The 44,172-nt window shown below is 69.2% G+C and carries 39 protein-coding genes, 1 tRNA gene and 3 pseudogenes; 23 read left to right on the top strand and 20 right to left on the bottom strand.

The window, feature by feature from the left end; translation table 11 throughout:
- Positions 1 to 29 precede the first annotated feature (29 nt).
- Positions 30 to 653, bottom strand: coding sequence for a CBS domain-containing protein (locus tag ACF07V_RS36675; protein WP_392160172.1), 624 nt, complete (start codon positions 651 to 653; stop codon positions 30 to 32).
- Positions 654 to 1,114: 461 nt separating this feature from the next.
- Between ACF07V_RS36675 and ACF07V_RS36680 the strand changes: the two genes are divergently transcribed.
- The 3 genes and pseudogenes from ACF07V_RS36680 to ACF07V_RS36690 form a co-directional block, all read left to right on the top strand.
- Positions 1,115 to 1,534: a hypothetical protein gene (locus ACF07V_RS36680; protein ID WP_392160173.1), complete on the top strand. Its 420-nt coding sequence runs from the start codon at positions 1,115 to 1,117 to the stop codon at positions 1,532 to 1,534.
- 81 nt (positions 1,535 to 1,615) lie between these two features.
- Positions 1,616 to 2,174: pseudogene (locus ACF07V_RS36685) on the top strand (SDR family oxidoreductase); the annotation flags it as partial.
- Positions 2,175 to 2,997: 823 nt separating this feature from the next.
- Positions 2,998 to 3,338: pseudogene (locus ACF07V_RS36690) on the top strand (ATP-binding protein); the annotation flags it as partial.
- Between the two features lie 57 nt (positions 3,339 to 3,395).
- Here ACF07V_RS36690 and ACF07V_RS36695 read toward each other — a convergent pair.
- Positions 3,396 to 4,133 carry a VOC family protein gene (locus tag ACF07V_RS36695; protein WP_392160175.1) on the bottom strand — a complete coding sequence of 246 codons (738 nt, stop codon included), beginning with the start codon at positions 4,131 to 4,133 and terminating at the stop codon, positions 3,396 to 3,398.
- 671 nt (positions 4,134 to 4,804) lie between these two features.
- Between ACF07V_RS36695 and ACF07V_RS36700 the strand changes: the two genes are divergently transcribed.
- Positions 4,805 to 6,724 carry a hypothetical protein gene (locus tag ACF07V_RS36700; RefSeq protein ID WP_392160177.1) on the top strand — a complete coding sequence of 640 codons (1,920 nt, stop codon included), beginning with the start codon at positions 4,805 to 4,807 and terminating at the stop codon, positions 6,722 to 6,724.
- Between the two features lie 890 nt (positions 6,725 to 7,614).
- Entirely contained in the window at positions 7,615 to 8,022 is a 408-nt protein-coding gene (locus ACF07V_RS36705) for a hypothetical protein (RefSeq protein WP_392160179.1), read from the top strand.
- 180 nt (positions 8,023 to 8,202) lie between these two features.
- Here the strand turns inward: ACF07V_RS36705 and ACF07V_RS36710 are convergent, their stop codons facing one another.
- The 6 genes from ACF07V_RS36710 to ACF07V_RS36735 form a co-directional block, all read right to left on the bottom strand.
- Positions 8,203 to 8,748 carry an NUDIX domain-containing protein gene (locus ACF07V_RS36710; RefSeq protein WP_392160181.1) on the bottom strand — a complete coding sequence of 182 codons (546 nt, stop codon included), beginning with the start codon at positions 8,746 to 8,748 and terminating at the stop codon, positions 8,203 to 8,205.
- Positions 8,749 to 8,826: 78 nt separating this feature from the next.
- On the bottom strand, positions 8,827 to 8,949 hold the full coding sequence (locus ACF07V_RS36715) for a hypothetical protein (RefSeq protein ID WP_392160183.1): 123 nt from the start codon (positions 8,947 to 8,949) through the stop codon (positions 8,827 to 8,829).
- Positions 8,950 to 8,980: 31 nt separating this feature from the next.
- Positions 8,981 to 9,343 carry a hypothetical protein gene (locus ACF07V_RS36720; RefSeq protein ID WP_392160185.1) on the bottom strand — a complete coding sequence of 121 codons (363 nt, stop codon included), beginning with the start codon at positions 9,341 to 9,343 and terminating at the stop codon, positions 8,981 to 8,983.
- Positions 9,344 to 9,562: 219 nt separating this feature from the next.
- Complete coding sequence (locus ACF07V_RS36725; RefSeq protein ID WP_392160187.1) at positions 9,563 to 10,483, bottom strand: hypothetical protein; 921 nt, start codon at positions 10,481 to 10,483, stop codon at positions 9,563 to 9,565.
- A complete protein-coding gene (locus ACF07V_RS36730; RefSeq protein ID WP_392160188.1) occupies positions 10,480 to 10,728 on the bottom strand; it encodes a hypothetical protein in 249 nt (82 codons plus the stop codon). Before ACF07V_RS36730 ends, ACF07V_RS36725 begins: the two co-directional genes overlap by 4 nt.
- Positions 10,729 to 10,781: 53 nt before the next feature.
- Positions 10,782 to 11,024 (bottom strand): hypothetical protein, encoded by a 243-nt coding sequence (locus ACF07V_RS36735; RefSeq protein WP_392160190.1) that lies wholly within the window; start codon positions 11,022 to 11,024, stop codon positions 10,782 to 10,784.
- 150 nt (positions 11,025 to 11,174) lie between these two features.
- Here ACF07V_RS36735 and ACF07V_RS36740 point away from each other — a divergent pair, with 150 nt between their 5' ends.
- Positions 11,175 to 11,792 carry a hypothetical protein gene (locus ACF07V_RS36740; protein ID WP_392160192.1) on the top strand — a complete coding sequence of 206 codons (618 nt, stop codon included), beginning with the start codon at positions 11,175 to 11,177 and terminating at the stop codon, positions 11,790 to 11,792.
- A gap of 175 nt (positions 11,793 to 11,967) precedes the next feature.
- On the opposite strand, the gene ACF07V_RS36745 is transcribed toward ACF07V_RS36740, so the two are convergent.
- Positions 11,968 to 12,141 carry a hypothetical protein gene (locus tag ACF07V_RS36745; protein WP_392160194.1) on the bottom strand — a complete coding sequence of 58 codons (174 nt, stop codon included), beginning with the start codon at positions 12,139 to 12,141 and terminating at the stop codon, positions 11,968 to 11,970.
- 111 nt (positions 12,142 to 12,252) lie between these two features.
- Positions 12,253 to 12,642 carry a hypothetical protein gene (locus tag ACF07V_RS36750; protein WP_392160196.1) on the bottom strand — a complete coding sequence of 130 codons (390 nt, stop codon included), beginning with the start codon at positions 12,640 to 12,642 and terminating at the stop codon, positions 12,253 to 12,255.
- Between the two features lie 213 nt (positions 12,643 to 12,855).
- Here ACF07V_RS36750 and ACF07V_RS36755 point away from each other — a divergent pair, with 213 nt between their 5' ends.
- The 3 genes from ACF07V_RS36755 (at position 12,856) to ACF07V_RS36765 (ending at position 14,795) form a co-directional block, all read left to right on the top strand.
- The gene (locus tag ACF07V_RS36755) at positions 12,856 to 13,191 is read left to right on the top strand and encodes a hypothetical protein (RefSeq protein WP_392160197.1); all 336 of its coding nucleotides are present in this window, start codon (positions 12,856 to 12,858) and stop codon (positions 13,189 to 13,191) included.
- A 5-nt stretch (positions 13,192 to 13,196) separates the two neighbouring features.
- Positions 13,197 to 14,213 (top strand): transcriptional regulator, encoded by a 1,017-nt coding sequence (locus ACF07V_RS36760; protein WP_392160198.1) that lies wholly within the window; start codon positions 13,197 to 13,199, stop codon positions 14,211 to 14,213.
- A gap of 309 nt (positions 14,214 to 14,522) precedes the next feature.
- A complete protein-coding gene (locus ACF07V_RS36765) occupies positions 14,523 to 14,795 on the top strand; it encodes a GFA family protein (protein WP_392160199.1) in 273 nt (90 codons plus the stop codon).
- A 1,226-nt stretch (positions 14,796 to 16,021) separates the two neighbouring features.
- Here the strand turns inward: ACF07V_RS36765 and ACF07V_RS36770 are convergent.
- Positions 16,022 to 16,990: a LysR family transcriptional regulator gene (locus tag ACF07V_RS36770; protein WP_392160201.1), complete on the bottom strand. Its 969-nt coding sequence runs from the start codon at positions 16,988 to 16,990 to the stop codon at positions 16,022 to 16,024.
- Positions 16,991 to 17,060: 70 nt separating this feature from the next.
- On the opposite strand from ACF07V_RS36770, the gene ACF07V_RS36775 reads away from it, so the two are divergent.
- A complete protein-coding gene (locus ACF07V_RS36775; RefSeq protein ID WP_392160202.1) occupies positions 17,061 to 17,567 on the top strand; it encodes a nuclear transport factor 2 family protein in 507 nt (168 codons plus the stop codon).
- Between the two features lie 42 nt (positions 17,568 to 17,609).
- Entirely contained in the window at positions 17,610 to 18,344 is a 735-nt protein-coding gene (locus ACF07V_RS36780) for an SDR family oxidoreductase (protein ID WP_392160204.1), read from the top strand.
- Positions 18,345 to 18,640: 296 nt separating this feature from the next.
- On the opposite strand, the gene ACF07V_RS36785 is transcribed toward ACF07V_RS36780, so the two are convergent.
- From ACF07V_RS36785 to ACF07V_RS36800, 4 genes are all read right to left on the bottom strand, one after another.
- Positions 18,641 to 19,468, bottom strand: coding sequence for a hypothetical protein (locus tag ACF07V_RS36785; RefSeq protein ID WP_392160206.1), 828 nt, complete (start codon positions 19,466 to 19,468; stop codon positions 18,641 to 18,643).
- 1,237 nt (positions 19,469 to 20,705) lie between these two features.
- Positions 20,706 to 21,122 (bottom strand): hypothetical protein, encoded by a 417-nt coding sequence (locus tag ACF07V_RS36790; RefSeq protein ID WP_392160208.1) that lies wholly within the window; start codon positions 21,120 to 21,122, stop codon positions 20,706 to 20,708.
- Between the two features lie 665 nt (positions 21,123 to 21,787).
- Positions 21,788 to 22,807, bottom strand: a complete 1,020-nt coding sequence (locus ACF07V_RS36795; RefSeq protein WP_392160209.1) for a CU044_5270 family protein — start codon at positions 22,805 to 22,807, stop codon at positions 21,788 to 21,790.
- Positions 22,808 to 22,908: 101 nt separating this feature from the next.
- Positions 22,909 to 23,541 carry an RNA polymerase sigma factor gene (locus ACF07V_RS36800; protein WP_392160211.1) on the bottom strand — a complete coding sequence of 211 codons (633 nt, stop codon included), beginning with the start codon at positions 23,539 to 23,541 and terminating at the stop codon, positions 22,909 to 22,911.
- 1,476 nt (positions 23,542 to 25,017) lie between these two features.
- On the opposite strand from ACF07V_RS36800, the gene ACF07V_RS36805 reads away from it, so the two are divergent.
- The 3 genes from ACF07V_RS36805 (at position 25,018) to ACF07V_RS36815 (ending at position 27,490) form a co-directional block, all read left to right on the top strand.
- Positions 25,018 to 25,860: a hypothetical protein gene (locus tag ACF07V_RS36805; protein WP_392160213.1), complete on the top strand. Its 843-nt coding sequence runs from the start codon at positions 25,018 to 25,020 to the stop codon at positions 25,858 to 25,860.
- A 754-nt stretch (positions 25,861 to 26,614) separates the two neighbouring features.
- On the top strand, positions 26,615 to 26,848 hold the full coding sequence (locus ACF07V_RS36810; protein WP_392160238.1) for a DUF6193 family natural product biosynthesis protein: 234 nt from the start codon (positions 26,615 to 26,617) through the stop codon (positions 26,846 to 26,848).
- 357 nt (positions 26,849 to 27,205) lie between these two features.
- Positions 27,206 to 27,490, top strand: a complete 285-nt coding sequence (locus ACF07V_RS36815) for a hypothetical protein (RefSeq protein ID WP_392160215.1) — start codon at positions 27,206 to 27,208, stop codon at positions 27,488 to 27,490.
- A 654-nt stretch (positions 27,491 to 28,144) separates the two neighbouring features.
- On the opposite strand, the gene ACF07V_RS36820 is transcribed toward ACF07V_RS36815, so the two are convergent.
- Both ACF07V_RS36820 and ACF07V_RS36825 read right to left on the bottom strand, forming a co-directional pair.
- Positions 28,145 to 28,645: an NUDIX hydrolase gene (locus tag ACF07V_RS36820; protein WP_392160216.1), complete on the bottom strand. Its 501-nt coding sequence runs from the start codon at positions 28,643 to 28,645 to the stop codon at positions 28,145 to 28,147.
- Between the two features lie 187 nt (positions 28,646 to 28,832).
- The gene (locus ACF07V_RS36825; RefSeq protein ID WP_392160218.1) at positions 28,833 to 29,099 is read right to left on the bottom strand and encodes a hypothetical protein; all 267 of its coding nucleotides are present in this window, start codon (positions 29,097 to 29,099) and stop codon (positions 28,833 to 28,835) included.
- A 618-nt stretch (positions 29,100 to 29,717) separates the two neighbouring features.
- Between ACF07V_RS36825 and ACF07V_RS36830 the strand changes: the two genes are divergently transcribed.
- From ACF07V_RS36830 to ACF07V_RS36845, 4 genes are all read left to right on the top strand, one after another.
- Positions 29,718 to 30,086: a VOC family protein gene (locus ACF07V_RS36830; protein WP_392160240.1), complete on the top strand. Its 369-nt coding sequence runs from the start codon at positions 29,718 to 29,720 to the stop codon at positions 30,084 to 30,086.
- A gap of 109 nt (positions 30,087 to 30,195) precedes the next feature.
- Complete coding sequence (locus tag ACF07V_RS36835) at positions 30,196 to 30,741, top strand: SMI1/KNR4 family protein (RefSeq protein ID WP_392160220.1); 546 nt, start codon at positions 30,196 to 30,198, stop codon at positions 30,739 to 30,741.
- Positions 30,742 to 31,936: 1,195 nt separating this feature from the next.
- On the top strand, positions 31,937 to 32,284 hold the full coding sequence (locus ACF07V_RS36840) for an SDR family NAD(P)-dependent oxidoreductase (protein WP_392160242.1): 348 nt from the start codon (positions 31,937 to 31,939) through the stop codon (positions 32,282 to 32,284).
- Between the two features lie 30 nt (positions 32,285 to 32,314).
- The gene (locus ACF07V_RS36845; protein ID WP_392160221.1) at positions 32,315 to 32,752 is read left to right on the top strand and encodes an NUDIX domain-containing protein; all 438 of its coding nucleotides are present in this window, start codon (positions 32,315 to 32,317) and stop codon (positions 32,750 to 32,752) included.
- A gap of 984 nt (positions 32,753 to 33,736) precedes the next feature.
- On the opposite strand, the gene ACF07V_RS36850 is transcribed toward ACF07V_RS36845, so the two are convergent.
- Positions 33,737 to 34,474 carry a hypothetical protein gene (locus tag ACF07V_RS36850; RefSeq protein WP_392160223.1) on the bottom strand — a complete coding sequence of 246 codons (738 nt, stop codon included), beginning with the start codon at positions 34,472 to 34,474 and terminating at the stop codon, positions 33,737 to 33,739.
- Positions 34,475 to 34,864: 390 nt separating this feature from the next.
- Positions 34,865 to 35,509, bottom strand: a complete 645-nt coding sequence (locus tag ACF07V_RS36855; RefSeq protein WP_392160224.1) for a GAP family protein — start codon at positions 35,507 to 35,509, stop codon at positions 34,865 to 34,867.
- A 272-nt stretch (positions 35,510 to 35,781) separates the two neighbouring features.
- Here ACF07V_RS36855 and ACF07V_RS36860 point away from each other — a divergent pair.
- Positions 35,782 to 36,020 (top strand): annotated as a pseudogene (locus ACF07V_RS36860) (transposase family protein); the annotation flags it as partial.
- On the opposite strand, the gene ACF07V_RS36865 reads toward ACF07V_RS36860, so the two are convergent.
- Positions 36,019 to 36,978, bottom strand: a complete 960-nt coding sequence (locus ACF07V_RS36865) for a HEAT repeat domain-containing protein (RefSeq protein WP_392160226.1) — start codon at positions 36,976 to 36,978, stop codon at positions 36,019 to 36,021. The pseudogene ACF07V_RS36860 and the gene ACF07V_RS36865 sit on opposite strands and share 2 nt — an antisense overlap.
- Before the next feature lie 504 nt (positions 36,979 to 37,482).
- On the opposite strand from ACF07V_RS36865, the gene ACF07V_RS36870 reads away from it, so the two are divergent.
- The 4 genes from ACF07V_RS36870 to ACF07V_RS36885 all read left to right on the top strand — a co-directional run bounded on the left by ACF07V_RS36870 (position 37,483) and on the right by ACF07V_RS36885 (position 42,924).
- The gene (locus tag ACF07V_RS36870; RefSeq protein ID WP_392160228.1) at positions 37,483 to 38,439 is read left to right on the top strand and encodes a pentapeptide repeat-containing protein; all 957 of its coding nucleotides are present in this window, start codon (positions 37,483 to 37,485) and stop codon (positions 38,437 to 38,439) included.
- 384 nt (positions 38,440 to 38,823) lie between these two features.
- Entirely contained in the window at positions 38,824 to 40,077 is a 1,254-nt protein-coding gene (locus ACF07V_RS36875; protein WP_392160229.1) for a hypothetical protein, read from the top strand.
- A gap of 621 nt (positions 40,078 to 40,698) precedes the next feature.
- Entirely contained in the window at positions 40,699 to 41,211 is a 513-nt protein-coding gene (locus tag ACF07V_RS36880; protein WP_392160230.1) for a hypothetical protein, read from the top strand.
- A gap of 1,636 nt (positions 41,212 to 42,847) precedes the next feature.
- Positions 42,848 to 42,924 (top strand) — tRNA-Trp (locus tag ACF07V_RS36885).
- Positions 42,925 to 44,172 lie beyond the last annotated feature (1,248 nt).

Below are 44,172 nucleotides of genomic sequence, written 5' to 3' on the forward strand. Positions count from 1 at the left end.
CTCGTCCGTCTGCTCTTGGCGTGGGGGATTCACCCGGCGATGTCGTGCGCGGTCCGCGCGGAGGGTGTGAGGTGCGTGTCGTCCTCGTGAGCGGACAGGTGATCCACGACGGCGACGACGCCGTCCACCCGTTCGGTGAGCCCGACGAGCATCCGGGCCTGGCTCCGCCGCGGGAGACGGCCCTCGAGCGTCACCACGCCGTCGAGGACGTGCACGTCCACCGCGTCGCCGGCCAGACCCATGACGCCGGTGAGGACGTCCTCGCGAATGCGGCGCCGTATCTCCGGGTCCGGGCGGAGGAAGACACAGAGCAGATCACGACGGGTCACGATGCCCACCAGCCGCTCCTCCTCGTCGACCACCGGGAGGCGCTCCACGCCCCGCCGCACCATCAGCCGGGCCGCGTCCGCCGCCGACTGCTCGGCATGCACGGTGACGGCCGGCGCGGTCATCAGCCCCTGCGCGGTCGGCTCACGGTGAGCCAGGAGGTCGCTCTCGGAGACGACGCCGAGTACGCGATCGTCCTCGTCCACGACGGGGACTCCGCTGATGTCGTGCTCGGCGAGCAGCTTCGCCACCTCCTTGAACGAGGTCGCGGGGGTGGCCGAGACCACGCCGCCGGTCATCAGGCCACCGACGTTCATGTGCTTCATCGCCGCGCCTCCTGCTGTTCGAGGGTGCTGCCAGGGTGCGCTGCCTGGTATCACTACCCTCGTCGTCCCGCCGCTCTCCTGCGAGGGCCGAACGGTCCACAACGGGGTCCTGGGCGGCGCCTGCTTTCTTACGGCGGGTGGGACCTTTGGTCCGGCCTTGCCCCCAGCGGCCCTCCGGGCCCCGGATGCCAGGGTGAGAGCAGTCCCCTCGGAACGCGTGAGGAGGAACCACGGACGCGGCCGTGGGCCGAGATTGACCAGAGCCGGTGAGCCGACCGTCTGGAGCGTGGGCCGGCCGCCGGGGCACGGACGGCGCCGCGGAACGGTGCCGAGCAGCGCGCCGGCGACCACGCGCCCCCGTTCTCCGAGCTGGCCGACCGTGTCTGGGAGGAGTTTCCGGAGCTGACGGTGCGCTCCGACGGAGCGAACAGCCACAGCGCCGAGGATGCGAGGATGCGCTCGTGGTGACAGATGCCGAATGGACTCGGATTCGCAGGGGGCTGTACTTCGGGCAGGTCTTCGAGGGCACCGTAGTGAAGGTTCCTCGGCCCGGTGCGATCGGGATCTTCGTGGACATCGGCCTGAGCGTCGGAGGCTTTGTCGACGTTCTGTTGCTTCCGGAACAGAGCGATGACTGGCCAGTGGAAGGCACGGTTGCCGACTTCGAGATCTGGTGGGCCGACAGTCGTCAGCAGATCCGGCTGAAGCCGTCCGACTCACGGTATCTGCGGAACGACTTCACCGACTTCATGGGGCGCTTGCGCCCCCATTGGTCATCAGAGGCCGGCCGGCCCGTTCGTGATCCCCGGCCTCCGGACCTCAACGAGGTGCTGGCCGCACTCCGACCTGATGGGCTGCCGTCGCCCCATGAGGTCTGGTGAGGCGGCCGGTCGTCGTGGCAGAGGCCAGGGGGTGCCGGGAAGTCACGGGAGCGTGAGTCGCGCAGGCGATGCCGCGGCAGTCTCGACACCACTGACGAGGAAGACGTCGACCGCCGCTTCGAGGAGGCGGCTCGACAACTCGGCCCTGTTACGGGTCTGGCCAACAACACCGAGGTCAGTGGGCCCAACGGCCGGTCTTGCGGACGCCGATGCCGAAGGCATGCGCCGGGAGCTGGAGGTGAACGTCCCGGGCTACCTCCTGTGAGCACGCCGTGCTGTGCGCGACATGACCAGGACCGGCGGCGGGGCCATCGTGAACATCTCCTCCGGCGCCGCCGCGATCGGCAGCCCCGGCCAGTACGTCCACTGCGCCGCGGCGAAGGCCGCCGTCGACGCCATGACCGTGGGCCTCGCAGAGAGGTCGCCTCTGATGGGATCCGCGTCAACTGCGTCGCCCCGGGCACTGTGCGGACTGACTTTCACGAAGGCCCGACCGCCCGGCCAAGGTCGCCTCCGCCACTCCGATGGGAAGTGCGGGGCAGCCCGAGGAGATCGCCGGCGCCGTCCCTGGCTCCTGTCCGGGGGCGCGGCGCCAGCTGTGCCCACTGGACTCCAATCGGCACGACCGCGTCTCGCTTGATCTCCCCCGAGTACCTCTGCTCGGGGTAAAGCCCACCAGCGTCTACGCCCAGGTACGACTCCGGGCTCAACGCCAAGCAATCGACGCCCTCGGCAACGCACTGGAGTTGTGGACGACGAAGCTGGCGAACCCCCCGCCACAGCAGCGGTCCACTGATGTTGAGAGAACCCCGGAGGAGTCGAGGTGAGTTCATCTGAGACGTCTGGCGTCCTCTTCGTTCCGTACCGAGATCACGTGGCCCTCGCCATACAACTCGATTACAATTGCTCGGGCTTCACTCGAGGACGAAGCCATCAGCTTGAATTGAATTTCTGATTGACCGGCGATCCGAATAAAGCCGACGTACTCGCGCTTCGGCTCTCCTAGCTCGGCGTCCATCGAGTCTCCGGTTGACTAGCTGTAGGGGTTGAGGTAACCCCCACGATGGCAGAGCGCTCCTGCTTTTGGGCTTGCGTTGTTGTCGCGGCAGTTCCGGCGCAAGGCTCGAATCACGCGCCATGGCGCTGGGCCTGGGACGCGCTGCGGCTGGTGCGATGTGCTGGTGTGGTACCCAGTGACGTTACGTCAGATCGGAGTGTTTTCGCGGCCCGGGAGTTGAGCGAGAACGTCGCGCTGTGCTGGGGCGGCTGTTCCAGCAGGTTGCGCCGTCGCTGGTAACAGGAGCGCTCCCGTTTGGATGCCAGGAACGGCACCCGAACCAGGAAAGCGATCGACAAGTTGTTCCCCCACCCCGCTACCTCAACCCGTGCTCCATTACGCCGATATGACGGCGGTCCAGCAGGTTGCTGGTTGACCAGATCACGGAGTCGGCACCCTGTGATCCGAGTGGATCAATCAGAGCTGGCCGCTCTGTCTGATCGCTGCCCCCTGGCACCGGTAAGTCCCGCACGTTCATCGCGCTGGGCAGCTGGGCAACGGGGCCGCGGTGAAGGGCTGCCGCGTCCGCTTCGCCCTGGCCGTCAAGTTGGTAAACGAGCCGGTGGAGGCCGTCGACGAGAAGCGGCTGAACAAGACGATCGCCTGTTACGGCTGCGTGGATCTGCTCAGTATGCGTGAGCTCGGCTACAGGGAATTCGACCGCCATGGCGCCGAGCTCCACTCCCAGGCCCCGACCGGGCCGGGGAGAAGAACAGCGTCGGCATCGCCTCGAACGAGTCCTTCGGGGCCATGTGCTGACGTCACGCGGTCTTCGGCCTGCCCGGGAATCGGCCGATCCGTTGCTCAGCGAGGCGTGAGGAGGCAGAACTCGTTGCCCTCCGGGTCGGCCAGAACCGTCCAGGAGATGGCGGATTGGTCGATACCGGGGTCGGTGGCGCCCAGGGCGCGCAGTCGGGCTTCCTCCGCTGCCAGGTCGTCACCGGGGTAGGGGCGGACGTCGAGGTGGACGCGGTTCCACACGCTCTTGGTGTCGGGCGTGCGGAGGAACTCCAGGTAGGGCCCGACGCCTTTGGCGGAGCGCATGGTCGCCTGGTCGTCGGTCACCTCGTGCACCGTCCAGTCCATCGCCTCGCCCCAGAACCGGGCCATCGTGCGTGGATCGGTGCAATCGACCACGACCGCCGCGATCGGCCCGGTGTTCCGGTAGATCGGGCGGGGCTCCAGGACGCAGAACTCGTTGCCTTCCGGGTCCGCCATGACCGTCCAGGGGACATCGCCCTGACCCACGTCGACCGGTGTTGCGCCGAGATCCTTCAAGCGCGCGACCAACTCGGCCTGATGAGCAGCCGAGGTGGTGGCCAGATCAAGATGCACGCGGTTCTTGACCGTTTTGGGTTCCGGGTCGGCGACGAGGTCGATGCAGACGGCCTCGGGGGACGGGTAGGCGAAGTCCACGGGTTCGAGGTTGGTCACGCCGGGTCCCTCGCTGTCGACACCCCAACCGAGTGCCTCGGCCCAGAACCGGCCGAGCGCGGAGTCGTCCTGGGCCTTCATGTTGATCTGAACGAGTCGTGTTGCCATACCGCAGATCCTAGAAGCTGCCGCTGCCCAGGCCGCCACGATCAGACATGTGCTCGACCAGGTGCCGACTACGGTCGCATTGCCGAGTCTGCCGAGTCTGCCGAGTCTGCCGAGTGTTCCGATGAGGGCGAGTCCTTGCGAACGAAGGCACACCTTCCGCCGCCCGCATCCGACCGATCGGCGGCACGGAGCCCGAGCTCCGACGGCGCGCTGACCCCGCTGACCGACGAAATGCTGTTCAAGCCTGCGCCCGCCGACTCGGCCCGCACACTCCACGAGCGGGCACCCCCCGCCGACAGCCCGCGCGACGCTCGCTGGAAGCTACCCACTCCGTTGAACTCCGGACCAAGAGGGGACGAGCAGCCGTGGCCGTTCTCCGAGATCCTCATCAACCACGAGGGAGCTCGACCCGGGACAGCGACGGGCCCGCCGCCGCTTGCGTCGCTCGCGGACAGCCGTTGTGTCTCGAACGGGGCGACGGATCTTCTCCCATGCTGGCTTGAATTGAGTGAAGTCCGCCCGCTGCGGACCCGCCCAGCACCTACTCCCTGGATTTCGGACCGATGCGGCTCCCGGGAGGACGGACTGCTGGCGCACACCAGGTCGGCGGGGCAGGTCGCGGCTGGGCTGAGGGCCTTGTCCCACAGTGAGTCGGTGGGAATCATGACCGTGTGCAACACCGAAAGAAGCTCCACGAACTGCTCCCGAGCACCGGACTGACGGTCGTCGAGGACGTACGCCCGGGCAGCCTGCTGCCTCCGGAGGCCGGCTGGCGCATCGCGCACGGGATCGCGGCGCCCGACGGGGCGGTCCGAGAAGCGCTCGACGCCTCGTGGTGGCGCCGCCTTGCGGATGCCGACGGCGAGTTCTTGATAGCCGTCCTCGGACATCGGATCGGCGGCAACGACTCCTGGTGGACCCGGGTCCGCTACGTCGGCGGTGGTGTGCCGGGGCTGGCCGGCGGTCCCGGGTTCGTGGCGCTCTCCCTCGACGGGCAGGTGCTTCTGGCGGAGGTGCCGAGTGTGGACGGGGCTCGTGTGACAGCCCTGGACCGGCTGCCCGACCGGTTGGAGGAGGCTGCCGCGGCTGCCGGGCGCGAGAGGGAGGACGAGCGCGCTGAGGTGTGGGCAGCGGTGCCCGGCTGGCATGCGTGGCCTGTGCACTGGGCGGAGGGGATCGGATCCAACCCGGCTGCACCGGACGACCTGCTGATCCGACTGCTGGACGTGGCGGAGGGCTTCCTGCACGGATGCGACCGACCTGCCGTCCTCGACGCCGCCATTTCGCACCCCGACCCACGGGTGAGGTCGAGGCCCGCCGACACCTTCCGGCCCAAGCTCACGTCCGATCAGTGGGTCCGTCTGGTCCGTACCGAACCGTCGCCGAGTCGGCGCGTGCTGTGGGCCGAGCATGCCGCCGTTTGGGGCGCGGAACTCCCCGAGGACCTGTTCGACGACCTCCTCACCGGCTCGTCCCGAGCCTTGGCCGCCGAACTCCCGGGGCTCCCAGCACACCATCTCCCGGGTCTCGCGGCCGATGCCGATCCCCGGGTGCGGGCGGCTGCCTGCGCCCGGTGGGAGGACGTTGCCGCGCCGCTGCGGGAGCGGCTGCTGGCCGACCCCGATGACGGGGTGCGTACGGCGGCGCTGCTCGCCCACCACATCGGCACCCCCATGCCGCACGAGGTCTTTGCCGCACTGCCCGTGCCTCGGCGCGCGCTCGAAGAGTGCCGTCTCTCGCCCGAGCTTGAGGCACAACTGGTCCGAGACGGGGACGCGGAGTCACGCCGGGCGCTGGCCGCCAACCCGCAGCTCAGCGCACACGGCGTCGCCGTCCTGGCGCAGGACCCGTACGACGACATCCGTTCGACGGTGGCACTGCGGCCCGACCTCAGCGAGGAGCAGCGTGCCGCAGTGCGCTACACATTCGACCCGACGTTGATGTCGCACGCTCTCCCCTGGGTAGAGCGCCTGCAGGGGGACCCAGATGCCATGCGCCGCCTCGCCGTATCGTCCCATCCGCTCATCCGGCGAAGCGTGGCCCGTGCCCGGAACCTTCCACCAGACGTGGTGCAGCATCTGGCGAGGGACGAAGACCGGACGGTCCGCCTGTTCCTTGCCGAATCGTGCGACGACGCGCCGGCCGACATGCTGCTGGAGGTCTGGCGCTGGTGGGACGGCAGCTTCACTCACCCCGACCGCCCCCGCAAGCACCCCAACTTCCCGCGTACGGGCCTGCTGCGCTACGCCGACGACCCCAGCGGGCGGATGCGCCGCCTGGCCCTGGACGACCCGGAGTCCACGCATGCCGACGTCGCACGCCTCGCTCGCGACTCGGAACCCGAGGTGCGCCGCCGCGCCGCCGAGGACCCCCGGCTGTCACCGGCCGACGCGGTGCGGCTGCTGAACGACCCGGCGGGCGACGTCCGCGGGACCGCGATGCGCAATCCACGGCTGCCGGCTCGCGTTCTTGCCGGGTTGCTGCACGATGCCGACACGGCACGGACGGCGGTCGCCAATCCGGCGATCCCGGTCCCCGTCCTGCACCGCATCCTGGATGCAGCCGCAGCAGCCATAACAGCCCGGCGCTGAACACCGCCAACCCCGCAGGACGGCCGTGTCACCTGACCCGGAACTCCTGCACCCCCAGTGATCGAACGGTGGGATGGATGTGCGCCGCTGGGCGACCGCTCTCTGCATGGGCCCCGCCGAAAGCATTCGGGGCTCCCCGCCTTTGCGGGGGTCGCCCCCACAAGGGGCGAACGCTGGGCCCCCGCTTGCGCGCGGATGGTCTGCGCTCCGGTCGCTTTGCTCGCTGTGTCACGGGTTGTGGTGAGTGATGCCGGTGTACCGGACCAAGTCCGGGGCGTGCTTACCACCGCACTTACCAGCGGCTGCGGGGACGACACAGGAAATGGCGGATCGGGTGTGCTTGCCAAGGGCTATGCGCGGGCGGCGATGGAGCCGTGCTGTCGTCCGGTTGTTTCCGAGACCCATGTCCGCCAGACGGGGCGTGTGTTGGGTATCTCGGGGCGATCGAGGAGCCAGAGGACGTAGCCGGCATGAAGTCGTGCCCATGGGTTGTCCGACGCAGCGGCCGCACTGAGCAGGTGGCGGAGCCCCTCGCAATCGACTGCTCGTGCGACGCGAACGTACTCGCGATCCTTGCAGCGGTAGGCCCGCTGGACGACGATCTCGACGAGATCGATGAGCTTCGCCCTGGTCGGCTGGTCGGCTGGTCGTGGTCGACGGCAGCAATGCGGCGGATGAGCGACTGTTTTGTGCCCCAAGCCTTTGCATGTTGTGTCCACTCGCGGGGAAAGCGCGCTTCCCGCTCCAGAAAGAGAAGCGCATAGGGCAGGCCCGGCCCGCGGGCACTCTCACCGTGCCACAGCCCTTCAGGCAGCGAATAGCTGCACATGTCTGCGTATACCTCACGCGCCCCGTTGAAGGCCGACTCCTGATACTGCTCCTCCAGCCCCATGAACCAGCGGCACGAGGACGAACGCTTCCGCATCCGCGCGGCCATGGATCGCCTCCTGGCTGGCGAGCCCACCAGCTCCAACGGCAGCCTCACAGCCGCAGCGCTCGCCGCAGAGGCCGGTGTCCACCGCATGGCGCTGCAAAAACGCCACGCCGACCTGAAGGAGGCGTTCTACGCGCGAGTGCGTACGGAAACGCACCAGACACCGGAGGTCGAAAAGCGGCTTCGCAAGGAGGTGGTCCGCCTGAAGGAAGCTCTCAAGGACTCCCGGGCTGCCGAGGCCGAGTCCCGGCATCGAGCCGAGCAGATGGCCCTCGCGGCAGCCGTCCTCATCCTCCGGAAACCCGACAACCAAGACCAGCCTGCCACCGGCAACGTCATCCCGCTCCGTCCGTCCGGCGGTTAGAAGGACCAGGCCGTCACGCTGCGACGCTGAGCTCCTTTCGGGTCCGGTGGATGAACTCGCGGACGGCCGGCTCGCGCCGCCAGGCCAGGGGGCGAGGGCGGTATTGAACTCGCCGACGTAGTCCTTGGCCCGGCTCAGCGGGGTGCTCGCATGTGCGCCCCGCGCGGGGCAGGCCGGCGGTCAGACCCAGGTGTAGTTGCCGTCGGTGACGGCGGGCAGGGCAGCATTGGTGACGGCGGCGCGGGGGTCGGGCAGGGAGGCGAGGGCCGGGCCGATGGGCGGGAAGATCGGCAGTTCGGCGGTCTTGCGGTAGTCGATCCACTCGATGGTGCCGGTCTCGTGGCTGCCGTCGGGCAGTTCGTCCTGTTCGGTCTCGGCGAGGGTGGCGCGGAGCTCGGGGGTGATGTGGAGGCGGTAGATCAGGTGGAGCTTGCGCGGCGGCGGGGTGGGCCCGGGGCGGGTGACGCGCTGGTCGACGACCCACAGCAGGTCGCCGCCCTCGGCCTGGTCGATGTTGAGATCGAGTTCCTCGGCGAGCTCACGGGCGAGGGCGGCGTCGAGGTCTTCGCCGTGTTCGACGTTGCCGCCGGGCGGGGTGTAGTGGGTGGAGTCGGCGCGGTCGCGGCGGATGAGGGCGACGTCGTCGCCGCAGAACACCAAGGCCCCGGTCCGGATCTTGATCCGGGAGAACGGGGCCGCGGCGGGGGTTTGGGGTGTGCTGGTCATGGCGGCCAGTATGGTGGCCGCCATGGCAGCCCGGGCGGGCTTTGCCCCTCTTTCACCCGCCCGCCCGGGCAGGGTCGTTCAGGCGGCGGGCAGGCCGGGCAACGCGAACGCGGCACGGTCCTCCGCCATGCTGGTGTGCTCGATGAAGCCGTCCGGCAGGGTCAGCACGTGCCGGCGCAGGCGGCACCCCGTGGTGCGCATGACCGGGGAGAGGTGGCAGGGGTCGAGCTCCTCAACGAGCAGTGGCCTCGTTCTTCTTCCCCGCGACCGCGATCGGCAGGCGTCCGGTCGGGGTGAGGGGCAGCGGGGTGATCCGCCAGATCGGGCCGCGGACGGTGGACATGCTCGCCTGGCCGAAGCCGCGTTCCTCGCGCGGGGTCATCGGCTCGCCGTTGGTGCCGGTCAGCCCGCGGAACAGGTGCTCGGAGCGGCCCTGGTTGACGATCTGGCCGGTGTCGATGGTGAAGGCGCGGGAGAAGAACAGTTGCGGCGGGTAGCCGGCCTTCTCCAGCGCGGCCGCGTACGCGGCGACCTGCGGGTGGACCTGCTCGCGAAGGTGGGCGGCCGCCGCGGCGTCGACCGGCTCCAGTTCCATGGCTTGGGCGGCGAGCGCGTCGAGAACGGTGACGTCCGTGCCGGTGGCGTACTCGAACTCGGCGCGTCGTGCGAGGCCGCGGGCGCGTTTGTGGGCGAGGAGCGTGTTGAGGAGGGGGCGGGTGGCGTCGGTGTAGCCGGAGTTCGGGCGGACGTCGGTGGCGGGGTAGAGGTGCAGGGCGGTGAAGGTGCCGTCGGGGTGGAAGTCGGGGTCGGCCGCTCAGTACGGGCCGTCGGCGTTGGAGAAGTGGTGCAGCCGCACCTCCCGGGCCCGGTGCGGAACGCCGAGGGTGCCGTCGAGCGCGGCCCGCACGGTCGCCGCCGTCGGTCCGGCGTGGTCGGAGGTGACGGGCAGGTAGGGGGCGCCGGGGCGGGAGTAGACCGGCTGGGTGTGCTCGTCCAGGCGCTCGATCACCGTCTCCGGCAGCTCGCCGGCGCCGCGGTTGCGGGAGATGAGCAGGTGGGGACCGGTCGCGAGGACGTGGTGGCCGTCGATGTCGGTGTCGGTCAGCTCGCCGATGCCGACGAGCGGGGCGAAGCGGAGCTCGCACGCGGCCGTGGCGGCGCCGTGCCCGAGCGCGTCGAGCAGCGGCCGGTACGTGCGCAGGCCGGCGGCGAGGTCCTCGACGGACGTCTCGCGGTCGGTGCCCGAGCGGCCGGTGAACCCGAGGGTGTAGGGGGTGATAAAGAAGCGGACGCCGTCGAAGGAGCCGGTGTGCTCGGCCACCAGGCGCTCGTGCATGGCGGTCAGGTGGGTGGAGTGGGAGGAGTAGCCGACGGTGGAGACGCGCAGCTTCACCTTCAGCACGTCGCGGGCGAGTTCGGCGTAGTGGTCGAGATGCGGGTAGGAGCCGATGTCGTTGTCCAGGTACGGGAAGACGACACGGGGGCGGTGGATCCGGCCGGAGGCGACGGTCAGGTCCCGCTCGGCGGCGACCTGCCCGAGCGTGGTGAACAGGCCGGTCAGCCCGTCGCGGGTGAGGCCCCAGGTGTCGCGGCCGGCGAACTGGGAGCACATGACGCACGCGTTGAAGCAGCCGACCTGCGGCGCGATGTACTGGACGCGGGTGAAGGCGTCTTCGGGCAGCGCCCGCAGCTGCTCCAGCAGCCCGGGCACCACGGTCGCGGTTGTGGTGGTCATGACGGGGTCACCTCGCTGACGGTCGGGGCGGGGGTGAGGTGGGCGGCGAGCGCGTCGAGGACGGCATCGCCGAAGGGGGACGGCTGGTGCGGGGCGGCGAAGGGGGTGCCGGGGCCGGTGGTGAGGGCTTCGGCAGTGCCGAGTTCGGCGCCGGGCAGGCACACCACGTGCTTGGTGGGCAGGTTGGCCAGGAGCACTTCGCCGAGGTCGGCGTTCGCGCACGCCAGGTGGCCGCCGGGCCGCACCTACGTCAGGCGGCCGCCCTCGGGGCGGTAGACGCCGGGGCCGCGCAGCCCCGTCAGGCGGACCGGGTGAGTGCCGCGGTGTCGGAGCTTGAGGTAGTACGCCCGGGCCCTCCCCGGGCGGCCGCGCGGATGGTGGCCTGGTTGAAGCCGTCGGCGTCCGGAAGCCAGTCGGGCCGGCCGCCGAGCAGCACGGTGAGGAGAGCGGCGAGGAACGGCGGCAGGCCGCGCAGCTGCTGGTTGACCGCCGAGACCTCGGTGGTGCCCTGGTTGCGGCAGTTGATCTCGTTGAACAGCACGGGCCCTCGGCCGTGAGGAGCGCGTCGAGCCCGAACAGCCCCGCCATCTTGTGCTCGGCCCACAGGTGGCGGCCGATCCGGACGGCGGCGTCCACCAGCTCGGCGACGGCCGCCTCGGGCCAGGGGCGCGACCAGTCGTTCCCGGCGCTCTTGCCCGGCCCGATCCCGGCTTCGGCGATCCCGGTCGCCTTGTGCGACGGCCGGTCGACGTACACCGCCACCGAGCCCGAGGCGTCGGGGACGGACAACACCGTGGTGTTCGACGACCTGCCGGTGATGAACGCGGCGACCTTGTACGGGCCGCTCATGGCCGCCGCGCGCTCCAGGTCGGCGTCGCCGTCGACGAAGACGGTGCCCCGACCGCCGGAGTCCGACCCGGCCTGCACCACCAGCCGCTGCGATCCCACCAGCCGCCGCAGCTCGGCCAGCGCGGGCAGCGTCCCATCAACGCGTACGCACGGGATCCGCAGCCGCCTGGGCACCCCGGCGACCTCAAGGAGTGTGTCGAAGGCGGCCTTGTCCTCGATGAGGGCCCGCAGCCGGCCGTCGATCGCGGCGACCGTGCCGCCCGCACCGGCCCAGCGGCGCAGGCGGCCGGTGGCGTACCAGGCGGCGATCACCGGCGGCTTCGGCAGCCCGGCGAGCCACCGGACCGCGTCCGCGTCCACGGCCTCCATCCAGCCGTGCCGCTCGGCCGACCCGCGACGCCCCGTACCGCCCTCGGCGGCCAGGACGATGTCCGGCGCGGCCGGCTCCCAGCCGGGGTAGCAGCCGATCGCGAGGTCGGGCCGGGCCTGCGTGATCGGCCCGGGCCCGGCGTGCAGGGTGCGCATGGAGGAGCAGAACCGCTCGGCGGACACCAGCGGCCTGCCGCCGAGAACGCGGGCCAGCGCCGTCCCGGCCGCCTCGGAGAGACCGGTGTCGACCGGGGCCATCCAGGCGGTCACGCCGCACGCCCCAGCTCTCCGAGCGCGGCCACCGGCGCAGGGGCCGCCGGGGCGACGGAGGCGCCGAGGAGGGCGTCGGCGATGGCGGTGGCCATCTCGTGCGAGCTGTGGGCGGAGGTGTCGAAGACCAGCAGTTTCTTGTGGCGGCTGCCCATGCCCCGGGTGAGCATCGCGGTGAAGGTGGCGGCGAATTCGGCGTCCTCGACCCCGCGGATGTCGACGGCGTCTTGCGTCTCCCGTACGCCGAGCCGAGTGCGGCGGGCGTCGGCGGGTGCGTGGAGCTAGACGGCGATGTCGAACGGGGCGAACACGCGCGGCCAGCGCAGCGCGAGGACGGCCGCCAGGTAGGGGCCGCCGGCCATGCCGAAGGCGACGGTGCGGTCCACGTACCCGTCCTGGATCAGGATGGTGTCCGCCGGCTCGCAAGCGCGGGTCCGCACGAGCAGGGCGTCCAGCACGTAGCCGGCGCCCAGGTAGGCGGTGGTGACCAGCGTGCTGTCGGGCTGCCGTACGAGCGGCAGCTTCTTCAACAGCCGGCGGGCGGGGTGGCGGTCGGCGAGGAAGCCGCGGTGCTCGACCACGGTGCGGCCGCGGGCTTGGAGTTCGGCCGCGAGGGCGGCGGTGAGGGGGGTCTTGCCGGACAGGTCCAGGCCGTCGATGAAAACACGCATCACGTACCTCCGAGAATCCGGTGGGGTCGCCCGCCCCTTTCTCGCAGCGGGCCCTGCCACGGTCGGGCCGCACCACCCGGGTCCGGAAGACGCCGCGTGTTGCCGCGTGTTGCCCCCGGTTGCTCCCCGTTGCCTCACCCCTGATGCGCTCTTCCGCCCGGGGCCCGAGGGGGCTCAGACTCGGGGGATCTGTTTGGGGGAGGTCGAGCGCCCGTGATCACCGCTACCGCCGTGCAGCACACCCATCCGCTGACCAGGCTGATGGCCCGGCACGGCCTGACCGCGGCCGCCTACCTCAAGCGGGTGGCCGACCGTCACCGGGCGCTCGGCTTCGGCGCGATGGCCCACCGCAAGGAGAAGGCCACCCGCTGGACCCGCGAGGGCGTCACCCCCGAGCGGACCGCGCTGCTGGCCATCGCAGCCTCCACGGCATCGACTTCGCTGACGTCGACCGCCACGGCTGGCCGGGCTTCCTGCTGCTCGCCCTCGATGACGACAAGGCCGTTCTTGAGTCGCCGTGGACGGTGGCGGGTACGGTCACATCACTGACGGACGTGGGAGGTCCCGTGGACCGGCGCGGCTTTCTGATCGCTTCCACCAGCACGCTGGCCGCTGCCGTCGCGCAGTGGATCACCGCTGAACCGGCCCTCGCCGTCAGCGGCCGCGGCGGTGAAGTCGGTGCCGAGGCCGCCGACCTGTTCGACACTCGCCTCGACGCCCTGCGCCACCTCGACGACACCGTCGGCGCGGGCGAGGTCTACGACGCCGGCGTCCTGGAGATCCGCCTCATCACCGGCCTGCTCAAGAACGCCTCCTACACCGAGACCACCGGGCGACGCCTGTTCGCCGCCGGGGCCGAAGCCTCCCGGCTCGCCGGATCGTGCGCCTACGACGCCGGCCGGCACGCCGCCGAACGCCACTTCATCGCCTGCCTGCGCGCCTCCGCCTCCGCCAAGGACCCCACCCTCGGCGCCGTCACCCTCGCCTTCTGGGCCAACCTCCGCTACAACGCCGACGACCCCCAAGGCGCCCTCCATCTCATCGACGGCGCGCTCGCCGACCGCCGCAAGATCTCCTCCCCGCGTGTGATGGCCATGCTCCACGCCCGAGCCGCCCGCGCCCATTCCAAGGCCGGCCACCCCACCTTGGCCTGGTGGCAGGTCGACGCCGCGTTCGACGCCTACAGCCGGGCCGACGTCCCCGAGGCGGACCTGCCGTCGATGTACTGGATCAACCACGGCGAACTCCACCAGGTCGCCGCCAGCTCCGCGCTCACCCTGGGCGAGCACCACCGGGCCCTGGAGAACTTCCAGGCCGCCGTCACCCACGAAGACCCGTACGACACCGCACGCGAGGCCCGCGGCGCCGTCATCTACCAGGCCCGCCAAGCCGAGGCCCATCTCGCCCTCGGCGATGTCGACTCCGCCCTGGACATCGGCCACCAGGTCATCGACGCCATGGGCGGCATCGACTCCGCCCGCACCACCGGCACCCTCGCCGACCTCCGCGGCCAGCTCACCGGCCACCGGCACATCCGCGCCGTGGCCGACTTCCTCGACTACGCAGCCTGAGTGGGTCCGGCCCCGTGGCTTGTCTGGTCCGGCCTACGGGTTCCAGTCGTACGCCTCATCGTCCTCCCACCCGGCGGCCCGGTCGTCGCCGAGCCGGTCGTTTGATGGGCCCAACTCGCCTAAAACACCCGGGAGATAACGTAATGAACGCCACCCCCGCCGCCGACGATCAGGGAGTCGAAGCGGCCAGGGAACGTACCGGCGGCTGCCTTTGCGGCCGCATCCGTTTCACCACTCGGGTCCGGCAGTCTTTGCCCACACCTGTGCCTGTCCCCACTGTCAAAAGCTCGGCGGCACACCCGTGATGTGGTGGGTGGGCTTCGAGTCGTCACCTGGACCGGTGAGGGCGGCGAGCCGACCTGGTACGAGACCTTCGAAGGCGAGGCGAAACGCGGCTTCTGCTCGACCTGCGGCAGCCGCGTCGCGGCGATCGAAAGCGACATCCCGGAGATCGGCATCAACGTCACCGCCCTCGACGACACCAACGGCCCAGACCTCGTGCCGATCCACGCGTCCTTCCGCGACAACGCCGTGCACTGGCTGCCCCCAGTGCCGGAGACCGAGCACAGCACGGCCGGTTGACCGCCCGTCCACGGGCCGGCACCTTCACCTGCTCCCTTGGCGCCCCTGACCGGCATCCCGCTCTCGCCCGTGAGCAGGGCGCGAACTCCCGGGGCGGGGACCGCCGTGGTCATGCTCAGCGAGGACAACGGAGAACTCTGCGACCGCCGCGCGGCAGTCCAAGACCTCCAGGAGATACTCAACCGGAGTGAGTCCAGAAAGGCTCGGGGCTACTTCCTAGAGGAATTCTGCCCGTCGACGCCTGCCGAGACGAAAGCGTTAGACCACATCCCGGGATGCAAGGATTCCGGGGCGGCTACGAATGCTCTGGGTGAGTGGAGCATCGGGTCGTCAGTGATGAATTGAGAGCCGCCCGCCACATGCTCCGCCGCATCGGGAACATGCTCGGCACCGGGAACGCGAACAGGTTCATCAATGTCATCGAAGTGGCCTACATCATGCCTGTGAACAAGGCACAGTCGACCTGACAGGAACCGCTCGTCCAGACCGTTGAGTGGCCCGTCCCATCCCTTCCGCAGCCACCACCGCGCGCCGCCGTGTAGAGGAGGCACAACGCGTGAACACAAGGACTTGACAAGGAACTTTGTTCCTGTGGTCACTGCCAGAGGCTCGGCGGGGCCCCGGTGATGTGGTGGGGGCCGGCTGGCCCGAGGACCGCATCACCGGGACAGGGGACGACCTGACCCTGGTTCGAGACCTTCCCCGGCAAGGCCAGGCGTGCCTTCTGCGGGACCTGCGGTACTCGTTCGGCGGCCATCGACGCGGGCGAACCGAGCATCGGTATCAACGTCACCGCCCTGGACCGCACCACCGGCCAGGACCTCGTCCCGGTCGCCCAGTCCTTCCGGCACAACGCCGTCACCTGGCTACCCGGATTGACAACACCAGCCACCGCGCCCGCTGAGTCGATCGGCCGGCGGCTCAAGGTGGTGACCAACAAACGCTGCTGCCTCTCGGCGACAAAGGCCACGCGGGGGATGGAGCCCGACCGGAGCCGCAGTCCGGGCCCCCCGGGCGTTGCTCCCTGCCCGCGCGGGAATGGCCAATCTGCCAGCCGCGAGTGCGGTGACCGGCGCCGCGATCCGGCTGGAGGGAAGCTCCGTCAGCAGTCCGTCAGCAATCCGTCCGCGAGGCGGTCGAGCGCCGCAGTCATGTCGAACATGCCGTTCTCCTGGGTGAGTTCCATACGGACTCCTCCGGCTTCGAGCAGCAGCGGGGGATGGCGCTCACGGTGCCGGTGTCCGCGGTTGAACAACGTCGAGGGCGGCGTCGCTGAAGGCGCGGACCCGGGCAGTAGCTCTGTCGGCAGGCCAGACCAGTCCCCACTCGACCGGCGCGGCGTCCTTGAAGGGGACGTAGGTGACATCGGGGCGGGCAAAGTACCTCCTGGCGTGGGCTCCGACGGCGAAGACGCCCTCTCCGGCACCCACAAGCGTGAGCCCCTCGTTGAACGTCATGGCCACCGGGCCGAGGGAGACGGGTTTACCGGCAGGAGTTCGGTGCGGCGCACGGTCCTCGCGCAGCGAGTCCGGTAGTGCCTTGGGGAGCTGCAGAACAGTCACCCGGGCCAGGTCCTCGACGGACAGGGCCTCGCGGCGGGCGAACGGGTGCCCGGCCGGCACGGCGAGCATCCGCGCCTCACGCACCAGCACCGGACCCATGACGACTTCCGGCGCCCTCATGGGATGGCAGGTCAGGGCGAGATCCACCTCGCCGCTGCGCAGCCAGGGCAGGACATCGGGCAGGAGGGCTTCACGGATCTGGACGTCGCATTCGGGATGGCGGTCGCGGAACTCGCTCGTGGCGCCGACCAGCAGCTGACCCGCCGCAGGCCCGTTGAAGGCAGCACGCAGCAGTCCGGTCAGGCCTCGCCCGGCGTCGGCCACCCGCGCGAGGGCGGTAGTGATCTGGGACCAGGCGGGCCGGAGTTCCGCGTACAGGTCCTGTCCCACCGGCGCCAACTCCACCCGGCGGCTGGTGCGGTGGAACAGCTGGACACCGATGCGGCGCTCCAGCTTCGCGATCGTCTGGCTGACCCGGGCCGTGGAGACGTGCAACCGCTCGGCGGTGCGCCCGAAGTGCAGCTCCTCGGCGAGCGTGAGGAAGGCCTCCAGCTCGTGCCGCTCCAGCATCCTGCCCCTTCCCGTCTGTTCCATCGTTAACCGGCGCTTCACGACCGTTGCGCAGACGCGCATTGATGCCCCTTGCCGCCCACAGCAGGATCGGAGGTGTTGAAACACCACCTGACCTGCCGAGGAGTCCATCATGTACGTCACTCGTGAAAGCGCCCTCACCGCCCCGGCCCACGACATCGCCGCGGTCGTCGCGGAACTGAGGGACCGCGCCGAGATCACCGATGCGCTCTACCGTTTCGGGCTCGGCCAGGACCTCAAGGACAAGGAGCTCTTCGCCTCGGCCTTCGCGGCCGACGCCGAGCTGGACTTCCGCCCGGCCGCCGCCAAGTGGGGTGCCAGGCCGCCGCTGATGTCCGGACGGGACACCATCGTCACCACCATCCTGGGCATGTTCACCGGCCGAGTGGACACCACCCACCAGATCACCAACCCGCGGATCTCCCTCAATGGGGACACCGCCCGCCTGACCGCCCTGGTGGAAGCCCAGCACCTGCTGATCACCGATCCCTCCCAGCACGCGCTACTGAAGAACCCCTACGACGTCGACCTGGTCCGCGACGGCGACCGCTGGGTGATCCGGCGCCTCGTCATCGACAACACCTGGTTCACCGGCGAACCCACCGCGATCTTCGGCTGACCCCGTACCACTCCCGAAAAGACTCTCAGAAAGAGGTGTGACATGAAGTTCGCAGTCATCGGAGGGACCGGCCTCATCGGCTCCCACATCGTGGCGGCCCTCGCCGCGGACGGGCACGACGCGGTACCGCACGCCAGATCCACCGGCGTGGACCTGCTCACTGGCACGGGACTCGCCCCGGCGCTGACGGGAGTCGACGTCGTCATCGACGCGACGCTGTCACCCGCCACCGACGACACCTCCGCCGAATTCTTCCGCACGGCGACCGGCAACCTCCTCGAAGCCGCCGAACAGGCCGGCGTCCGCCACGCCGTCCTGATGTCCATCGTCGGCGTGGACCAGGTGCCCGACCTCGGCTACTACCGGGCCAAGGTCGCCCAGGAAGAGCTGTTCAAGACCGGACCGGTGCCGTACTCCATCGTCCGTGCCACCCAGTTCTTCGAGTACCTCGACGAGATCATCTCCTGGACCGCCGACGGGGACGCCGTCCGTCTTCCCTCACCCTTGCTGCAGCCCGTAGCAGCTGGCGACGCCGCCCGCGCCGTCGTCGACATCGCCGTCGGCGCCCCGCTGCACGGCATACGCGACGTTGTCGGCCCGGAAGCCATCGCTCTGGACGACATCGGCAGGATCACCCTCGCAGCCCGGGGCGACAAGCGAATCGTGACCACCGACAACACGGCCGGCCCCTTCGCCTCAGCCCCTGCCGACGCTCTCACAGCGAAGGACGGCGCGCAGATTACCCCCACCCGCTACCGCGACTGGCTCCCTGCCTGACCACCGTCCGACACGGAATGGCCCACCCCGCAACTCCCGCGCCGAACACAGCACGCAGGCTCTCCGCAACAAGATCACAGCAAGCGACCAACCGAACAACGTCACACAAGCGGCAGGGAGACCAACTGAGCATGTTCGGCCCAGCGACAGGCCACTCGGTGGCCGTCGACACAGAGCGCCATCAGGAAGGGTGGGTTCCTTCGCCGGCCGAGGGTTCGGGCGACTCCTCCCCATCAAGGCAGCCTGCTGTGTCATACCTACCCCCTTGACCGGCAGCGCACAGTGGCATTGCCTCTCTACCGCTGGGCGATGCCCTCCTCACCGTCAATCTCGTAGATCCGCTCTTGAAGCCGTTCACCGGTCCACTCCAGCCCGACGCCAAGGTCAAACCAGTGCCGATCCTTCCGGGCTGCGGGCTCTGAGAGGTTCGCCGCCGCCCAGGAGAACACCCCCAAGAGGACGGAACGCCCGTGCTGCCTGGTCCGCACGGACAACGCAAACGGCGCGGCGAGCGCCGCGCGGGTCACCAGGATGACCTCTTCATCATCAGAACGTGGACGCCCGCCCGTGAGAAACCGAGGCGTATCAAGGATCTTCACCCACTCGACCACCGCGTCTGCCACCTGGGCGCGCAGGGACTCCTCGATGCCTTCCCGGACAGCCCTTGCGGGATCATCGCCGAGCCAGCCAAGCCAGTGATCAGGATCTGTGAGCTCGCTGAAGTCGTCCTGTGGCACCCCGTGACGGGGATTGTGCTGGTACTCGCCCGTCAGATTCCCGCTGCCATCCACCACCCACGCACCGCGGATGGCCTCGGGAGGCACGTAACCGTTCGGGTCGTCGATATACCTCGGGTCGATCTCGGCGACGCTGCCACCGGGATTCTCCGCAGCCGCAGCCAGCAGCGCCGGCTCGTTGGGTACGCCCTTACGCCGGCTTCGTGAACCAAACAGCCCCACGTTCCCACCCCCACCGTTGCCCGCCTCGTTGACCTCGATTGTGCCGCAGCGGTCAGGACCGTACGAGGAGGGTGGTGCGGTGACGGGCGGGTGGGGAGCCTCGGCGAGCAATTCTGGGGAGTTCCTGAGCATCGGGCGGGGAAATCCCAGGTCAGCGGCCTGCATGCAGGATCGTTTCCTTATGGAATCTCTCTGGTGTGGATCTCTGCGCGATCGACGCTGTGCTGTTTCCCGGAGCCGATGTCGACTTGGAGCGGCTGAGCCTCGGCTCTGAGTTTGTCACGGTGGAGGCGGCGGCTCGTGGCAGGCCGCCGCGATGTCCCGACTGCAGCTTCCCTGGGCAGCGGGCCCATTCCTCCTACGGGCGCGCGCTGACCGAACGCCCATTGAATGAGCGGAAGTTGGTGATACGCCTACGGGTTCACCGCTCCTTCTGTGACCGACCGCGGTGCCGCAAGCGGACCTTCGTCGAGCAGGTTCGGGGACTGAGCGAGCGTTACCGTCGCGCCGGCCTCGGGCTGAAGCAGTGGCTGCGTGCGGTCGCGGCCGAGCTCGGAGGCCGGGCCGGCGAACGCCTGTGCCGCGCGATGAACGTACGGGCCCGACGCACCCGTCTGCTCGGACTGCTGGAAGCTCCGACGGTGCCGGCGAGGGCGCCACGGGTTCTCGGGGTGGACGAGTTACCCCGCGCAGGGGCAGGGCCTACGGCATATTGCTGGTGGGCATCGAGGCCGGCCGTTGTGGTGGGCGTGCTGCCGGATGACCGCACCTCGGCGACCTTCGCCGCCTGGCAGCGCGAGCACCCGGGCGTAGAGGTCATCTGCCGGGACCGAGCCAGCGCCTACACCAAGCGGTCAAGGAGGCCGCGCCGAACGCCATCGAGGTCGCGGAACGTTGGCATCTGCTGCAGAACCTGGCCACCGCAATCGAGAAGAGCTGCCACCAGTACCGCTCCTGCCTGCGCAAACATACCGATCAGGAGGAACCGGCCCCCGAGCCCCCGGCGATCGCCCTGCCCGCTCCCGCGCCGCCCCGGACCCCGGTCGTCGAGCGTACCTGGGACCGCCACAGCGACGTCCACCGGCTGCTGCAGCAGGGATGGACGATCAGGGCCCATCGCACGCCACCTCGACCTCGACCGGAAGACCGTGTTCGCCCGAGTGCGTCTCGGTGATCGCCACCTTCCGCCAGGGTGCGCCACCATGTCGGCGAGGCCACATGGGGCGGAGGCAGGAGTGGTTCCGTCGCCATCCGCCCATCACCCGGTGTCGTAGGCCCTGCCGGACTCGTCCGGCAGGGCCTACGGGTCGGGCACGCGCCGGTGGAAGGGACCGCACGGCAACAACGGGAAGCGGCCGGCTCCCTGTTCAGTCCGCCGCGGCCAGCGGGTGAGGCAGTCTGCTCAGTACAGCAGCGTACAGCTGTTGCGGGTGCAGAACTTCTCGGTCAGTGGGTTGACGTTCTCGTCGTACATCGCGATGTAGACCCCCTGGACGCCGCCGGGCAGCGCGATCTGCAGCGATCCACTGAAGGACTGGTTCGGCCCGCCCGCATACGCCCACGGGCTGCAGATGGCACCGGTCGTCACGTTGCCGTTCTCTCCCCAGGCGCAGACCATGCGAGCGCCGCTCGCCGCGTGGACGACGCCGGACACGCTGGCGGAGTACCCGTCGGTGAAGTGGATCGTTCCGGAAGCGGTGCTGTTGCCGTAGATCAGGCTGTAGGGCCTGTCCACGCTGTTCACGGTGGCTTGCGCAGGGGCGGCGAAACCGATGGCCGCCATCACGGCCACAACCGTCACCATCAGGGACTTGCGCACGACTCTTCCTCTCCGTCTGACGAGCATGGAGCGAACAGGAGCTTCCGCCATGCTAGTTGCGATAGCCATGAACGCGTCAATAACGCCTTCGGGTGCGATGCCCCGCCTTCATGACAGGTTCCCAAGCCGGCGGTCGGGGTGCTTGCTGTGCTTGGGTCGGTTGTGGCTGCTGCCGCGCTGACTAGGTGCGAGCCCGTCTCGGCCGGGGCGAGTCGTGATGCCGGCTTCCCTGCCCGGTTTTGGTCCGGGTCCGTGTGGCTGGTGGCATTTTTAGGGCTGGGCGGCCGTGCGAGAGCACGTTGGCGGTGCTCTTGCCGGGGCCCGTGCTTGTGGTGGGTGCCGTAAGGCAGATCGACTCCGACCGCCGGAGCGCTGCTGTTGGGTCTGTCTGCTGTCTCGCGCCGGGTCCTGTCTCGCGCCTGGTTCCGTCTCGCGCCTGGTCCTGTCTTGCGCCTGGTCCTGTCTTGCGCCGGGTCCCGGGCCGGCCGCATGCGGTCGAAGTGGCTTTGTGGCCGGGCCGCGCCTGGTCAGCGAGCACGTGGGTAACGCGGTCGTCAGCCGCGTCGGGTCCTGGAACGGTGAGAATGTCGGTGGTGAGGGACCGGACTCGTTGGGTGGTGGAAGTCCCGTTCGTGTCCGGTCCCTGGGTGTGTGGCTGGTGGCGGTCAGCCGGTGTGGCGGGGGGTGTCTCCGGGCTTGTTCGTGATGCCGCGGGTCAGGATGGCGGTGGTCGCCGTGATCTGGCCCGACTTGGCCCACTCGGTGTCCTCGACCATGATGCCTCGCTCGCCGAGGAATTCCAGGGTGTTGCTGTCGAAGATCCACTCGGTGCGCTCGCCGGCGTGGACGCGGGCGACGGCGATGCCGTGGCGGCCGGCCGCGTCGACCGAGTCGCCGACGACGGTGACGCCGGGGATCCGCGCCGCCGCCTTGTACAGCGCGGCGCTGACCTTCGGCGGCGTCAGCTGCTCGCGCAGCAGGTCGCCGATGGTCACGAAGGCCTCCTGGTCCGGACCCGGCCCGGACCCCTTGGTCTCGTCGTAGATCTTCTTCAGGAGTGCGTCGGGGTCGGTGGGCAGCGACTCCAGGTAGCGGTACGTGGGGCTGTTGAGGGTGGGAGCCGGGTTGCCTGCGGGGTGGTCGGAGGCGGGACGGCCGCTCTTGTCCAGGTCGCCGGCCAGCGGGATTTCCTTGCCCTTCTCGTGGAGCAGGCCGGGGCGGCTTCCGTCGACCGAGAACCAGACCTTGCGGCTGTGGGGTGTGTCCAGTCGCATGGTGGGGTCGACGTCGCTCTGGCTGGACCACGCGACCGTGCTGGCGACGTAGACGTACTGGTCGTCACGGACGGCGGGTGCGGGCTTGGACGCGGCGACGGTGGCGATGCGGTCGAGCAGCACCGCGGCCGGCGTCGCCTGCGGCGCCGTGCTCCCCGGGGCCGGGACCCCGGCAGCGTTCGGGTCGGTGGCCGGCTCCTGGTCGAGCAGCCCGCTCGTCGTCAGCGTGAGGGCCAGGGTGCCCGCGGCGAGCGGCACGGCGGCGAAGGTCAGGCGGCGGACCCCGGAGCGGGGCCTGGCAGCGGCGGGAGCGGTGTCCTGGCGGAACTCGCGCAGCAGTTGGGCTTTGAGGGCCTGGTGGTGGCGAGCGGACAGGTTCCGCTCGGGCGGGAGCGGCAACAGCCGGGCCATCTCCTCGCGTTCAGCGGTGGTGGGTCCGGACGGCGCGGGTCCGGACGGCGTAAATCCGGACGGCGTGGATCCGGACGGGGTGGGACGGGGCGGGGTGGTGCTCATCGGGTTTCCTCCTGAGTGAGCCGGACGGCGGGAACACGGTCACCATCTGTCTGTCCGGGCCCCGGATCCGGGTTCCCGTTCCCTGCCAGGGGGCTGGCTTGGGCGTGCTGGTGCAGCTTCTTGCGGGCGCGGGACAGACGTGAGCGGACGGTTCCCACCGGGATGCCCAGCGCTTTGGCCGCGGCCGCGTAGTCCAGTCCCGACCAGACGCACAGCGCCACCACCTCGCGCTCCGGTCGCCGTAGCCGGGCGAGCGCCGTCCGCAGCGCTGCTACCCGACCGGCGTCGTCGATCCGGCCGACCAGGTCGTCGGCGAAGTCGGGGGACACCTCCTCACGTGGCAGCCGGTTCACGGCCGCCTCGTGACGACGGGCCGCCCGGCGGGTGTTCCGCGCGACGTTGGTGGCGATCCCGAGCAGCCAGGGCCGCAGGGACCCGCCGTCCGGATCCACCGATCCCCGGAGCCTCCAGGCCTCCAGGAACGTCAGCGACAGCACGTCCTCGGCAACGGACCAGTCTCCGGTCAACCGGAAGGCGTGGTGGTGCACCGCCCGCGCGTAGTCGTCGAAGAGACTCCCGAACGCGTCGGAATCTCCCGCCCGTATCCGGGCACGCACACTCATCTCCATATCACCGCACTGTCCGCCCGGCCCGAACCAGTTCCCGGAACGTGACGCACACCACAACAGCCCCGCCGGGTGCTCCGGACCCGGCGCAAGCGACCCGGCTGGCCTTCAGCGGCGTGGCCTGTGCCCTCGGCATGCACCGGGCGTAGGTCGACGGCTGACCACTTTGCCGTGATCCGTCGCCGACTGGAACATACGTCGATCGGATCTCTGCCCGTGCAGCTGGCCTCGGCGCCGCGCTCGGACACACGGAGAGAAGGGCCGCCGTGCGGACAGCCGTTCACACCCCAAGAAGACCTTCACGGCGGCGCCTGCCGTTGCCGGCCCGGCGGCGCGGCCAGCATCCGTGACGGGACTCTGCCGCCTGGGCGCGGTTGCTCCTGACAGGGGCGAGGGCGTGAAGATGGGCTGGTGCTGAGATGTCGAGTGGGCTCGGCGTACGGAAGAGGGCTGCGCTTCGGGCTGGTTTCCGAAGGCAGGGTCGTGAAGGCTCCTCGGCCTGGTGCGATCGGGATCTTCGTGGATACCGGCGCCATCGCGTCGTGGGGTGTGGCGTGCAGACATGGACTCACGCGTCCCTGAAATGACCCGTTGAACGGATCGCACCATGCCCAAGTCGTTGTCGAGGGTTTGCTCGATCATGCGTTCGACCCTCCAGGGGGGCGTGCCTTCTGGGGAGGTAGGAGGTCGATCGTCAAGTGTGCAAGCGCGAAAGGAAGTTCGATTGACAGGACGGGAACTCACATCCGTGCCGGAACGTCATGGGACACGTAGGGACGACCACACCCGCCCCCCGCCTATCCGTCCCGGGCGGGGCCGCATCCAGCGGCTGAGTGATTGCCTTCGCTTCCCCTTCGGGGGGAGGGAGATCGACCACTCGGAGTGTGACTAATGTTCGACGATCTTGATGTGTGGGCGCAGGCGGTTTACCACCTCATTCGCGCCGTGAATGAGTACCTGCGATTTCGTCGACTGCGACGGCCCGATGCCGCCGCAGCACCCACGCAGAAATAACTGAAGGGCCGGCACCCGCGAGGGCGCCGGCCCTTCCTTCGTGTGTCACTGCTCAGGTGGCTGGATCACGCGAGATCCCCGGACCCATGCGACGGTGTGCCGAGGGTCTTTGAAGCGAGGACAGGCGGTGGGGGGACGGCCGGCGCCCGGCGGCGAGCCCGGCCTGCCGAGCCTGCAGTGCGTCCTCGCGGAAGCCCGAGCGACCACCGCCTCGTACTGCGCCCCGGCGGATGGCGCCCGACCACTCGGTCCGGATGCCGAGGTCGCGAAGCTGCTCCCCGCTCCCGCGGGGATGCGTGAGGGGTGGTGTTTTGGGTGTGGTGGGTCCTGCTCTGTGTGGTGTGCAGCGCGGCGATGCTGTTGAGGTGTTGTTGGGTGTTGGTCAGTGGGTCGGATGGAGGTTCGGCGTGCCCGTTGGCGGTGTTGCGTGCGGCCGGCGGGTGGTGGGGCGTCTAGTGTCGGTTTGTGGGACAGTTTGATCAGCGTGCGGAAGGTGCGGGACCGTTCACGACGCGTCTGACGTGGCGGCCGCCGGGGGGTGACACGGTCGTCTGGGAGTCGCGGCCGGCGCGGCGTCGGGGTTTTATCGCGGTCAGTCCGTCCGGTGTGGCCGGCGTCGGTCATGCCGGCGCGGATGACACCGTCCTTGCGCGGCTGCGCAGGCTCAATATTGTGGCTGCTTCCGCCTTCGTCATTGGTGGAGCGCTCTTTGCGGCCGGCGCCGCTGTCGCTCAGTTCGGCTCGGGTGATGCCACTACCTGCGCTTCGATCTACTTCGCCGGTGGCCTGTTCTTCAACACCGGCGGTTACGTGTCGCTGCTGCAGGTCGTCAACGCCCCGCGTCATGTGCCTGGCGGGGAGGGTGCCCTGTTCGCCCGGCGGTGGCGGTGGTGGAGCTATGAGCCGATGAGGGTCGACTGGCTGGGCGCCTTCGTCCTGTTCGTCGGGACCCTGGTGTTCGCCGTCGACCTGCTCGATTCCTTCCTCCAAGGCCTGACTGCCCATCAGGTCAACCGGCTGATCTGGGCACCCGATGTGATCGGCTGCGTGCTTTTCCTGATCTCCGGCCACCTTGCTTTCGTCGAGATCTGCCACGGCCGGCCGTGCATCCGGCAGCGTGACCTCGGCTGGTGGATCGTCGCCGTGAATCAGCTGGGCTCCGTCCTGTTCATGATCTCGGCGCTCGCCGCTTACACACGCCCGGCCACCGGCAGCTTGATCAACGCCGACATCGCCAACTGGGGCACCCTCACCGGTGCCCTCTGTTTCTCCGCGGGCGGCATCCTGCAGTACTGCGAACGTCCCTGACCCGACCTGAAAGACCCAGGATGAAGGCGGCTTGATCCCTGCTCGCGCGGGTGGCCCCCATTGCTGGCGGTACGGCCGTGATCAAGCCCCACTGTTCCCCACACCTGTGGGGATGTTTCCCGCTCAATCGTGGCGCCCATGCCGATCTCCGGCTGTTTCGCGTGCCTGCGGGGATGATCCCGCGGATTTGATAGCCGAGAAGCGCCAGGATGCCTGTTGCCTGTTGCCTGTTGCCTGTTCGTGAGGGATGGTCCCAGCATCCCGGCTTCGTTGCCGATGGGCAGGACTGTTTCCCGCTGGCGCGGGGATCGTCCGTCCACGGAGAGGAGAGATGGGGGACGCTCCGGCTGTTGCCCGCTTGTGTGGGGATGGCCTCGCGCGGGTGTGTTGCTGCGTTGGCTTCTTCCGGCGGGACGTTGCTGTCGTCATTGCCGGGCTGGCCCTGGTAGGGAGCTGCGGGCAGGTCGGGGGCATCGTCAGCCGCATGGAAGCGGTCGAGAGTGCCATGTATGGGCCGAGCGTCATTCCGGCTTCTCCGGATACGCGTCCTTACCTGGTCGTGATCTCCGTTGCCAGAGCACTGCTCTCGTCACTCACCAACAAAGCCAGGCAGTGGACGCGACCGAAGAGTCCTTCTGCCGACAGCTGCTGCTGCCTCCAAGACGTGCTCCGCCCGGACATGGCCGCAGCACGCAGTCGGGGGCTGACCGGGGCCGTCGAGGCCCGCCGGGAGTCCCCTGCGACTCAGCCGGCGATGGACGTAGGCAGTGCATCAGGTCCGCTCGCCCGGGCCCCCTGTGCGGGCATCGTGCCGCTGCTGGGGGCTGCTGCCGCCTCACCACGAATCCGGCGCCTGTATCCGTTCACCAGCCGCTTCGCCCTGCTCTTCAGCAGCTCCACCGACCACCCCTGGAGCAGGCAGGCAGGATCGATCGAGCCCCTGTACAACGGACGCTTCATGGTTCGCCGACGCTCTTCCTCCGCGTGATCGGCGAGGTCGGCACCGCCGCAGAAGCCGTGACCCTCGTGCTGGAACTCCTGACCCACGACTCCGATCGTGCCGTCACTGCCCCCGCAGACGAACACGCGTGACGACGTGCGGCCATAGCGGTCGGCACCAGCGCCCGGGGTCGTTCACGGAACTCCGGTCAGAGCCGGAATCCGGGGCTGTGACCGGACGTCCGTGAGATCCCGGCCGGCCGGGACCCTGGCCACAGCTGATGCCTGATTCGGGGTACCGGTACGCCTATCCAGGTCACCTCCGGTCCTCACCCGGGCGAGAGACGCTCGGTGGGGGTATGTCGTTTCGCGCAAGGTGACCTTGGGACTCATGAGGAGATCAGCTATGTACGCAGTGATTCGGCGCTACGAGGGAGTGACGGACTCTGCCGAGGCAGGACGCCGGGTGGACGAGGGATTCGTGCCTCTCCTGCGCCGGGTCCCCGGCTTCGTGGCGTACTACTGGGTGGACGCCGGGGACGGAGTGATGGTCTCTACCAGCGTTTTTGAGGACCAAACGGGTGCCGAGGAATCGATCGAACGGGCGGCGGAATTCGTGAGGAACAACCTCGCGCCGCTGCTCCCCAACGGTCCTCAGGTCACAGCGGGCCCGGTCGTGGCTGCAGGGTAGCGACCTGCCAAGCGGGGTCGCCGGACCCCCGCCACCTCCACTCCGACCGCCTCACCCTTCACGGAACTCCGGGCAGAGCCGTTTTCAGGAATCCCCGTCATCCCGGCGGCGGGCATCCTTGGCAGTCGGGCGGCCGCGCAGGATCGTCCACGATCGCGTCTGCGGCGTCGAGGGGAGCAGCGAAGCAGCCCGTCGAAGCACTCATGCCTGGCTCAACGATCCTGCGGCCTTGCGGAAATCGGCGGCGAGGTCGGGGCACCGGGCGTGATACTCGCAGTGGCAGAAGATCGGCGGGGCCTCAAACATCTCCCGCGGGGATTCGCAGACCTGCTGCCACAGCTCCGGCATGCATAGGTGGACGACGACCGGCTCCGGCGCCGCCATTGCGCCCTCCGCCGGCAAGACGTACGGGATGCGGTGCCGGGCCGGCGTCGGGCACGGGTCCGTCCTCGGCCTGAATGTCATCGCCGGGTTGCCCCACAGTCGGGCCACCCCGTCCACGTCCCCGTCCCGGACGGGAAAATCCCGCCCGACGAGTCACGCACCTGGGCCCGCATCGAGACCGGCGCCGACTCCTACCGCCTCGCGACCGCTCGCGCGCGGGTCGAACAGCATTCCCTGGGCTGAGGGGCCCGGTCGAAGAGGCGAGAAGGGTCAGGACTGCGCGGTCCGGAACGCGAGATACCGGCTGAAGGCTTCGTGGCTGTCGGGAGTGAAGCGCCACTCCAACAGGGCCGAGTGAAGCTCCGGCTCGGTCAGCCAGCCATGCCAGGCGACCTCATCGGGATCGGGGGTCACAGCGTCCGGAACCACAGCTTCATGTACGCCGAGCCAGTGAGGGCTCAAGCCGACGCGGTTGATGAAGGTGAACAGCAAGCGTGGCAGGCCATGGATGCCCAGCTCTTCGGCAAGCTCCCGCGCGGCAGCCTGTTCATAGGATTCGCCGGCATCCACGGCGCCACCGACCATGACCTCATAGAACCCGGGGAAGCGCGACAGCTGCTCCGACCGGCGATGGACGAGGATCCGGCCACGCTCATCACGACACAGTGTCGAGGCGATGCGATGCAGCCAACCCTCCTGGATGGCCTGCCGACGGGGGACCACCCCCAGGGCACGATCTTGACAGTCGACACGCTCCACCAGTTCATCCACGAAGCACACCCTGGCAGAACCCACTGACAACGCCGTTTCCCGGCGAGCCGTGCTCGGAACCCGACAACATTCTGGACCCGCTCGATCAACACCTGTTGCCTGAACTCGGCATCAACCGTTCTCGCGTTACACCGACGAAGCCGGCAGTGCCGATATTTCTCGTGAACATCAACGGCTTCGACCGCGTTCACATCGTCCGGCGATTCTTCAGCTCGGCAAGCCATTCGCTCACCTGCTCGTCGTCGTGCAGGTAGCCGCCGCTCTCGTCCACCGGAAGATCGATTCCATGGAGGAGGCTCAGCGCCCACCAGGAGACGTCGTCCCAATCGAGCCCGCCGTCAGACACCCATCGCCCGGCCCAGCGGTCGACCTCGTCCCGGGTCAACCGACCTTCGACAATGGCTACGAAGCGGACTTCGATCTCATCAAGAGTCGGCTGGCGACTGGCATCCATGCCCTGACCGTACAGGCAGGGCAAACGTTGGCTGCTGCGCGACTAGTCAGTCGTGGTGAGTGAGTTGGTGCCGGACTCACCATGCCGCTCACCACCGCACTCACCATGCTGCTCCCCGCTCACGCGGGGATGGTCCCGCGCGGTACTTCAGCTTGGTGAACGTTGACCCACCGCTCCCCGCGCCTGGGGGGATGGTCCCGAGCTGACCATCGTCTCGACCCACACGACCTGCTCCCTGCCCGTGCGGGGTTGGTCTGTGTTCCGGTCGCTTGGGTCGCTGTGTTGTGCGGGGTTGTGGTGAGTGCTGCTGGTGTACTGACCATGTCTGGGGCGTGCTTGCCACCGCCCTTACCATGCTGCTCCCCGCCCGCGGGGATGGCCTGTCGGTCCGGTCCCGGCCGGGCAGCGGCGGTAGTGAAGCTGCGCCTTCTTGGAGTTGCTGGTCGGGGAGGTGGTGTGTCTTCGTTTCGGGTGCTGGTGCTGGTGCTGGTGCTGGTGCTGGTGCTGGTGCTGGGCGGCAGTCTGCGTTGTGGATCGTCTGGCGGGGCGGTCTTACCGATGAGTTCACCGCCCTCGGACGGTCTGTCCAGCGACACGACCGTTCCCGACAGGAGTGCCATGTCCACCATCCAGCCAGTGATCCTGACTGCCGACCAGGACGTTCTGCTCGGCTTCTATACGAATCGGTTCGGCGCTGTGGAGATTTTCCGGGTGCCGGCGGAGGGCCCAGCCTTCTACCTCGGCTTGCGTATCGGCGATACCGATCTCGGGCTGGTGGCCAAGGCGAACTCGGAGACCGGGGCAGCGTCGCGGATCCTGCTCAGCATCGGTGTCGACGATGTCGACGAGACGCTCGGCCGGGTGGAGGCGCTGGGCGGCTCGGTCCGCAGCGGTCCCAACGACATGCCATGGGGACAGCGCGTCGCCCACATCCAGGACCCCGACGGCAAGGCGGTGAACCTCACTCAGCCGATCCCGGCCCGCTGATGTCGACGTTCACGTAATTCCTCAGTAGCACGGTCAACTTCCCCGCCTAGACGTTCGAGTCCGATGGCCTTGCAGCGGCCCTGTCGATCCCGTCTGCAAGCATGCTGCTGTGACAGCCACATCACCTGATCAGTGCCTTGCCAAGGGCACCCTGGAGTTCCTGCGCTCGGCCATTGAGGCAGAGTGGCGCGAACCGGCACTGGGGCACGAGGGCGTCTCGGCGTGGGAATCCGAGCACGGGGTCGTGCTTCCGGAGCCGTACCGGACTCTTATCTCCGAGATCGCCAACGGGTCGTCCCTCGGACCGCCGGAGGATGGCGGCCTCCTACCTCTGGGCTGGCTCCCGCCGGCCTGGCCATTCGGCACCGACCGCACTCCCGCCGTCCCCTTCCCACTCCAGGAGGCCTGGGCCTGGGAAGGCGAACCCCTCGCCGACGGCCATCACGAGCGCGTCGCCGACGTCTACACCCACGGCTCCGTCGTGCTCGGCACCGACGACGGGCTTTCCTGCTGGGTCCTGGTCGTGACCGGGCCTCAGCGAGGCAAGGTCTGGCTGCTCACTGAAGTCGGTGCCTACCCCTACCCTGTGCCGGAGGGGGTCGGTTTCCTGGAATGGGTGCAACGCTGGCACGCCGGCGACGGCTGGTGGGACTGACCTCTGCCCACCCAGAGCCCGATGGGGACGGCCGATCCGGCTCGAACATACGTGTGGGGAAGTTGACGCCGCAGCTGGGGAGTTACGTGACGTTCCCCAGCTGGCATGCCCTCGCGTGGACGAGGTCACCTGTGGCTCTGTTCGGGGAACCGGCTCCGGCGCGTTTTCCGTTTGCCGCGGACACGGTTCGTGGTGGTTCTGCCGATCTGCCGATCTGCCGATCTGCCGATCTGTCGATCTGTCGATCTGTCGATCTGTCGAGCTTGCCAGAGCCGGCGCACCGGCTCTGGCAGGAAAGCCCACACGCTCACGAATCTATGCAGATTATGCATTTCTGATGCGGCACTGCCATGCGTGTTGAGTGCGGAAGAGGTTGTCAGGCTCGCAGTGGCGGTGCTGATGTCGACGGTGGGGGAGAGGCAGGAGGATCTGGCTGCCGGGCTCGGCCTCTCCCAGGCGCTGGTGTCACGCAGACGGTCCGGCAGCGCATACTGGTCGCTGGAAGACCTCGACCTGCTCGCCGCCCACTACCGCCTCGCCCCCCTCGACCTGCTGGCCGGCCCGGCCCACGCCACAAGCGTCCTGCACGGTGCCGTTCCAAGCCTCGCTCCGCCGACGCTCACAGCCCCTCCCGGGCTTCTGAAGGAATCACCCGCACCTGCTCCCCGGCCGAACGCAGGCCCTTCTCGCTCCAGCAGCAGTACATGGTGACGGTTGTCGTACGCGAGGTCCTCAACGCGGGCGTCGGGCAGGGCATGGATACGTGGGCGGAGGGTGTGGGGCACGAGCAGCAGGTGGTCGGGGGTGATGAGAAGCCGGATCGATGTACGGGTGCGCAGTGTGGAACGGCCGCATGCCTGGTCATTCCGAAGTGCGGATCGCCCTCTCGCGGGCTCTTGGGCCTCCGGGAGACCGCTGTATCGGCGTAGGCGGACGCGCATGTCCTGGAGTGCGGCCTGGACCTTCACGGAGCGGATGCTGTCGGCGCAGTGGAGGAAGTCGCGCCAGGTAGCCAGTGCGCGCCTTCGATGTCGCCTTGGCGCAGGCGTACGGCTTTGAGGTCGGCGAGGACGATGGTGCGGGTGCGGGTGCGGGTGCGGGTGCGGCGGTGGTTGAGGACGATGGCGCGGGTGCGGCGGCGGTCGAGGCCGTGTGGTTCACGCCCGGCGTGGCCGAGCGCCGCTGGGGCCGGATCGTGAACATCGGCAGCGTCAACGCCCGTGCCGGCCGGACGAACCTCGTCGCGTACAGCACTGCGAAGGCCGGGCTGCTGGGCCTGACCCGCTTCCTCGCCCGTGAACTGGGCCCGTACGGGATCCTGCGTCAACACGGTGATGCCAGGGGCTATCCAGGTCGAGGCGGAGAATGTGTTCCCCGCCCGGCACCGTGCGCGGCCGGAGGACCAGATCAGGCGCCGGTGCGTCCCGCGCCTCGGGCCGGCCCGAGGGCGCCGCGGCCCTGGTGGCGTTCCTTGCGGGACCTTCCGCCTCGTTCGTCACGGGGCAGTCCGTTCACGTCGACGGCAGGCCGGCTGCTCCACTGAGACCGTCAACAAGCAAGGAGACGAACCGAAATGATCGAACGAGTCCGAGCTGTCCTCGTCACCCCTGACGACAGGACGCTGGTCATCCGCCGCACCAGGCCCGGCATCCCGGAGTACTGGGTCCTGCCCGGCGGCGGTGTCGAACCCGGCGACGCCTCCCGCGAGGCCGCCCTCCACCGGGAGATCCACGAGGAGATCGCGGGAAAGGCCGACATCATCCGCCTCCTCCACACGATGGAGTCCGAAGGCGAGCGCCAGCTCTTCTATCTCGCCCGCATCTCGACCTGGTCCTTCGACGACCGCACCGGACCTGAGTTCAGCGCCGAGGGCCGCGGCGAGTACGCGCTGGAGGAGGTCCCGCTGACCATGGAGGGGCTCGACGGCATTGACCTCAAGCCCGAGGACATCGTCCACGTCCTGCAGGGAGCCATCAGTACCGGAAGCCTTGGAACCGGGCCGTCACTCTGACCCGCTCGAGTGCACCACCACACACCGCCCGGGGCCGGCCCTCAGACGAGTCGGCCCCGGGCGGCCTTTTCCGGGCACCCCGACATGACAACACCGCACACCGCCGCAAACCTCACGTGTCTTCCAGTCGCGACCCTCCTGGAACACCCCACCTCAAACCTTTGAATCCAAGGTTCTTCCGCTCCCCTGCGTCTTTGATCCGAAGGGGACCGAAGGACCGAGGCCGGTTCCGGCGTCACCGTAGGAGGCGGACGCTCCCAGCGGCGTGCAAGCGTGTGACGACCGCTGTGGCGCCCTCAACAGCATCCTGGGCGTACCTCGAAATGAACCCCGGCAAGGCTGACCAGGAGCCGGGCCGATCGAGCGAATGGCCCGCCAGCTCAGGGACGCCGACTCCCCGTGCCAACTCCCCGCGCCTACTCCTCCACAGACAGTTCACCGGCGAGACCGCGGCACCAACCCCTACGCTCAGCAACTGCCCCACGCAGCCCGTCAGCAGCAGCACACGACGCAGCCCGATCAGGGCAGGGGAGCAGGCCCCCACCGCTGATGAGGACTCCAACCGGCCACGCGCCGGCCGATCGGCGACTTCACCCCCGAGCACTCTCCAGCCTGGCCGGACGCCGGGGCGTTCCTCCGGGCTGCGCCGGACCGGTACGCCCTGGGGACCGGACCACCGGCCACACGACGGCGCTGTACGTGACCTGCGAGAAAGACATCCTGAGGCCGCAGCTGACCGGCCGGCCGCAGCATACGGGGTGTCCCGTACTCGTCGTCCGGGACTTCGGCAGCCAGAGTTACGCACGGGCCGTACGCGAGCGCCCGACCCGCGACCCGCGCCCGGCTGTGCTGCTGATGGCGCTCTTTACTGAGTACGCCCACCCCCGCTCGGACGTGACCCCCGCACCTGCTCAGTGGATATCCCCACCCACGGGGTCTGGCTCACGGTGAGTCTGTGACAGCGCTGTTCATGCAAGGCAGTGGTCAAGGAAGTCGGACTGTCGTGCACGCGGCTCCGTGCACCGCCCGGGCCTCGCATTCATCGGAACCGCCGGCGTTGATCGCGACGATTTCGAGGCCCCGGACGTCTCGTGCGGGCGAGATCGGCATGCTGACGTTCTGTACGACCCTCCCCTTGTCGTCAGGCCTCAGGCTGCTTTCGTAGAGATTCGGGCCGTTGAGGGGATTGCCGTCCGCGTCGACGGCGGCGACGTACACGCCGACACTTGCCGACGTCTCGACGCCGTCCGCCCGTACGCCAAAGCTCAGCTTGAGGCTGGACCTCGGCCCTTCGAGTGTGACGTTGCTGATCGTCGGCCGGCCGTTTCCGCCCGCTGCCTTGGCCGCGCCGACGACCGCCACGCTCAGGGCGACCATGTAGAGGATCACACCGACCACCAGGACGACGGTCTCCCACACGTTGCCCCTCTTGGTCGGGTGGATGAGCAACGCCACGATGCTGCAGACGATCGCAAGGATGGCGCAGAGAGAGGCAACGTAGATGGGCCAGGACTCGTTGTTGAGCGCCACGAAGACGAGATCGCTCGTCAGCCCAAGAGCGGTCATGACTCCGGCCACCGTGACCAGGGCGCCGGCGAGGATCTTGGCTACGTCGTCCAGCCGCTTGCCCACGCTGGCCTGAATCGCGTCGAACGTTGGAGCAGCTTCGTCCCCACCACCCGTATGCCTCACGTAGTCATGCTGCTGGACGCGGGTCTGCACACGAAGCATCCGCGCCAAGAAGTGCCCCAAGCGGAGGAAGGCGAGGAAAGCCGAGTGAAAAGCCGGATCCTCACGGACCGCTGGAGCCACGTGGAACGCGCGCCCTGCCGACCCACGAACAGGTCCGGAACCACGAGCTGCCCGCGGCTACCGGGAAGGCGGGTGACTCCCGAACTCATCGACATTGATCAAGCAACGTGCCCGAACCATGACCGCCCGAAGCCGTCAGACAGACGACTCCCGTTCTCCTCGCGTACAAAGCCGGCCGAAAGTGGATCCCGAGCTGTGAATGATCACGTTCATGGGCCGCGGAGATCTCACGGACGAGCAGGGGGCGGAGTGGACCGGAGACCCGGACGGCGGCAGCGATCGCCACTGGGCCCTCCAGCCTCACGCGACCAGCTCGTAGATGCTCCGGGCCGACAGCCACAGGCCGGCGACCAGGGCAAGGGTGACGATCAGCTGCTCCTGGTGCTGCCCCAACCAGTTCCGCAGGGCGTTCAGGCGGGCGTTCGCAACCGCGGGCGCCCACACCACGTACATCTCCATGACGATGAGGCTGAGCGTGGCCAGCAGGCAGTATCCGGTCAGCGCGAGCCAGTCGGCGAGGGTGGAGAGGTTCGCGTCGACGGCCGTGGCGGCACCGGCGCCGACCAGCGCCCAGGGCTGCAGCAGCCATGCCAGACCGGCCGCCGTGACCGGGGAGGCGTTGTCGATGCGGGCGGCCCAGCGTGGCGGGCCGTGCGGGCGGGGCGGCCGCCGCCGCCGGTACACGCCGAACAGCACCAGTGACAGACCGATGGCGAGTTTCGCGACGATCACGGCGGTCGAGGGCGCACTGTGACGGGCCGGGGGCCGACCGCCGGTGAGCAGCACCACGACAGCGATCACCGTCATCAGGTTGGCCAGCCACGAGAACAGGAAGGCCAGACCCTGGCGGACGCCGCGCCGCGTGGAGAGCAGCAGGATGAAGGCGCTGTTGTGCAAGGGCCCCAGGGTAATGGCCGTACCGATCACCACCAGGTCGAGGACCATCGGACCAGTCGCTCCTGGATGTCAGGGCCCTTCGCCACCCATAGACGGGGGACCCGGTCGGCAGAGGGATACAGCGCTGCTGTGCGCATTCCGACTCTGCAAGCGGCGTCCTGGCCGGTCAAGCAGGCCACGCCCATGAAGTCCTGCCGGTCCGTTCGGAAGATGCATCCCCTGCCTCGGATGCCCGGGCCCGTCACCCGAACCGCCTTCGAAACACGGCCAAAGCGTTCCGCAGAAGGCTGCGCACCAAGCATTTCCCCTGCACGAGTGGGATGTTGAAGGCTGATCCCTTGTGGGTGGAGACGTTCACGGGTCTGCGGTGCGGCAGTTCGAGCGGCTGCTGAAGGCCGTGCGGGAAGAGGGTGGGAACGGGCCCGGTGGCGGGAGGCCGTGGTGCCTGCCGCTGGCGGACCGGGTACTGCTGGTGGCCCTCCACTACCGCACGAACCTCACCATGCGGCAGCTCGCCCCGCTCTTCGGCTGCCCGCCGACGACGGTGTGCCGGGTGCTCACTCCGTGGTGAGCAGGGCCACAGCCTCGCGTACGGACCCGTCCGGGTCGTGCGCGAGCAGCGTCAGGACGGCATCCGCCTCGGGCGTCTCGCGTGCGACGAGTCCCTCGACACAGGCTTCCCGCACGGCGGGGGCGGGGTCGTGGGCGAGGGCCGTGAGGAGGGCGGCGGTGGCTTCGGTACGCCGGTAGGCGACGACCTCGGCCACGGTCTGCCGTACGCCGGCCAGCGCGTCGCCCGCAAGCTCCCGCAGCAGCCCGTCCGCACCGGGCGTCGACCAGCGGGCCACGGCCCGGGCGAGCGCCCGCCTGACGTCGGCGTCCGGGTGCCCCGCGAGCGGCGCGAGCCGCGCCACCGGGCCGCGCCGGCGGAGCCCGTACCACTGGAGCGTGTCGCACAGCGCGGCCGTGTCCGCCCGCGCCTGGGCCCGCTCCAGGCGGTCCAGGAGCACCCGGGAGGCGGGCGCGGGCCCGTCCTGCGGGTCCGGCCGCCGCTCCCGCAGCCGCCGGGACCCGTACTCGCCGCGCGCGACGCAGCAGACGCAGGGCGTGGTCCCGTGGGCCCCGGGGAAGTACCGCCACCCGCTGACCTGCCGGACGGCCCGCACCTGCCGGACCTCGCTCCGCGCGACCGCCCGGGGCAGGATCACCTCCCACCCCAGCGCCCCGTCGCCCAACTCCCTTATCCGGCGCACCGCATCGGCCGCCGTGACCGCCTCGTGGGCCCGCCCGTACCGCCCGACGGTCACCGGCTCCCCGTCCGGCAGCCGCACGTGCACGGCGGCGATCCCGCGCGGCCCGGGCCGCCGGGCCAGCTCCCGCAGCCACTGATGGGTCAGCGCGTACGAGGGCAGCACGGGGAAGAGGAAGACCCCGGTCCGCCCGCCGTTCGCTTTGATCCCGCTCCGCCGGATCCGTTCCGCGTGCGCGGCGGGTGTCAGGTGCACGAAGGTCGCCATGCGGCGATGCTAGGCGGCTTCTCCGGCCATGGCGCCGGCACTGGCGGTGGTGTGGCCGACACCGCACGCGGGGGCCTCACGCTGGATAGGTTCCTCATGCGCGCAAAGGACATCGCGCTCCGCAGCGCGCTGGTGTTGTCCCGGGGAGGCCGCGCTGGCCAGGCGCCGGAGGGGGATGTAGCGCCAGTTGGCGTGCCGGATAGCAGCGGCTGCCGCCGTTGGCGAAGTAGCCACGCAGCACCGCCGCGAACTCGGTTTGATCGGTTGTGTGGGACGGGGGCGAGGAGATCCGTTTCGGGGAGTGGCAAGCGCGCCTCGGTGGTCTCACGGCGGTCTCTCGGTGAAATTGTGATCGTGGTCAGGCCCTCCGATGCCCAGTCCGGTGCCGTACGACGGCTTCACCGCGCCGTCCGGCGGCGAGCGGCCGAGCGCCGTCGGCGACCTCTCAGCGCCAGTCGTACTGAATGGGGTTCGGCCGGCCGTCACAGCCGAGCCGGGCTGGCGGTGAGCGCCCTGCCTGGTCTGGCCGCGGTGATCGCGGTGCTTTTCACCTGGGTCTCGGTCGGGCAGGCAAGAGAAGAGCTACGGATCAGTCAGGAAGGACAGATCACTGGCCGCTACACGGCAGCCGTGACCAACCTGGGATCGCAGAGTGCGGACGTGCGGGTCGGTGGCATTTACGCCCTGGAACGCATCATGCGCGATTCGCCTCGTGACAATGCCATGGGCCTTTCGGTACTTGCCGCGTACATGCGGGCCCATGGCCGCCTCCGGGCTGCTGATGTCCAGCGAGCTGAGCCCGCTCTTGCATCCCCACCCCTTGAGCCGCTGGCAGTCGACCTCCAGGCGGCCATGACCGTGCTGGCCAACCGCCCCGTCGACGATGGTGATCGAACGATCCTTCAGCTCCGCTACGTCAACCTGCGGGGGCTGGCCGACATGGGTGACCTCGACCTGGCCCAGGAAGACCGCACCCCCGGCAAGACGGGTGGCCAAGGCGGCGCTCCGAGCGGTGTCAGAGCCAACCTCAGTGGGGTTGACCTGACTGGATCAGACCTGAGCGGAGCGCAGCTCTACAAGGCCGCGTTCCTGCGTGCCCTCCTCCCAGGTGCGGATCTGCGCATGGCCTACCTCGCCGGGGCGGTGTTCACCGGTGCGGTCCTGACCGGTGCCGACCTACGGGACGCCGACCTCGGCGGCGCGAAGCTGGCCGGTGCCAACCTGCGTGATGCAGACCTCAGCAAGGCAGAGGCTGAGCAGGCGGACTTCAGTGGCGCCGATCTGCGCGGCGCGGACCTGCGGGGCGCCAATCTGAGGAACGCGGACTTGCACGGTGCATACCTGATCGGCGCCAAACTCAGCGGAGCGAACCTGACCGGAGCAGATCTCAAAGACGCACACCTGGAGCCGGAGCCGGAGGTCACGGTGGAGAGCGCGCCAGGCTCCCTCAAACGACGCTAGGGGATGCGCGACCATACTCGCCCAAGGAAGCGGGACGGCCCTGCCCGTCTCGGCACGCTCACCCCAGCCGGGGCTGCTCCCCGCGTGTGCGGGGATGGTCCCCAAACCGTCAGGCCCAGCCACGCCACCACGAACTGCTCCCCGCGCCTGCGGGGGATGGTCCCAGGATGCCGCCGAGCAGTCCGGCGGCGGAGCTCTGCTCCCCGCGCCCGCGGGGGAGTTGACGAGCCTCCATGAATTTCCCCACCGGCCGCTTGGAGGTTCCTCAGACCTGCTCGCCGCAATTCCCCACCTGCAGCAAGTTGCGGGCCAGTGCCGCTCGGGCGGGACCAGCTGCTGCTGTGCCGCGGAGGCCGTGTCAGTACCTCCTGCGATCCTTCTTCGGTGATCAACGAGTACGAGAAGCTGCTGGCGGGGCTGGACGATGTGGACTGGGCCGGCCTGTCCCACGCCTACGAGTCGGCGCATGACGTTCCAGGGCGTATACGCACCCTGTGCGGGAGCGACGACGAGGCGCGCAAGCAGGCGTTCAGCAGCCTGTTCAGCAGCATTTTTCATCAGGGCAGCCGGTATTCGGCCTCTCCGGTCGCCGTGCCGTTCCTCGCGAGGATCGCCGTCGCGGGGCCCGCGGCCGCCCGTGAGAACACGATGTGGCTGCTCACCCGCCTGGCCGTGGACTGGCACGACGAGTACGACGTGACCACCGGCATCAACGTGGCCGGATGGCGTGCGGCCGCGGCGGAGGTCGGCCCAGAAGATCTCCTGCCCTGGTACGAGGAGCAGCTGGCCGCCGCGACGGATGCCGACCAGCGCGCGCAGCTGCAGGAAATACGGGACTGGGTGGCCGCCGGCAACTCGCCCGACTCCCGGTGGTCGGCACTCCAGTCATACGACGCCGTCCTGGCCGAGCTCCCCGATCTTCTCGTCCTACTCGACGACGATGACGCCCGTCTGCGGACCCGGATCGCCTACCTCCTGGCCTGGTTCCCCGAATTCTCCACCACCTCCCTGCCCCGCCTCCTCGCCCTTGCCGCACAAGAGAAGGACCCGGTCACCGCAGCCACCGCACTGCTCGCCGCCGGTCTCGTCGGACCTTCCTCCACGGCCGAGGACATCACCCCGTACCTGGATGCCGCAGATCCGCTGATGCGATGGGCTGCGGCCACCGCCCTCATCCGTCTCGCCGTCCTCGACGGAATCCCTGTCGGCCCCGGCCTGCTCAGCCGGACTGTCACGGAACTCACCGCAGCTGCCCGCAGCCCGTTCGATCGCGTAACCGACTACTGCGAGGGCGACCTTCACGGCCACATCGAGCGCACCCTGCACGCCCTGCCGCCCGGCTCGGACCCGGCCGCCGTGCGCGAGGCGCTCGACGTGTGCCTGCCCCGCATCGTCTGGGACTACTACGGGTCCCGCACCCGCAGGGCGATCCAGGAGCTCTTTCCCGCTTCGCAGTCGCACCCCGCACCCCGCTACGCCGACCTGACAGCGGCGCAGCAGCAGCTGTTGGGCGATCTCGCCGGCCACCGGCACGCCTGGCTCATCCGCTCGTCCGCCGACCGGCTGCGGGACCTCGGCCTTCCACATACGCAGGAAGCCCTGCAGTCCTTCGTCGGAGCGCACCACACCGCCGCCTGAAGCACCGCAGCACCACGAAGCGAGCGAAGGAGCGCTCAGGAACGTAAAGGCGGCATGGCTGCTCGGCGCGACAGGCACGCTGAACAAACGGCGGCCCCTGCCCCCCCGCCTGTGAGCGCTCGTTTCCGTTCCTCACTCAGTTGAAAAACAGAGCACGTGAGGCGATGAGCAGCCCTGGCCGATTTCAAAGATCCTCATCAGGCTTCCCCGCTGCTCCCGCGCGCGGGGATGGCCCCCCCCGTAGAACCGTGCGTTGCCGTCGGGGGCGTTCTGGCTCCCCGCCTGCGCGGGGATGGTCCCGTCTTGTCGGGGACGGTTCCCGTCGTCAGCGGCTGCTCCCGCTCCCCGCCTGCGCGGGGAAGGTTCTGGCCTTTGTCGGTTCGGAGAGTGTAGGGCCTGGTTGTCGGCTGTCCTCTGGCGCTGAACCTGGACCGTTTGCCATGGAAGTTGGACCACTCGGCGTGATGTCTCTGCTTCAGCGGATCGCCCAGGTCACCACGTTCCGTCAACTTGCCAGGACGGTGGTGGTGCGCACAAGGGCTTTCGCGGGGGCTCCGGAGCAATCACCATGGAGGTCCGTCGGCGACCCGGGGGTGGGGGATGAGCGAGGGTGCGGACGTTTTGGACGGGCAACCGGAGCAGGACGGACCCGCGTGGTGGCTGGCGCTGGCCTGCTTGGTAGGGCTGCTTCTGGCCTACGTCGTGCTGACGAACTTCACCGGAGAGCTACGGGCGGCGCTGTGGGGCGAGCCCGGGACCGTGACCAAAGCCAGCTGCGGGACGTACGACAACACCGTCGCCAACGCGGGAACGTCGACGTCCTGCTCGGGCACCTTCACCTCAGACGACGGCAGCTCGTCGTTCGACGTCACCGTCGAGGGCGACATCCGCTCGCAACCGGTCCGTGCGTGGTTGGTGGACGGCACGTCCGGCACCGCGTACGTCTCACCGACGCTGTGGACGGGGGTGATCCCGGTGGGGCTCTCCCTCCTCCTCGTCGGTGTCCCGGCAGCGGTGACGGTGGAGCACGCGCGCCGCGTCCGCACACAGCGCCTGAGGCCGGCCCCACCCGCCCGGCCCGGTCCACGGTGGCCGGCTCCGAGTGCGGACGACCCGGGGATCTCGGACTTCTGATCACACCCCTGCGGTCGCGCCACAGTCCCTACGTCGTCTGGCCTTTACGGCGACCGGCTCGCCGAGGATGAACTGGCCTGCCGCATGGCCGCCACCACGGCGTCGTCCACCGACCCAAACTCACTTGCGAACCGGACGGTGGTCCGCGAGCCCGACGACCCCGTCGGCCTGGTAGCGGCGCCGGTAGTTGGCGACCGTCTGAGCAGCCACTTTGTGACCTGCGTCGGTCACGTACGCAAGAGCCAGTGCCCCCACCCTGTTCCCAACCCATCGGTCCAAGATCAATGGCAGGAACGTTGTGGTCGTCCAACTTCCCTGGCAATCGGTCCAGGTTCAACGTCAGATGGCTGCGTAGGTGAGACCAGAGAGCGAATGTCGGTGAGTCCTGGCATCGGTTCGCTCTCAAGAGACCTCGGAATGTCGCTGAGAAGTAGCAGCACGCGGCAACGGCAAGGCCGACGATCAAGTGGGTCAGAGCTCGATGCGGCGCTTCCACCACGGAAGGTCGGGGGCCTCGAACGGGTTGTTGACCGTGCGCCGGAGGATCTGGTCATCCACGGGCGCGATGACTGCACGCAGTTCGCGTCGTGCCTTCGTGCGGAGAAGCCGGAGTGTGAGCTCCAGCAGCGTGCGGACGTGGTAGTAGCCGCTCCGCAGGTCGGTGTCGTCGTATCCGTAGAAGGGAGTGACATCCCTTCGTGGCCTGCGGGCAGTGGCACTCCATCGGCGAAACGCGTGTGCGACCTCGCCGGCTGGGAGCCCATGGATGCGCTCGAAGTGTGCGATCTGCCTGTTCGCAGATGCGGACAGCCCTCGAATGACGGGGGTTCGACGATGCCTGACTCGGTTGGCCCGGCGTGGGAGCTGAGCCCTGATCTCGCCCGGTGACCGGCGAGGCATGAAACACTTCCAGGGAAGATGGTAGGTCCGCCGACGGTAAACCGTTCAGTGTCCAAGATCAAGGCTGAGGGAAGCTCAGCACGCCGGGCCCCTTCGTCGTGCAGAGCACAGCCATGGTCCCGAAGCAAGCATCCAGGTGCTCTCAAACTCGACGACATCACTCGCACGGGGAATCGGCTGCTCTCGCCCCCGAGCACCATGCGCTCTCGCTACTGACGTACAAAGCCAGTCAGAGGACATGGTGGTCGGTGGTCGGTGTTGTGGTGAGTGTTGCTCGGGCCTGGGAGGCTCTCAGCCTGTTGTTCCAGGTGAGGAGTGCTGCTGTGAGGGGGTGAGTGTGGGGGACGCTTATTTCTCCTCCCTGCGCTCGCGGGGATGGTCCCCCGGCCCATGAGCGCGTGCGCTCCAAGCTGCTCTCCCGGCCCATGCGGGGATGGTCCCCTGAATCAGTGGAAGAACGTAGCCCGCACCACCTGCTCCCCGTGCCTGCGGGGATGGATGGTCCCGCGCCGGCCCTCACGAGGGTGCCGTCGTCGAGCTGCTCCCGTGTGTGCGATGGTCCCCTGGGACACAGGGGCGGCGCTGGTCGTCCGGCTCTGTTCCCGCTTGCGGGGATGGTCCACTTGCCTTCGGGATCGCCAGTCCTGGTGGTCGGTAGGGGGAGTCGTCTGCGGGGTGTGGGCTCTATATCGGTGGTGGTGGGGTCTGCTGGGGTGGAATGCTGGCGGTGCGTCGAAGGGGTGTAGCTCAGTTGGCCAGAGCGCCGGTCTCCAAAACCGGATGTCGCAGGTTCGAATCCTGTCGCCCCTGCCATCGGTTTTACGGCGGGGTGCCTGGCACGTGTCGCCTGCTCCGTGGGAGACGGTCGCCGGGGTGGCGCCGCACCTGTCTGCTCCCTGCTCCCCGCCTGCGTGGGGATGGTCCCGGGATGCAGGCCTCCCTCGTCGGGATCCCCGCCTGCTCCCCGCCCCGCGGGGATGGTCCCTACCTGACCGCCGACGGCGCCGTCGCCGCCAACTGCTCCCCGCCTGCGCGGGGGATGGTCCTCCCCAGGCCCGCAGCATCGCGGCGGACGATCACTGCTCTCCGCGCCTGCGGGGATGGCCCCGGCTGCGGGCCGCGGTCGCCCTCACGGACACCCTGCTCCCCGTGCCTGCGGGGATGGCCCCAACGGAACATGTGCGGGACGCTGCGTCCCGCCCTGCTCCCCGCGCCTGCAGGGATGGCCCCAAGGGCATGGGCGTGCTGCTCCAGGCCCTGGTCTGCTCTCTGCATGAGGGGGAATGGTCCCACGACGCTGCTGCGGAACGTGTCGACCAACCCCTGCTCTCCGCTTGCGCTGGGATGGTCCTAAGCGCAAGGGCGCGGATTGGGAGATCGAGCTCTGCTCCCCGTGCCGGCGGGGTTGGTCGTCCGACGGCGGCCGCCTGGTCACCTCTACGGGCTGCTCCCTGTACTCGCGGGGGTGGTCCCCAGCGCAGCACATCGTCCGCCAACGAGCACTGTTTCCCGCGTGCGCGGGGATGGTCCCGGCACCCTCACCGTGATCACCAACGACGTGGCGTGCTCTCCGCGCCTGCGGGGATGGCCCCGGCGCCGGATCGTACGCGGTCATGGCCCTGCTCTGCTCCCCGCGCCCGCGCAGATGGCGGCAGCTCCTGTTTGGCTCGCGGGGGTAGGACCGGTCCGTGCCCTGCTCCCCGCGCCTGTGGGGATGGTCCCGCGGCCAGGACGAAGCGGCGCGGGGAGTCCGGCTGCTCCCCGCTCGCGCTGGGATGGTTTCCGGTGCGAGATCAGTCCCGAGGGCTTTGCCGACTGTGACCCGTCTGTGCGGGGATGGCCCCAGGCCGGCCATTTCGCTGGCCTCGATGATCGCTCGCTCCCCGTGTCCGTGGGGATAGTCCCCGGATGGCCTGGACCCTTCGAGGCTGTCAGTGCCCACGTCTGTACCCGCTCGCGCGGGGGTGGCCTTAGAGGTCCTAACAAAGGCGTTGGACGTGTCGGTGGGTGATGAGGCAGGTAGCGAGGCCGAGGAAGGCTTCGTGGATGTCGTCGCGTCGT

The sequence above is a fragment of the Streptomyces sp. NPDC015661 genome, from assembly GCF_043077765.1.
Classification (GTDB): domain Bacteria; phylum Actinomycetota; class Actinomycetes; order Streptomycetales; family Streptomycetaceae; genus Streptomyces.

Bases quoted from the DNA above. Each gene is read 5' to 3' on its own strand.
- ACF07V_RS36770 (WP_392160201.1), bottom strand. From the start codon at position 16,990: ATGCGCGTCTGCGCAACGGTCGTGAAGCGCCGGTTAACGATGGAACAG.
- ACF07V_RS36750 (WP_392160196.1), bottom strand. From the start codon at position 12,642: ATGCGTGTTTTCATCGACGGCCTGGACCTGTCCGGCAAGACCCCCCTC.
- ACF07V_RS36695 (WP_392160175.1), bottom strand. From the start codon at position 4,133: ATGGCAACACGACTCGTTCAGATCAACATGAAGGCCCAGGACGACTCC.
- ACF07V_RS36745 (WP_392160194.1), bottom strand. From the start codon at position 12,141: ATGCTCACCCGGGGCATGGGCAGCCGCCACAAGAAACTGCTGGTCTTC.
- ACF07V_RS36775 (WP_392160202.1), top strand. From the start codon at position 17,061: ATGTACGTCACTCGTGAAAGCGCCCTCACCGCCCCGGCCCACGACATC.
- ACF07V_RS36710 (WP_392160181.1), bottom strand. From the start codon at position 8,748: ATGACCAGCACACCCCAAACCCCCGCCGCGGCCCCGTTCTCCCGGATC.
- ACF07V_RS36800 (WP_392160211.1), bottom strand. From the start codon at position 23,541: ATGGAGATGAGTGTGCGTGCCCGGATACGGGCGGGAGATTCCGACGCG.
- ACF07V_RS36825 (WP_392160218.1), bottom strand. From the start codon at position 29,099: ATGGATGCCAGTCGCCAGCCGACTCTTGATGAGATCGAAGTCCGCTTC.
- ACF07V_RS36845 (WP_392160221.1), top strand. From the start codon at position 32,315: ATGATCGAACGAGTCCGAGCTGTCCTCGTCACCCCTGACGACAGGACG.
- ACF07V_RS36855 (WP_392160224.1), bottom strand. From the start codon at position 35,509: ATGGTCCTCGACCTGGTGGTGATCGGTACGGCCATTACCCTGGGGCCC.
- ACF07V_RS36780 (WP_392160204.1), top strand. From the start codon at position 17,610: ATGAAGTTCGCAGTCATCGGAGGGACCGGCCTCATCGGCTCCCACATC.
- ACF07V_RS36795 (WP_392160209.1), bottom strand. From the start codon at position 22,807: ATGGCCCGGCTGTTGCCGCTCCCGCCCGAGCGGAACCTGTCCGCTCGC.
- ACF07V_RS36865 (WP_392160226.1), bottom strand. From the start codon at position 36,978: ATGGCGACCTTCGTGCACCTGACACCCGCCGCGCACGCGGAACGGATC.
- ACF07V_RS36815 (WP_392160215.1), top strand. From the start codon at position 27,206: ATGTACGCAGTGATTCGGCGCTACGAGGGAGTGACGGACTCTGCCGAG.
- ACF07V_RS36725 (WP_392160187.1), bottom strand. From the start codon at position 10,483: ATGACCACCACAACCGCGACCGTGGTGCCCGGGCTGCTGGAGCAGCTG.
- ACF07V_RS36705 (WP_392160179.1), top strand. From the start codon at position 7,615: ATGAACCAGCGGCACGAGGACGAACGCTTCCGCATCCGCGCGGCCATG.
- ACF07V_RS36830 (WP_392160240.1), top strand. From the start codon at position 29,718: ATGTCCACCATCCAGCCAGTGATCCTGACTGCCGACCAGGACGTTCTG.
- ACF07V_RS36715 (WP_392160183.1), bottom strand. From the start codon at position 8,949: ATGCGCACCACGGGGTGCCGCCTGCGCCGGCACGTGCTGACCCTGCCG.
- ACF07V_RS36810 (WP_392160238.1), top strand. From the start codon at position 26,615: ATGGACGTAGGCAGTGCATCAGGTCCGCTCGCCCGGGCCCCCTGTGCG.
- ACF07V_RS36675 (WP_392160172.1), bottom strand. From the start codon at position 653: ATGAAGCACATGAACGTCGGTGGCCTGATGACCGGCGGCGTGGTCTCG.
- ACF07V_RS36720 (WP_392160185.1), bottom strand. From the start codon at position 9,343: ATGGAACTGGAGCCGGTCGACGCCGCGGCGGCCGCCCACCTTCGCGAG.
- ACF07V_RS36785 (WP_392160206.1), bottom strand. From the start codon at position 19,468: ATGCAGGCCGCTGACCTGGGATTTCCCCGCCCGATGCTCAGGAACTCC.